49 protein-coding genes, 2 tRNA genes, 1 pseudogene and 1 riboswitch (1 of these 53 only partly in view) are annotated in these 57,671 nt (G+C 69.7%); of the genes and pseudogenes, 24 read left to right on the top strand and 28 right to left on the bottom strand.

Annotated elements, in window-relative coordinates; all coding sequences use genetic code 11:
* Positions 1 to 14 precede the first annotated feature (14 nt).
* From ABD332_RS39435 to gyrB, 7 genes are all read right to left on the bottom strand, one after another.
* A complete protein-coding gene (locus ABD332_RS39435) occupies positions 15 to 419 on the bottom strand; it encodes a hypothetical protein (protein WP_344508477.1) in 405 nt (134 codons plus the stop codon).
* 444 nt (positions 420 to 863) lie between these two features.
* Positions 864 to 939: transfer RNA gene (locus ABD332_RS39440), tRNA-Ala, on the bottom strand.
* 26 nt (positions 940 to 965) lie between these two features.
* Positions 966 to 1,094 (bottom strand): DLW-39 family protein, encoded by a 129-nt coding sequence (locus tag ABD332_RS39445; RefSeq protein WP_344508479.1) that lies wholly within the window; start codon positions 1,092 to 1,094, stop codon positions 966 to 968.
* A 1-nt stretch (position 1,095) separates the two neighbouring features.
* A tRNA-Ile gene (locus ABD332_RS39450) sits at positions 1,096 to 1,169 on the bottom strand.
* Between the two features lie 127 nt (positions 1,170 to 1,296).
* The gene (locus tag ABD332_RS39455; protein ID WP_344508481.1) at positions 1,297 to 2,157 is read right to left on the bottom strand and encodes a DUF3566 domain-containing protein; all 861 of its coding nucleotides are present in this window, start codon (positions 2,155 to 2,157) and stop codon (positions 1,297 to 1,299) included.
* 3 nt (positions 2,158 to 2,160) lie between these two features.
* Positions 2,161 to 4,671: a DNA gyrase subunit A gene (gyrA, locus tag ABD332_RS39460; RefSeq protein ID WP_344508483.1), complete on the bottom strand. Its 2,511-nt coding sequence runs from the start codon at positions 4,669 to 4,671 to the stop codon at positions 2,161 to 2,163.
* 28 nt (positions 4,672 to 4,699) lie between these two features.
* A complete protein-coding gene (gene gyrB, locus ABD332_RS39465) occupies positions 4,700 to 6,643 on the bottom strand; it encodes a DNA topoisomerase (ATP-hydrolyzing) subunit B (protein ID WP_344508485.1) in 1,944 nt (647 codons plus the stop codon).
* A gap of 455 nt (positions 6,644 to 7,098) precedes the next feature.
* On the opposite strand from gyrB, the gene ABD332_RS39470 reads away from it, so the two are divergent.
* On the top strand, positions 7,099 to 7,656 hold the full coding sequence (locus ABD332_RS39470; RefSeq protein WP_344508487.1) for a hypothetical protein: 558 nt from the start codon (positions 7,099 to 7,101) through the stop codon (positions 7,654 to 7,656).
* Between the two features lie 87 nt (positions 7,657 to 7,743).
* Here the strand turns inward: ABD332_RS39470 and ABD332_RS39475 are convergent, their stop codons facing one another.
* The 5 genes from ABD332_RS39475 to dnaA form a co-directional block, all read right to left on the bottom strand.
* Positions 7,744 to 8,292 (bottom strand): DciA family protein, encoded by a 549-nt coding sequence (locus ABD332_RS39475; RefSeq protein ID WP_344508489.1) that lies wholly within the window; start codon positions 8,290 to 8,292, stop codon positions 7,744 to 7,746.
* Positions 8,285 to 9,418: a DNA replication/repair protein RecF gene (gene recF, locus ABD332_RS39480; protein WP_344508491.1), complete on the bottom strand. Its 1,134-nt coding sequence runs from the start codon at positions 9,416 to 9,418 to the stop codon at positions 8,285 to 8,287. Before recF ends, ABD332_RS39475 begins: the two co-directional genes overlap by 8 nt.
* Before the next feature lie 2 nt (positions 9,419 to 9,420).
* Positions 9,421 to 10,293, bottom strand: coding sequence for a phosphogluconate dehydrogenase (NAD(+)-dependent, decarboxylating) (gene gnd / locus ABD332_RS39485; protein ID WP_344508493.1), 873 nt, complete (start codon positions 10,291 to 10,293; stop codon positions 9,421 to 9,423).
* Between the two features lie 18 nt (positions 10,294 to 10,311).
* Positions 10,312 to 11,442: a DNA polymerase III subunit beta gene (gene dnaN, locus ABD332_RS39490; RefSeq protein ID WP_344508495.1), complete on the bottom strand. Its 1,131-nt coding sequence runs from the start codon at positions 11,440 to 11,442 to the stop codon at positions 10,312 to 10,314.
* 965 nt (positions 11,443 to 12,407) lie between these two features.
* Positions 12,408 to 14,231: a chromosomal replication initiator protein DnaA gene (gene dnaA, locus ABD332_RS39495; protein ID WP_344508497.1), complete on the bottom strand. Its 1,824-nt coding sequence runs from the start codon at positions 14,229 to 14,231 to the stop codon at positions 12,408 to 12,410.
* Between the two features lie 479 nt (positions 14,232 to 14,710).
* Here dnaA and rpmH point away from each other — a divergent pair, with 479 nt between their 5' ends.
* From rpmH to ABD332_RS39550, 11 genes and pseudogenes are all read left to right on the top strand, one after another.
* A complete protein-coding gene (rpmH, locus tag ABD332_RS39500; protein WP_033360019.1) occupies positions 14,711 to 14,848 on the top strand; it encodes a 50S ribosomal protein L34 in 138 nt (45 codons plus the stop codon).
* A gap of 26 nt (positions 14,849 to 14,874) precedes the next feature.
* On the top strand, positions 14,875 to 15,342 hold the full coding sequence (gene rnpA / locus ABD332_RS39505; RefSeq protein WP_344508499.1) for a ribonuclease P protein component: 468 nt from the start codon (positions 14,875 to 14,877) through the stop codon (positions 15,340 to 15,342).
* A pseudogene (gene yidD, locus ABD332_RS39510) lies at positions 15,339 to 15,610 on the top strand (membrane protein insertion efficiency factor YidD). Before rnpA ends, yidD begins: the two are co-directional and overlap by 4 nt.
* 11 nt (positions 15,611 to 15,621) lie before the next feature.
* A complete protein-coding gene (gene yidC / locus ABD332_RS39515; RefSeq protein ID WP_344508614.1) occupies positions 15,622 to 16,665 on the top strand; it encodes a membrane protein insertase YidC in 1,044 nt (347 codons plus the stop codon).
* A 110-nt stretch (positions 16,666 to 16,775) separates the two neighbouring features.
* Complete coding sequence (locus ABD332_RS39520; RefSeq protein WP_344508501.1) at positions 16,776 to 17,438, top strand: Jag family protein; 663 nt, start codon at positions 16,776 to 16,778, stop codon at positions 17,436 to 17,438.
* 1,224 nt (positions 17,439 to 18,662) lie between these two features.
* Positions 18,663 to 18,747, top strand: a riboswitch (ZMP/ZTP riboswitch).
* 12 nt (positions 18,748 to 18,759) lie between these two features.
* Positions 18,760 to 19,626 carry a bifunctional 5,10-methylenetetrahydrofolate dehydrogenase/5,10-methenyltetrahydrofolate cyclohydrolase gene (locus ABD332_RS39525; protein ID WP_344508503.1) on the top strand — a complete coding sequence of 289 codons (867 nt, stop codon included), beginning with the start codon at positions 18,760 to 18,762 and terminating at the stop codon, positions 19,624 to 19,626.
* 105 nt (positions 19,627 to 19,731) lie between these two features.
* Positions 19,732 to 20,409 (top strand): 16S rRNA (guanine(527)-N(7))-methyltransferase RsmG, encoded by a 678-nt coding sequence (gene rsmG / locus ABD332_RS39530; RefSeq protein ID WP_344508505.1) that lies wholly within the window; start codon positions 19,732 to 19,734, stop codon positions 20,407 to 20,409.
* A 592-nt stretch (positions 20,410 to 21,001) separates the two neighbouring features.
* On the top strand, positions 21,002 to 22,237 hold the full coding sequence (locus ABD332_RS39535) for a ParA family protein (protein WP_425552367.1): 1,236 nt from the start codon (positions 21,002 to 21,004) through the stop codon (positions 22,235 to 22,237).
* On the top strand, positions 22,234 to 23,280 hold the full coding sequence (locus ABD332_RS39540; RefSeq protein WP_344508507.1) for a ParB/RepB/Spo0J family partition protein: 1,047 nt from the start codon (positions 22,234 to 22,236) through the stop codon (positions 23,278 to 23,280). The genes ABD332_RS39535 and ABD332_RS39540 overlap by 4 nt, the downstream gene beginning before the upstream one ends.
* A gap of 672 nt (positions 23,281 to 23,952) precedes the next feature.
* A complete protein-coding gene (locus tag ABD332_RS39545) occupies positions 23,953 to 24,822 on the top strand; it encodes a hypothetical protein (protein WP_344508617.1) in 870 nt (289 codons plus the stop codon).
* A gap of 152 nt (positions 24,823 to 24,974) precedes the next feature.
* Entirely contained in the window at positions 24,975 to 25,652 is a 678-nt protein-coding gene (locus ABD332_RS39550) for a GNAT family N-acetyltransferase (RefSeq protein ID WP_344508509.1), read from the top strand.
* Positions 25,653 to 25,751: 99 nt separating this feature from the next.
* Here the strand turns inward: ABD332_RS39550 and ABD332_RS39555 are convergent, their stop codons facing one another.
* From ABD332_RS39555 to murJ, 7 genes are all read right to left on the bottom strand, one after another.
* A complete protein-coding gene (locus tag ABD332_RS39555; RefSeq protein ID WP_344508511.1) occupies positions 25,752 to 26,909 on the bottom strand; it encodes an N-acetylmuramoyl-L-alanine amidase in 1,158 nt (385 codons plus the stop codon).
* Between the two features lie 136 nt (positions 26,910 to 27,045).
* Positions 27,046 to 27,381, bottom strand: coding sequence for a thioredoxin (gene trxA, locus ABD332_RS39560; RefSeq protein ID WP_033359929.1), 336 nt, complete (start codon positions 27,379 to 27,381; stop codon positions 27,046 to 27,048).
* Positions 27,382 to 27,427: 46 nt separating this feature from the next.
* A complete protein-coding gene (gene trxB, locus ABD332_RS39565) occupies positions 27,428 to 28,354 on the bottom strand; it encodes a thioredoxin-disulfide reductase (RefSeq protein WP_344508515.1) in 927 nt (308 codons plus the stop codon).
* 98 nt (positions 28,355 to 28,452) lie between these two features.
* Entirely contained in the window at positions 28,453 to 29,364 is a 912-nt protein-coding gene (locus tag ABD332_RS39570; protein WP_344508517.1) for a hypothetical protein, read from the bottom strand.
* A complete protein-coding gene (gene sigM / locus ABD332_RS39575; RefSeq protein ID WP_425552364.1) occupies positions 29,361 to 30,002 on the bottom strand; it encodes an RNA polymerase sigma factor SigM in 642 nt (213 codons plus the stop codon). The genes ABD332_RS39570 and sigM overlap by 4 nt, the downstream gene beginning before the upstream one ends.
* A 28-nt stretch (positions 30,003 to 30,030) precedes the next feature.
* The gene (locus ABD332_RS39580) at positions 30,031 to 31,566 is read right to left on the bottom strand and encodes a protein kinase family protein (RefSeq protein ID WP_344508521.1); all 1,536 of its coding nucleotides are present in this window, start codon (positions 31,564 to 31,566) and stop codon (positions 30,031 to 30,033) included.
* A 378-nt stretch (positions 31,567 to 31,944) separates the two neighbouring features.
* Positions 31,945 to 33,804 (bottom strand): murein biosynthesis integral membrane protein MurJ, encoded by a 1,860-nt coding sequence (gene murJ, locus ABD332_RS39585; RefSeq protein WP_344508523.1) that lies wholly within the window; start codon positions 33,802 to 33,804, stop codon positions 31,945 to 31,947.
* 181 nt (positions 33,805 to 33,985) lie between these two features.
* Here murJ and ABD332_RS39590 point away from each other — a divergent pair, with 181 nt between their 5' ends.
* A complete protein-coding gene (locus ABD332_RS39590) occupies positions 33,986 to 35,488 on the top strand; it encodes a CCA tRNA nucleotidyltransferase (RefSeq protein ID WP_344508525.1) in 1,503 nt (500 codons plus the stop codon).
* On the opposite strand, the gene ABD332_RS39595 is transcribed toward ABD332_RS39590, so the two are convergent.
* Complete coding sequence (locus ABD332_RS39595; RefSeq protein ID WP_344508527.1) at positions 35,475 to 36,644, bottom strand: peptidylprolyl isomerase; 1,170 nt, start codon at positions 36,642 to 36,644, stop codon at positions 35,475 to 35,477. The two genes, ABD332_RS39590 and ABD332_RS39595, sit on opposite strands and share 14 nt — an antisense overlap.
* Before the next feature lie 233 nt (positions 36,645 to 36,877).
* A complete protein-coding gene (locus ABD332_RS39600; protein WP_344508529.1) occupies positions 36,878 to 38,017 on the bottom strand; it encodes a glycosyltransferase in 1,140 nt (379 codons plus the stop codon).
* A 220-nt stretch (positions 38,018 to 38,237) separates the two neighbouring features.
* On the opposite strand from ABD332_RS39600, the gene ABD332_RS39605 reads away from it, so the two are divergent.
* Positions 38,238 to 39,167, top strand: a complete 930-nt coding sequence (locus tag ABD332_RS39605; protein WP_344508531.1) for a hypothetical protein — start codon at positions 38,238 to 38,240, stop codon at positions 39,165 to 39,167.
* 1 nt (position 39,168) lies between these two features.
* On the opposite strand, the gene ABD332_RS39610 is transcribed toward ABD332_RS39605, so the two are convergent.
* From ABD332_RS39610 to ABD332_RS39620, 3 genes are all read right to left on the bottom strand, one after another.
* Entirely contained in the window at positions 39,169 to 40,536 is a 1,368-nt protein-coding gene (locus ABD332_RS39610) for an MFS transporter (RefSeq protein ID WP_344508533.1), read from the bottom strand.
* Between the two features lie 129 nt (positions 40,537 to 40,665).
* A complete protein-coding gene (locus ABD332_RS39615; RefSeq protein ID WP_344508535.1) occupies positions 40,666 to 42,192 on the bottom strand; it encodes a flotillin family protein in 1,527 nt (508 codons plus the stop codon).
* Between the two features lie 34 nt (positions 42,193 to 42,226).
* Complete coding sequence (locus tag ABD332_RS39620) at positions 42,227 to 42,733, bottom strand: NfeD family protein (RefSeq protein WP_344508537.1); 507 nt, start codon at positions 42,731 to 42,733, stop codon at positions 42,227 to 42,229.
* A gap of 80 nt (positions 42,734 to 42,813) precedes the next feature.
* Between ABD332_RS39620 and ABD332_RS39625 the strand changes: the two genes are divergently transcribed.
* Entirely contained in the window at positions 42,814 to 43,299 is a 486-nt protein-coding gene (locus tag ABD332_RS39625; protein ID WP_344508539.1) for a methylated-DNA--[protein]-cysteine S-methyltransferase, read from the top strand.
* Positions 43,300 to 43,366: 67 nt separating this feature from the next.
* On the opposite strand, the gene ABD332_RS39630 is transcribed toward ABD332_RS39625, so the two are convergent.
* Positions 43,367 to 44,446 (bottom strand): inositol-3-phosphate synthase, encoded by a 1,080-nt coding sequence (locus ABD332_RS39630; protein ID WP_344508618.1) that lies wholly within the window; start codon positions 44,444 to 44,446, stop codon positions 43,367 to 43,369.
* A gap of 23 nt (positions 44,447 to 44,469) precedes the next feature.
* The gene (locus tag ABD332_RS39635) at positions 44,470 to 45,069 is read right to left on the bottom strand and encodes a PadR family transcriptional regulator (protein WP_344508541.1); all 600 of its coding nucleotides are present in this window, start codon (positions 45,067 to 45,069) and stop codon (positions 44,470 to 44,472) included.
* 185 nt (positions 45,070 to 45,254) lie between these two features.
* Here ABD332_RS39635 and ABD332_RS39640 point away from each other — a divergent pair, with 185 nt between their 5' ends.
* From ABD332_RS39640 to ABD332_RS39655, 4 genes are all read left to right on the top strand, one after another.
* Positions 45,255 to 45,689, top strand: a complete 435-nt coding sequence (locus tag ABD332_RS39640; RefSeq protein WP_344508543.1) for a DUF5318 domain-containing protein — start codon at positions 45,255 to 45,257, stop codon at positions 45,687 to 45,689.
* A 185-nt stretch (positions 45,690 to 45,874) separates the two neighbouring features.
* Entirely contained in the window at positions 45,875 to 48,730 is a 2,856-nt protein-coding gene (locus tag ABD332_RS39645; protein WP_344508545.1) for a transglycosylase domain-containing protein, read from the top strand.
* Between the two features lie 83 nt (positions 48,731 to 48,813).
* Positions 48,814 to 50,007, top strand: coding sequence for a glycosyltransferase 87 family protein (locus ABD332_RS39650; protein ID WP_344508547.1), 1,194 nt, complete (start codon positions 48,814 to 48,816; stop codon positions 50,005 to 50,007).
* Positions 50,008 to 50,011: 4 nt separating this feature from the next.
* A complete protein-coding gene (locus tag ABD332_RS39655) occupies positions 50,012 to 51,466 on the top strand; it encodes a glycosyltransferase family 87 protein (protein ID WP_344508549.1) in 1,455 nt (484 codons plus the stop codon).
* A 209-nt stretch (positions 51,467 to 51,675) separates the two neighbouring features.
* Here ABD332_RS39655 and ABD332_RS39660 read toward each other — a convergent pair whose 3' ends face one another.
* Positions 51,676 to 54,132 (bottom strand): hypothetical protein, encoded by a 2,457-nt coding sequence (locus ABD332_RS39660; RefSeq protein ID WP_344508551.1) that lies wholly within the window; start codon positions 54,130 to 54,132, stop codon positions 51,676 to 51,678.
* On the bottom strand, positions 54,129 to 54,902 hold the full coding sequence (locus ABD332_RS39665; protein WP_344508553.1) for a deoxyribonuclease IV: 774 nt from the start codon (positions 54,900 to 54,902) through the stop codon (positions 54,129 to 54,131). Before ABD332_RS39665 ends, ABD332_RS39660 begins: the two co-directional genes overlap by 4 nt.
* Positions 54,903 to 55,127: 225 nt before the next feature.
* On the opposite strand from ABD332_RS39665, the gene ABD332_RS39670 reads away from it, so the two are divergent.
* The 5 genes from ABD332_RS39670 to rplI form a co-directional block, all read left to right on the top strand.
* Positions 55,128 to 55,916 carry a hypothetical protein gene (locus ABD332_RS39670; protein WP_344508554.1) on the top strand — a complete coding sequence of 263 codons (789 nt, stop codon included), beginning with the start codon at positions 55,128 to 55,130 and terminating at the stop codon, positions 55,914 to 55,916.
* A gap of 222 nt (positions 55,917 to 56,138) precedes the next feature.
* A complete protein-coding gene (gene rpsF / locus ABD332_RS39675) occupies positions 56,139 to 56,429 on the top strand; it encodes a 30S ribosomal protein S6 (RefSeq protein WP_033359943.1) in 291 nt (96 codons plus the stop codon).
* 109 nt (positions 56,430 to 56,538) lie between these two features.
* Positions 56,539 to 57,072, top strand: coding sequence for a single-stranded DNA-binding protein (locus ABD332_RS39680; RefSeq protein ID WP_344508557.1), 534 nt, complete (start codon positions 56,539 to 56,541; stop codon positions 57,070 to 57,072).
* Between the two features lie 20 nt (positions 57,073 to 57,092).
* Positions 57,093 to 57,332: a 30S ribosomal protein S18 gene (gene rpsR / locus ABD332_RS39685; protein ID WP_033359945.1), complete on the top strand. Its 240-nt coding sequence runs from the start codon at positions 57,093 to 57,095 to the stop codon at positions 57,330 to 57,332.
* Positions 57,333 to 57,344: 12 nt separating this feature from the next.
* Positions 57,345 to 57,671, top strand: the 5' portion of a protein-coding gene (gene rplI / locus ABD332_RS39690; protein ID WP_344508559.1) for a 50S ribosomal protein L9. It continues 123 nt past the right edge of the window; only the first 327 of its 450 coding nucleotides appear in the window; the start codon lies at positions 57,345 to 57,347; the stop codon falls past the right edge of the window.

A 57,671-nucleotide genomic window follows, 5' to 3' on the forward strand; every position in this document is an offset into this window, starting at 1 on the left:
CTCATACTCGGCGATCAGGTCGTCGCGACCGAGGCCACCGCCGTACGGCCGTCCAGGTGCTCGTATCCACAGTCTTCGTCGGTGTTGGGCAGGTGCATGGTCACGGACACGCCTGCGGGGCTGCAGGCTTCCAGATGCGCACACACGCTCTCGGAAACCCATCCCGCCAGCACCGGAGCCCCGGTCGCGGCGGCCAGTTCCTGGACGCCTGCCGCCAACCGCAGCCGCTCCCGGTAGAACGGACGCACCCCGACCCGCTGCCAGCCGTCGCCCAAGTCGTACAGCCCGAGCGGACTACCGAACACCCGCATTCTGCTCGGCGTGGCGAACCACGACCCGAACGCCTGCCGCACCCCCCGGTACGCCGGAAGAGGACCGTCGGCAGACTTCGCGAGCAAGAGCGTTCCGTACCAACCCATGAGCCGGCACTGTACGAGATGAGCCGCACCGTGGTCATCGACTTCGGGTTCGGCGGCGCATGGGACACCGCGATCCAGGCAGCAGAACGCCTCAGTGACGAGGCCTTGGCATACGCATCAAGCTGCGGGAACTGATGCCCGCCCACCAGACGCCGCCCAGCAGACAGGAAGCCGGCAGGTGAGCAGGGCGGCGCGACCGTCGACCTGCCCAGCGCGAGCTGGGTCAGGAGCGGCAAGGCGGGCAGTACTCCGACAACTGCGTCGAGGTGACCGGCCTGGACTGTCCATAGGACGGCGAAAGACCAGCAGCACCAGCTACTGGTCTTGAGGGGGCGTTGGGTGGAGCGAAGCTCCCCCACTGGCGAGCGGCCCGAAGGGCCGCGCGGGGAATGCTGACACCACCCCGGCAAGCCCGCCGCAGGCGCGCGAGCAGAGTGCGCCGATTGGTGGAAGCGAGGGGACTCGAACCCCTAACCCCCGCCTTGCAAAGGCGGTGCTCTGCCAGTTGAGCTACGCCCCCGAGCGAGGGAATCCCTCGGTGTTGACCTAGCGCAGGTCAGGTGCGGTGGTGGCCTCGTGCCAGAGCGCGCGCTCCTCGCTTGCGGTCTTCACGCGCTTGGCGACATAGGCAGCGGCACCGACGACTGCGACCACCACGAGCACCTTTTTCCACATGTGGGGCTAGCTGGAATCGAACCAGCGACCTCAGAGTTATCAGCTCTGCGCTCTAACCGACTGAGCTATAGCCCCGTTACACCGATCCCCGCGAAAAGCGGCGTATCAGCGCGACGATGAAGGTTACCGCACCCGACACCCAAGCCTCAAACCGGTTCCCCCCGCGGCGAGTCGAAGCGCCCGCCGCGGGGGGAAACGCAGGTCAGTCCTTCTCGGCGAGGGTCAGCTCGATGCCGCCGACCAGGTCGGCGCAGACGTTGTAGATGAAGGAGCCGAGGGTGGCCAGCGCGGTGAAGAGGACCACGTTGACCACGCCGAGGAGGGCGGCGCCGCCGATGACACCCTTCGCGGTGATGCGGAAGGTGTTGTTGGCCTGGCCGCCGGTGGAGCTCACGATGTCGGCAAGGGCCTTGTTGACGCTGTTGAAGACGTCCATCGCGTCGAGGGCCAGGTAGAGCACCGACGTGGCGACGATCACGACTACGAACAGGACGAACGAGACCGCGAACGCGAACTTCATCACAGACCACGGGTCGATGCGCTTGAGGTGCAGCCGGGCCCGGCGCGGGCCGCGGCCGACCGCGGAGCTGACCGTCTTGCGGGCGGCACGGACGGCCTCGGTGACGCGGGCGGAGCCGCTCACCGCCGCCGCGGGCGTGTTCAGCGCCTGCGTGGCGCCCGCGTTGGTCGGGCGCACGGAGGCGCGTGCGACGGCGACGCTGGCCGTGCCGGTCGCCGCGCCGCTGGTGGGCGCCGCCGGCCCGCCGGCGCCGAGCGTGACCGGCGGAGGCGTCGTGACGCCCGCCTTGCCCACCGCCGCTGAAGGCGACTGGATCGGCACCGTCAACGAGTCGGGCGGCGGGGCCATCCCCGGTGCACGCTGAAACTTCGGCGTGCCGCCGATGGTGGTCTCGCCGGGCGTGCTGGTCCCGTTGACCGCGCCGGCGTCGCCGCCGGCGGCAGGCGCCCCCGAGTCGGTTCCCGTCATGGCAGCCTCTCCGGCCGGCTTGGCCTCATCGGTTGCTGCCGAGGCGCTCCCCGACTTCGCCTGTGTGTCTGTCATCAACTAGTCCTGTTCGTCGGGCTCATCGGCGTTGCGGGCGATCGCGACGATGGTCACACCCTCCGGCAGGTCCATGAGCTTGACCCCCATTGTGTTCCGATCCCGCGTACGTCGTACAGGCTTCACGGGAGTCCGGATCACGCCACCATTTGAGGTGATGGCGAAAAGCTCATCGTCCGGAGAGATCACCGCGGCGCCAACAAGCCCGCCGCGACGAGACGTGATTTTAGCGGTGAGGACACCCTTGCCGCCGCGACCTTGCACCGGATATTCCTCGATGGGAGTCCGCTTGGCGAAGCCACCGTCGGTGGCCACCAACACGTCCAGATCCATCCCTTCGCGCACAACTTCCATCGCCAGCAGTTCATCACCCTCGGCGAAGCGCATGCCGATCACCCCCGACGTCGCGCGGCCCATGGGGCGCAAGGTGTCGTCGTTTGCGGTGAAGCGGATCGCCTGCGCCTGCTTGCTGACCAGCAGCAGGTCGTCCTCCGGGCCGAGCAGCGCGGCGCCGACGAGCTCGTCCTCGTCGCGCAGGTTGATGCCGATGATCCCGCCGGACCGGTTGGAGTCGAACTCCTCCAGCTTGGTCTTCTTGACCAGGCCGTCCTTGGTGGCCAGGACCAGGTACGGCGACACCTGGTAGTTCGGGATCTCGATCACCTGCGCGATGTGCTCGTCGGGCTGGAACGCCAGCAGGTTGGCGACGTGCTGACCCTTCGCGACCCGGCTCGCCTCCGGCAGCTCGTATGCCTTCGCCCGGTAGACGCGTCCCTTGTTGGTGAAGAACAGCATCCAGTCGTGCGTCGAGCAGACGAAGAAGTGGCTGACGATGTCGTCCTGCCTCAGTGTCGCACCGGAGACACCCTTCCCGCCGCGCTTCTGCGAGCGGTACAGGTCGACCTTGGTGCGCTTCGCATACCCGGTGCGGGTGATGGTGACGACGACGTCCTCCCGCGCGATGAGGTCCTCCATGGAGACCTCGCCGTCGAACGGGATGATCTGGGTCCGCCGGTCGTCGCCGCGGCGGGAGACGATCTCGGCGAGCTCCTCGGAGATGATCTGCCGCTGCCGGGCCGGCGTGGCCAGGATGTCCTTGTAGTCGGCGATCTCGATCTCGATCTTCGCCAGCTCGTCGAAGATGCGCTGGCGCTCCAGTGCGGCAAGCCGGCGCAGCTGCATGTCGAGGATGGCGGTGGCCTGGATGTCGTCGATGTCCAGGAGGTTCATGAGGCCGTTCTTCGACTCCTCGGCGCTCGGCGAGCGCCGGATGAGTGCGATGACCTCGTCGAGCATGTCGAGGGCCTTGACCAGGCCGCGCAGGATGTGGGCGCGCTCCTCGGCCTTGCGCAACCGGTACGCGGTGCGCCGGACGATGACCTCGATCTGGTGCGTGACGTAGTGCCGCACGAACTGCGCGAGGTTGAGCGTGCGGGGCACGCCGTCGACGAGCGCCAGCATGTTGGCGCCGAAGGTCTCCTGCAGCTGCGTGTGCTTGTACAAGTTGTTGAGCACGACCTTGGCGACGGCGTCGCGCTTGAGCACGATCACCAGGCGCATGCCGGTGCGGCCGGAGGACTCCTCGCGGATGTCGGCGATGCCGGCGAGCTTGCCCTCCTTGACCAGGTCGGCGATGCGCTCGGCCAGGTTGTCGGGGTTGACCGCATACGGCAGCTCGGTGACCACGAGGATGGTCCGCCCGCGGGCGTCCTCCTCGACCTCGACGACGGCGCGCATCCGGATGGAGCCGCGGCCGGTCCGGTACGCGTCGATGATGGCCGACGTGCCGACGATGAGGCCCTTGGTCGGGAAGTCGGGGCCCTTGACGATCTTGATCAGCTCGTCGAGCGTCTCGGCCTCGTCGGCGTCGGGGTTGTCCAGGCACCACTGGACGGCCTGGGCGATCTCCCGCAGGTTGTGCGGCGGGATGTTGGTCGCCATGCCGACGGCGATGCCGGTGCTGCCGTTGACGAGCAGGTTGGGGATGCGCGACGGCAGGATCGTGGGCTCCTGGGCCCGGCCGTCGTAGTTGGGGACGAAGTCGACGGTGTCCTCGTCGATGTCCCGCAGCATCTCCATGGCGAGCGGGTCGAGGCGCGCCTCGGTGTACCGCATGGCGGCTGCGGGGTCGTTGCCCGGCGAGCCGAAGTTGCCGTTGCCGTCGATCAGCGGGTAGCGCAGCGACCAGTTCTGCGCCATACGGACCATGGCGTCGTAGATCGAGGCGTCGCCGTGCGGGTGGTAGTTACCCATCACGTCGCCGACGACGCGGGCGCACTTCACGTAGCCGCGGTCGGGCCGGTAGCCGCCGTCGAACATGGCGTAGAGGATCTTGCGGTGGACTGGCTTGAGGCCGTCACGGACGTCCGGAAGGGCCCGCCCGACGATGACGCTCATCGCATAGTCGAGGTAGGACCGCTGCATCTCGACTTCGATGCCGATCGGTTCGATCCGGCTCGCGACCGCTGAACCACTCTCGTCGGGGGTCTCCGGAGTGGAAGTCGGTTCCGTCACTCTTTATCCCTTTTCTCGGTGTCGACGGTCAGATGTCGAGGAACCGGACGTCTTTAGCGTTGCGCTGGATGAACGAGCGGCGTGCTTCCACGTCTTCGCCCATCAGGACGCTGAAGAGCTCGTCCGCGGTTGCAGCGTCGTCCAATGTCACCTGACGGAGCATGCGGGTCGCCGGGTTCATCGTCGTTTCCCACAGCTCGGGGTAGTTCATCTCACCGAGACCCTTGAACCGCTGGATGTCGTCGGGCTTCGCGTTGGGCTTGCTCTGCTGGCGCAGCGTGATCAGGCCGTCGCGCTCACGGTCGGTGTACGCGTACTGCGCGTCGTCGCCCTTCTTGTTCCACTTGATCTTGTACAGCGGGGGCGCCGCGAGATACACGTGGCCGAGCTCGATCAGCGGGCGCATGAACCGGAACACCAGCGTCAGCAGCAGCGTCTGGATGTGCTGGCCGTCGACGTCGGCGTCGGCCATCAGGATCAGCTTGTGGTAGCGCAGCTTCTCGATGTCGAACTCGTCGTGGATGCCGGTGCCCAGCGCCGTGATCAGCGCCTGGACCTCGTTGTTCTTGAGGACGCGGTCGATACGCGCCTTCTCGACGTTGAGGATCTTGCCGCGGATCGGCAGGATCGCCTGGACCCGCGGGTCGCGCCCCTGCTTGGCCGAGCCGCCGGCGGAGTCACCCTCGACGATGAACAGCTCGGAGACCCGGGGGTCGTTGGACTGGCAGTCGGCCAGCTTGCCGGGCATCGAGCCGGACTCCAGCAGCGACTTGCGCCGGGCCAGCTTGCGCGCCTGCGAGGCGGCCAGGCGCGCACGGGCGGCCTGGGACGCCTTCGTGATGATGGTCTTGACCTCGGCCGGGTTGCGGTCGAACCAGTCGACCAGCCACTCGTTGCACACCTTCTGCACGAAGCTGCGGGCCTCGGTGTTGCCGAGCTTGGTCTTCGTCTGGCCCTCGAACTGCGGGTTGGTCAGCTTGATCGAGATGATCGCGGCCAGGCCCTCGCGGATGTCCTCACCGGTGAGCTTCTCGTCGCCCTTGAGCAGCTTCTTGTCCGCGCCGTACTTGTTGACGACGGAGGTCAGCGCGCTGCGGAAGCCCTCCTCGTGGGTGCCGCCCTCATGCGTGTTGATCGTGTTGGCGAACGTGTAGACGCTCTCGCCATACGACTCGTTCCACTGCATGGCGATCTCGACGGAGATGCCCTCGCCGTCGGAGCCGAACTCCACCACCGAGCGGTGGATCGGCGTCTTGGTCGCGTTGAGGTGGCGGACGAAGTCGGCGATGCCGTTCTCGTAGCAGAAGACGACCTCCCGCTTCTCCTCGGGCGCGTCGGTGCGCTCGTCGCGCAGCGCGATCTTCAGCCCGCGGTTGAGGAACGCGTACTCCTGGATGCGCCGGTAGACCGTCTCGTAGTTGAACTCGAGAGTCTCGAAGATCGCGCCGTCGGGGAAGAACGTCACGCTGGTGCCGGTGCGGTCGGTCGCCTCGCCCTTCTGCAGCGGGTCGGGCACCGAGTTGCGGTACACCTGCCGCCAGACGAACCCGTCCTTGTGGATCTCCAGGTCGATGCGCGTGGACAGCGCGTTGACGACCGAGATGCCGACGCCGTGCAGACCGCCGGAGACCGCATATGCCTTGCCGTCGAACTTCCCGCCGGCGTGCAGCACGGTCAGGACGACCTCGACGGTCGGGCGCTGCTCCTTCGGGTGGATGTCGACCGGGATGCCACGACCGTTGTCCACGACCCGGACCCCGCCACCTTCGAGGATCGTGACCTCGATGGTGTCGCAGAAGCCCGCCAGGGCCTCGTCGACGGCGTTGTCCACGACCTCCCACACCAGGTGGTGCAGGCCGCGCTCGCCGGTCGAGCCGATGTACATGCCTGGGCGCTTGCGGACCGCCTCGAGCCCTTCGAGGACGGTGATCGCGGAGGAGTCGTATTGGCCTTCGGGCTTGTTTGCTACCACCCTCGGTCGCTTTCTCGCACTGGCCGGCCGCGCTGGAGGGCGCCCCGGGTCTCGTGCGGAGTCGTGCGAGCACTACGGTCGCGGATGCGGGCACGCAAGTGGCCTGCGCCCCACCGAACGGGCGCCGTGACCACCGGCGGGCCGACACCGCGGACGCGTGCACGCGGGGATGTGTCGGCTGGTTCTCAGAGCCTTCGCTCTCTGCCCGCAATCCTACTGTGCCCCTGCGACATTTTCGCATCGGGACGGCGCCTGTAGTCGTCGTAGCGGCCCGAACGGTACGGGGCGAAGGTCCCCCTACGCGGGAGGGGTCCGGACGGGCGATGACGGGCGGCACGGCGAGCGCTGGGATGCTGTCGCCGGGTTCGGCACCTGCGGGGGTCGCGCAAGCGGCCGTTCGTGCCGTATGTTCCCCGCCGCGGGGGCGGGGCAAGTGTGAGAGCGAGGGGTCCGCGATGGGGTTGGACAACGTCGCCGTGCAGTGGCCGCGCACCGGACGGTTCTACGACCCGGTGGCGCCGGCCGAGTTCGTCGACTTCGCCGAGCTGGCAGAGAAGCTGCCGCTGCACGCGGGGCCGGCCGCGGCACTGGCGGACCATGTGGCGAAGACCGGCACGGTGCGCGTCACCGGTTATACGGAGTTGGTGGACCTGCTCTTCGGGCTCAACGGTGTGCTGTTCGCCACCGATGCGGCCGCCGAGGACGAGGATCCGGTGATCAGCCCGGACGACTGCGCCTGGATCGCCGGCGGGCTCGAGCGCTTCGTCAACGGGCATCAGGAGTTCGGCGACGAGATCACGTTCGAGACGGTGAGCACGGTGCTGCGCCGGGCCCTCGAAGGCTCCCGCCTCGCCGAGCAGCAGCTGCGCTGGCTGCAGAGCCGCCTCGACGCGCTGCGTGACGACACCGGCGACGCTCCGCAGTGGAGCTACACGATCGCCGAGCTGGACGTGCTCGCGAAGTTCTACCGGCGCTGCGCCAACCGCGGATTCGCCGTATACGCCGACTTCTAGATTCGGCGTTTGCGGCATCTGTACGGACTCAGCGGGCCCGACACCCGTAGCCCATCGGGCCGAGGGTCGGGTCCGCGTGGCGGTCGGTCAGCCGTAGGTGTCGCGCGGACCTCGCCCGCGCACCCGCATGGGCCCGCGGCTCCACGAGGGCGTCGACGGACCGTGGATGTGCAGCTTCTTCACGACGTTGTGACCGACCTCACCCGCGATGCGCGCGATGAGCCGGCCGGAGAGCATCCGCAGCTGCGTCGCCCACGCCGTGGACTCCGCCTCGACGGTCAGCTCCCCGTCCTCCAGCTTGATCGGCCGGCAGTGGGCCGCCACGTCGGCGCCGACGACCCGCTCCCACTCGCCGAACACGGTCGCCTCGGCCGCCGGCCGCTGCCACCCCCGCGCCTTCACGACCCGCCCCAGGAGCGCGCCGAACAACTGCGGGTCCCTCGGGTCGGGCCCCGGTCCGGTGTACCCGCGCCGCCGCCGCGAGTCGCCGCCGCCCTCGGGCACGGCCTTGCGCCGCGGCTGCGCCTTCCGCTTGGCGAGGGCCGCCTCGACCGCCGCCCGGGCCAGCTCCGGCCCGCTCTTGTCGCCGGCGCCCGTCCGGGGGTCTCCGCCGGGGCCGCCACCGGTGTCAGCCACGTCGCACCTCGCCTCCGCCAACCTCGTAGCGCGCGCCTCGGAGCGCGCGGGGCACGTCGTCGTCGACGGCACACGTGACGATGACCTGGCTCGCGCCGCTGACGAGCTCGGCGAGCCGCTCGCGGCGGCCCACGTCGAGCTCGGCGAACACGTCGTCGAGCACCAGCACCGGCTCCACCGCGTCGTCCCGCAGCAGATCGTAGGCCGCCAGCCGCAGCGCGAGGGCGTAGGACCAGGACTCCCCGTGGCTGGCGTACCCCTTCGCCGGCAGGTCGCCGAGCGTCAGCGTCAGCTCGTCGCGGTGCGGGCCGACCAGGGTCACCCCCCGCTCGACCTCCTGCTTGCGGGCCTCCCCGAGCGCCACCAGCAGCGCCTGCTCGATCTCCCCCTGTGCCGTTTCCCCCTGTACCGGCAGCGGGAACGACGGGCTGTAGGCGATGCGGGCGTCGGACCGGCTGGCGCTGACCGCCGCGTATGCCTTGGCGACGTGCGGCGCGAGCGCGGCGACGAGGTCGAGCCGCGCCCGGACCAGCTGGGCGCCGTGCTGGGCCAGGTGGCTGTCCCACACGTCGAGGGTCGACAGGTCGCCGCCGCGGCTGCCGCCGGTCTTGCGGGCCAGGTAGGCGCTGCGCAGCAGCGCGTTGCGCTGCTTGAGCACCCGGTCGTAGTCGGAGCGCACGCCGGCGAACCGCGGCTGCCGGGTGACCAGCAGCTCGTCCAGCATCCGGCGGCGCTCGCCCGGGTCACCGCGGATCAGCGACAGATCCTCCGGCGCGAACAGGACCAGCTTCAGCGCGCCGAGGATGTCGCGGGTGCGGGCCACCGGCGACCGGCCCAGTCGCGCCTTGTTGGCCTTGCCGGGCTCGATCGACAGCTCGACGAGCAGCTCGCGCTCCTCGTGGACGATGGCGCAGCGGACCACCGCGCGGCTCGTGCCGAAGCGCACCAGCGGCGCGTCGGTCGCGACCCGGTGGGACTCGAGGCTGGCCACATACGCGAGGGCCTCGACCAGGTTGGTCTTGCCCACACCATTGGGCCCGACGAGCACGCACGCCCCGGGCCCGAACTCGACGACGACCCGCTCGTAACTGCGGAAGTCGACGAGCTCGAGACCGCGGACGTACAAACTCAGCCCTTCTTGACCGCGTGACCGCCGAACTGGTTGCGCAGCGCGGCGACCGCCTTCATGGCCGGCGAGTCGTCCTGCCGGGAGGCGAACCGGGCGAACAGCGACGCCGCGATCACGTTCATCGGCACGGCCAGCCGGATGGCCTCCTCGACCGTCCAGCGGCCCTCACCGGTGTCGTCGGCGTAGCCCCGCAGGCCGTCGAGGTTGGGGTCCTCGTCGAGGGCCCGGTCCATCAGGTCCAGCAGCCACGACTGCACGACCGAGCCGGCCCGCCACGACTTGAACACCTCGGGGATGTTCTCGACGTATTCGGAGGCCTCGAGCAGCTCGTAGCCTTCGGCATAGGCGTGCATCATGCCGTACTCGATGCCGTTGTGGACCATCTTCGCGTAGTGACCGGCGCCGACGCCGCCCGCGTGCGCGAAGCCGAACTCGCCCTCGGGCTTGAGCCCTTCGAAGATCGGCATGCAGTGCTCGACGTGCTTCTTCTCGCCGCCGACCATCAGCGCATAGCCATTGGTCCGGCCCCAGACGCCGCCGGAGACGCCGACGTCGAGGTAGCCGAGGCCCTTGGTGGCGAGCCGCTCGGCCCGGGGGCGGTCGTTGCTGAAGCGCGAGTTGCCGCCGTCGATGACGATGTCACCGGGAGACAGCAGACCGGAGAGCTCGTCGATGGTCGGCTCCGTGTACTGCACCGGGACCATGATCCACACGACGCGGGGCGCGGCGAGCTTGTCGACCAGCTCGCTGAGCGACGACACGTCGGTGACGTCTGGGTGGTGGTCGTAGCCGATGACCTCATGCCCGGCGGCGCGCAGCCGCTCGCGCATGTTGAAGCCCATCCTGCCCAAGCCGATGAGACCGAGCTGCATGTCTGGTGCCTCCGAAACTCAGCTGCCGATGCGAACCGGCATGATCAAGTACCAGTATCCAGGGATGATTTCTCCATCATCCTTGGCCGGAGACATGACCGCAGGCTTCTTCGGGTCAGTGAACGACAGCACGGCGATCGGGGCGTCGAGCGCCTTGAGGCCGTCGAGCAGGTATTGGTGGTTGAAGGCGATGGTCATCGGCTCGCCCTCATAGGTGCAGTCCATCGCCTCGCTGGCCCGCGCGTCCTCGCTGCCGCTGGCCTCGACCACGAGACCGTCGGCGCTGAAGGACAGGCGCACCGGGGTGGACCGCTCGGCGACCAGGCCGACGCGCCGGACCACCTCGTTGAGCGCGGAGACCCGGATGCGGGCCTGGGCGTTGTGCGTGTCGGGCAGCAGCGCCCGCACCTTCGGGAAGTCGCCGTCGAGCAGCCGGGACGTGGTGCGCCGGGTGCCGCCGGCGAAGCCGATCATGCCCTCGCCGATCTTGCCCCGCGACAGCGCGACGGAGACCGAGCCACCGGTCGGCCCGAGCGTCTTCGCGGTGTCGTCGAGGGTGCGCGCCGGCACGAGGGCGGCGAGGCTGACGTCGGGCTCGTCGGGCCGCCACTCCAGCTCGCGCACGGCGAGGCGGTAGCGGTCGGTGGCGAGCAGCGTCAGCTTGGTGCCCTCGAGCTCGACCCGCACGCCGGTGAGCATCGGCAGCGTGTCGTCGCGGCCGGCGGCGATCGCCACCTGCGAGACGGCACCGGCGAAGGTGGCCGCGTCGACGGTGCCAGCCAGCTCGGGCATCTCCGGAAGCGTCGGATAGTCCTCGACGGGCATCGTCGGCAGCGTGAACCGGGCACTGCCACACGTGATCTCGACGTGCGACCCGACGGCGGCGACGTCGACGGGCTTGGCGGGCAGCGACTTGGTGATCTCGGCGAGCAGGCGCCCGGAGACGAGCGTCGCGCCGTCGGCGTCGGCCTGGACCTCGACGGTCACCTGGCTGGACACCTCGTAGTCGAAGCCGGACACCTGCAGGCGGCCGTCACCGACTCTGAGCAGAACACCGGCAAGCACCGGCACAGAAGGGCGGCTGGGCAGACTCTTGGCTGTCCAGGCGACGGCATCGGCGAGCGCGTCGCGCTCGACTCGGAACTTCATCGCGGTCCTCCCGCGTCGTCTCGTCTCAAGCGTGGTGCTGCATCGAACCTTAGGGCTTCCCCGGCGGTGCCGTGCACCGACCCCACCAAAATTCCAGCCCGAGACTTTTCCACTTGCTGATGATTGCTTTTTTCTCTCTTTTAAAGAGATTTACTTCGTAGTCATAGGTGGTGTGGATTCTGTGGACAACCCCTGTTTTAGCAGCTCAGCGGGGTTATGTCTCTGGGTATGAGCTGTGCATAACCCTCTGTGTACAAAGTTGTGGATTGTGGATAAGCGGTCATCCACAGGCGTTGTCCACCGGCTATCCACCGGGAATCCACAGGGTTCCTCCACCATCTGGGGATAACTCGTCTCGAGCCGTGTTCACGTTCTGTCGATGATTCGGTCACTCTTCGGATGTGTCCACACGTCTTCCACACGCTCTCCCCAGGAGTTATCCACAGACTGTGGACGGACCTTGTGTGCAGTCCGTAGCTGTCCCGTCACTTGTGAGCACTCGAACACCCAGCGTGGCGAAGAGTTGGCACAAACGAAGTTATCCACAGGTTCTGTGGACAAAATGTGTGGATAACTCCGGCAAACCCCTCGGGGGTATATGCCCACAAGCTGTGGGCAACCTGGGGACGACGCTGTGGACAACTTATTGCCATAAGCGCCTGGATCCCAGGTCGGAGGCCTGTGGAAACAGTGGATAACGCGCGTTGTCCACAGGCTGTGCGCAACGTCGGTGGACAGTGCATTCTTCGCAAATCGACTCGGTCTCGCTAGGGAACTCACAATGTTGTCCACAGGCTGTTTGTGAGCACCACTCAGGTCGGCGGTTGTGCACAGCCCGTCCACCCCGCCGATCGGGGTCGCGGACAGGGCGGTGGGCGGCAGTCGTACACCTGCCGCGACCGCAAACAGAAGGGCCGGACCGGCGCCGTCACGCGCCCATCCGGCCCTCTGCGGGACGTCGGCCCCTACGTCGTCTGCTTGATGCGGTTGGTCAGCTCGGCGATCTGGTTGTAGAGCGAGCGCCGTTCGGCCATCTGCTGGCGGATCTTTCGGTCGGCGTGCATGACGGTGGTGTGGTCGCGGCCGCCGAACGCCTGGCCGATCCGTGGCAGGGAGAGATCGGTCAGCTCGCGGCACAGGTACATGGCGACCTGGCGCGCGTTGACGAGCACGCGCGACCGGCTGTGCCCGCGCAGGTCCTCCAGGCTGACGCCGAAGTAGTCCGCGGTCGACGCCATGATCTGGTCCGCGGTGATCTCGGGCCCGGAGCCGTCGGGGATGAAGTCGCGCAGCACCTCCTCGGCGAGGCCGAGCTCGACGGGCGCGCGGGTCAGGTTGGCGAACGCGGTGACGCGGATCAGCGCGCCCTCCAGCTCGCGGATCGACGACGCGACCCGCGACGCGATGAACTCCAGCACGTCCGGCGGCGCGAACAGCCGCTCCTGCGCCGCCTTCTTCTGCAGGATCGCGATCCGGGTCTCCAGGTCCGGCGGCTGGATGTCGGCGAGCAGGCCCCACTCGAACCTCGTCCGCAGCCGGTCCTCGAGCGTCGCCAGCTGCCGCGGCGAGCGGTCGGAGCTGATCACGATCTGCTTGTTGGCGTTGTGGAGGGTGTTGAAGGTGTGGAAGAACTCCTCCTGCGTCCGCTCGCGCGTCTCCAGGAACTGGATGTCGTCGATCAGGAGGATGTCGACGTCGCGGTACCGCCGCTGGAACGCCTGCGTCTTGTCGTCACGCAGCGAGTTGATGAAGTCGTTGGTGAACTCCTCCGTCGACACGTAGCGCACGAAGCGGGCGTTGCCGAGCATCGTGGCGTACTGGCCGATCGCGTGGAGCAGGTGCGTCTTGCCGAGCCCGGAGCCGCCGTAGATGAACAGCGGGTTGTACGCCTTGGCCGGCGACTCGGCGACCGCGACCGACGCGGCGTGGGCGAAGCGGTTCGAGGAGCCGATGACGAACGTCTCGAACGTGTACTTCGGGTTGAGCCGGTTGCCGGCGGAGTCGCCCGCGGGGGTCTGTGCGCTGCGGCGGTCCTCGCGGCCGGTGCCGGGGTTGGACGGCGGGCGGGGCGGCAGGGGCTCCTCGTCCTGCAGCGGCGAGCGGCGCAGGCGTTCGTCGCGGGCGGCCTCGAAGGCGGTGCCGGAGTGCTCCGTGCGTTCCGCCGGCGACCAACCGGTCGTGCCCTTGGAGGGGGTGTCGGACGGGAGATCGAACAGGCGGTCGCTCTGGGGCCGCTGGTCCTGCGGTTCGTGTGCCCGCCGATCCTGCGGCTCGTGTGCCCGCCGGTCCTGCTCGTAGCCCGGCCGGTCGTGTTCGTACCCCGGCCGGGCCTGCTCATAGCTCGGCCGGTCCTGGTTCGGCCGGTCCGGGAGCATGCGGTCCTGGATCAGCCGGTCCTGCTCGTAGGACGGCTGCGGCGGCGGCTGGTACTGCGACTGTGGATACTGCGGTGCCGAAGCCGTGTCCGCCAGCTGGCCGGCGGTGCCGTTGGACCAGTGCGAGGCGGACGGGGCCGGCAGCGGCGGCGCGTCCTCCGGGGGGCGGACCGTGACGGCGACCTGGATGGCCCGGCCGAGCAGCCGCGACAGCGCCTCGGTGATGACCGGCCGGAGGCGCGACTCGATGACGTCGCGGGTGAACGCGTCAGGCACGGAGAGCAGCGCGGTGTCCTCGACGATGGCCCGTAGCCTCGTCAGCCGCAGATAGGCACGCTGCTGCGCCGAGACGATCTCGTCTGCGAGCTCGTCCGTTGCCGCATGCCATACAGCTGCGAGGTCGGTGTCAGTCACCGTTCGCGCACCCCCATCGTCGCCCCCCACCGCGAGTGGACCGTGCGCCGGAAGTTCCGCCCGTCCCGGGTCCCATTGTCCACAGGTTTTCCACAACCTGTGTATCAACGAGTCATGTGCCGTGGACGGATCGTCCTGATTCCCCCTCGCCCCGTGCCGAGTTGGCGGCTGTCGTGCCCCCGTGGCGGAGGTTCTGCAGGTCGGATGCGGTGCCATGCCCCCTGTGGCGCATCCGATTAGTGGCGGAAAGTCCTTTGTGCCCCGTCGCCGGTCGTCGCGGTGTCTACCGGCAACCGGGCACGTTAACAGCGTTGTCCACAACCACTCAACCGTTGTCCACAAGTAACCTGTGGATTTCGGGCCGATCCGTGGCATCGTTGACGGTCTGTAGGGCCGCGCGTACCCTGGTTCGGCTGGGGAAGCTTTCCCTGATAAACTCCAGTGACCAGCCCTACGCCGCTACGAAGACGGAGCCCGACGTGAGCAAGCGCACCTTCCAGCCGAACAACCGCCGGCGCGCGAAGACCCACGGTTTCCGGCTGCGCATGCGCACCCGGGCCGGCCGCGCGATCCTGTCGGCGCGCCGCGCCAAGGGGCGCGACCGCCTGTCGGCCTGACCGACGCGGGTCCTCCGGGAGGCAGCGTGCTGGCGGCCGCTCAGCGTCTGCGGCGGCGGGAAGACTTCGCCGCCACCATTCGCAACGGTCGCCGCGCCGGTCGCGGAGCCCTCGTGGTGCATTTCCTGCAGTCGACTGTCGAGCCGGCGCCAGCAGATCAACCGTCTGCGCGCGCCGGCTTCGTCGTGTCTGACGCTGTCCTTGATCGTGAAGTCGCCGGCAGTACAGGCGAGGCATCGGCCGACGCGGTCCAGCCGGCGCGGGCCGGGTTCGTGGTCTCCAAGGCGGTCGGCAACGCCGTCGTCCGCAACCTGGTGAAACGCCGGCTCCGGCACCTGGTCCGGCCGCACCTGGCCGACCTCCCCCCGGCGGCCATGGTCGTCGTCAGGGCGCTACCCCCCTCGGCGACAGCAAGCTACGAAGACCTGGGCCGCGACCTCGAGGCGGCCCTGGCGGCCGCGCGCCGCCCCAGAAGCCGGGAGGGACGTCGATGAACGTCGGAGCCCGGGTCGTTGCCGCTCCCATCGTCGCGTACCGTCGTTGGATAAGCCCGGCGTTGCCGGCGCGTTGTCGGTTCTACCCGTCGTGCAGCGCTTATGCCCTGGAGGCGGTCGGCACTCACGGCGCGATCCGGGGAATCGGTCTCGCGATCTGGCGGCTGCTGCGCTGCCACCCATTCCACCCCGGTGGGTTCGATCCGGTGCCTCCGCGCCGGGGAGCCTCGCCCGAGCCCGAGTCGACGTGACTGGAGCAGTGTCGTGATTAGCAAGCTGATGGGCGGGATCTACTGGCTGATCTCGCAGGTGATGCTGTTCTGGCACACCGTGTGGGACAAGGTCATGCCCGACCACCGCACGCTCGGCACCAACTGGCAATGGGTTCTCGCGATCGTGTTCCTGGTGATCACGGTCCGGGTCGTGCTGTTCCCGATCTTCGTGAAGCAGATCAAGTCGCAGCGTGCGATGCAGGCGATCCAGCCGAAGATGAAGGAGCTGCAGGAGAAGCACAAGGGCGACCGGGAGACCCTCCAGAAGGAGGTCATGAAGCTCTACCAGGAGGAGAAGGTCAACCCGCTCATGGGCTGCCTTCCGATGTTCCTGCAGATCCCGGTCTTCATCGGCCTCCTGCACGTGCTCCGCCACCTGAAGCCCGGCACCTCCAACCACCAGATGGAGCTGTACGGCTGGAGCATCCCCGAGTTCATGGGCGCCGTCGACGCCCGGCTCTTCGACGCCCCGATCGTCGCCAAGTTCAGCAGCAGCGCCGCCGACCTCGCGAAGATCGAGGCCAACTCGACCACCGTGAAGATCGTGGCCGCGATCCTCGTCGCGCTGATGATCACCACGACCTACCTGACCCAGCGTCAGATGATTATGAAGACCGGGTGGAACAGCGACCCGCAGCAGCGCATGATCCAGAAGTTCATGCTCTACGGCATCCCGTTCTTCACCCTCACCTCCGGCTGGTACTTCCCCATCGGCGTCATCATCTACTGGGTCACCAACAACGCGATCACCCTCGGCCAGCAGTACTGGGTTCTGCACAAGTACCCGCCGCCGGCGAGCGCGACCGCCAACACGACCCCGTACAAGAGCAAGGGCGGCCCCTCGCTGACCAAGGGCGGCGCCCCCGCGGCGAAGCCGGCCGGCGGCCTCCGCTCGATGCTCAGCAAGGCCAAGGACGAGGCAGCGGCGCAGCAGGCCGCGGCGGCCGCCGCCAAGCAGGCCCAGGCCAACGGCAAGGCCCTTGCCCCGAAGCCCGGCGCCAAGCCGATCAACCCGAAGAAGGGTGGCGCCGCGAAGCGGCAGTCGGGTTGATGCGACCCCGCCGGCCCACCCCTCCCCGGGCCGGCGAGCGGCGCTCCCTGTGCACCACCACCCCTCACCGACGACCTGTGACGGCGCCTCGGCGCCCCAAACAAGCGGAGATGAGTTTCGTGACCGACACCACCAGTGATCTCGACGCGCGCGGCACCGAGGACGACGCTGCGGATCAGGACGCCAACCTCGACGAGATCGAGGACGCCGACGACACGGACGAGGCCGACGAGGACGCCGACTCCAGCGACGGCGAATCGGCGAAGGCTTCCGGCGGCAGCAACGGCCGTGCCGCGGCCGACCTGTTCCGGGAGAGCGAGATCGCGGCCGACTACGTCGAAGGCCTCCTCGACATCCTCGACTACGACGGCGACATCGACGAGCTCGTCGTCAGCGGCCGCCCCGTCGTCGAGGTCGTCGAGGGCGGCGACGGCTCCGGCCGCCGCCTCCAGGCACTCGTCGGCCAGCGCGGCGCCACCCTCGAGGCACTGCAGGAGCTGAGCCGCCTCGCGGTCTTCCGGCAGACGGGCTCCCCCAGCCGTCTCCTCCTCGACGTCGGCGGCTACCGGGCCTTGCGCCGCAAGGAGCTCGGCGCGATCGCCAAGAACGCCGCCGAGAAGGTGAAGGAGTACGGCGAGGCCGTCCGCCTGGAGCCGATGAGCGCCTTCGAGCGCAAGTGCGTCCACGACGTCATCAACGCCCTCCCCGGCGTGGAGAGCGAGTCCGAGGGCGTCGAGCCGGCCCGCCGGATCGTGGTCCGCCCGGTCGCCTGACCCAAGCCCACCGCGAAGCGGGGCGCCCCATGACGGGGCGCCCCGCTTTCCGTTTGCGGCTCACCTCCGTACACCCACCTGTCTGCCTCTCTACACGATGCGTCCTGACCCGACGCGTCTCCGCTCTGCTCGCCCACGCCCCCGCACGTTTCCGACTCCGTGCCTTGTCCCCCGCGTCCGCCCCCGCACGCATCTCGCGGGGGCGCATACGGGCCTCGCTCTTCCACGCACCAGTCGGTCGCTGCTCGCCGTGCCCTCGCGCACTGTTCTTCGCGCGCCCCGTGCTTCCGCGCTCTGGTGTCCGTGCCTTGCGCCTGTGTCGCGTGCCCCGCCCCCGTGTCCGGTGGCACCATGCCCCGCCTCCGGAGCTCGTGCCCTACGTCCGCACCTGTCCGACCGAGGCAACATGATGCAGGGGTCGGCACTTCGACTGCTCGCCCCCGGCTCCGTGCCCCGTCTCTTGGCGAACGTTCCGTCCTCTGCGTCTGTGTCCCCGTCCGTGCTGCGCGCCCCGGCTTTAGCTTTCGGTCGAGTCGAGCTTCGCGCCGACTGCACTGTGGCCGGTCACCGCCTTCGCGTCCGGGTTGTCGCCTTCCCCGTAGTGCGTTGTGTCCCACGCTGCCCGCGCGCCGCGCTCTGTATCGAGGGGAAGATCCCGCACCCTCGTACCGCGGGCCCGGTGCGTCTGTGCAACTGCCCTGCGCCTGCGTCCAAGTCGGCCGCCTGCCCCTCTTGCTCTCGGCATCGCGTCCGAACGTCATCCACGCGCCGTGCTCCTTGGTTCGAGCACCGCGCTGCCTTCCCGTGTCCGGGTCGTGGGTCCTGACCGTTCCTTCGAGTCCTGGCGGGCAGCAGTCGAAGTGCTGACCCCTGTACCGGCGCTTGATCGAAGGAGTGTTCTGGCCGTCATCACGACCAGGACCGGCCTTCGATCACCACACTGCTGGATGCCAAGGGCGCCGGTCGCCCCCGCCCGCGCCGGACCCACACAGCTGGTCCCGAGTGCGATGCAGGCTGGCGCCACAAGCGTCGTCCGCACGTTGCGGGAGTCGACGCGGTCCTGTCTGCCCGGTCTTGCGACTGACGGCCGTACAGGGGCGGGCGGCGCGTCACGAGGGCTGGTGATGGCGTCTTGGGTGGGGCGTGTCGGCTGTAAGCGTTCCTGCATTCCTTCGTCGGGGTTCGTCCCCGCGTGGTCGGGAGGGGATGGGATCGGGGACAATGGGTGGCAGACGCGACTGGCGGCACCGGGATGGGACGGACCATCGGGGAGCTCGAGTTGTGAGGGTCGACCGCCTGGGTCCTCACGTCGGGGAGTCGTATGTCCACGACCACTGCTGTTCTCCTGCCCGGCGCTCCTGTCGCCGAGAAGATCCTGGCTGACGTTGCGACGCGGGTGGCGGCGTTGCGCGCGCAGGGGGTTGTGCCCTCGCTGGCGACCATCCTTGTCGGCGATGACGATGCGAGCGCGGGGTACATCCGCATCAAGCAGCGGCAGGCGGCGGAGCTCGGGTTCGAGTCGCCGCACGAGCACCTGCCGGCAGACACGACGCAGGAGGCGCTGCACGCGGTCATCGACCGGTTCAACGCTGACCCCGACGTGCATGGGTTGCTCATTCAGTACCCGACGCCGCAGCACCTTGACTACGACGTCGCGTTGCAGCGGGTCGATCCGGACATGGACGTCGACGGCATGCACCCGCTGAACCTCGGGCGTCTTGCCGCGGGCATGCCCGGGCCGCTCCCCTGCACGCCCGCCGGAATTGAGGCGCTCCTCGCGCACTACGAGATCCCGGTCAGCGGCAGGGAGGTCGTCATCCTCGGGCGCGGCGCGACGCTGGGCCGTCCGCTGGCGATGCTCCTGTCGCAGAAGCGGCCGACCGCCAACGCCGCCGTGACGGTCGTGCACACGGGCGTCGCGGACTGGCCGCGGTACACGCAGCGGGCCGACATCCTCATCGCCGCGGCCGGCGTGCCGGGCATCATCCAGCCCGAGCACGTGAAGCCCGGCGCGACAGTCATCGGCGGCGGGGTCCGGTACTCCGGCCGGCGGCTCCTGCCCGACGTGGACGAGTCGTGCGCGGAGGTCGCGGGCGCCATCACGCCGCGCGTCGGCGGGGTCGGCCCCACCACGGTCGCCATGCTCTTCCGCAACGCCGTGACGGCCGCGGAGCGACGTTTCACGTGAAACATCGGGGGCCGCGTCTTCGAGCGGCCCTCTTCTTGCCGCCCCCGTGCGCCGATCTGTCCCCAGTGGCCGGTCGCGCGGGGGCGGCGTGATTTGCTTGACCGCATGGATGGTGCTGTTCCGAACGAGGTGTTGCCGGCCGCCGAGAAGGTGTTCGGCGATCGGCTCCCGTTGGCTGAGCGGTTCGCTCAGTTGCTTGTCACCGACGGGGTGGTGCGAGGGCTGATCGGCCCTCGCGAGGCGCCGCGCATCTGGGAACGCCACATGCTCAACTGCGCCGTCCTCAGCGAACTCATCCAATCGGACGCCACGGTCGTCGACGTCGGCTCCGGCGCCGGCCTGCCCGGTATGGTGCTGGCAGTGGCTCGTCCCGACCTGTTCGTCACGTTGGTCGAGCCGCTCGCACGACGCACCGCGTTCCTGACCGAAGCGGTGACGGCGCTCGGCCTCGAGCGGACCACCGTGGTCCGGGCGCGGGCCGAGGAGTGCGTCGGGAAGCTTCCCCTCGCCGATGTCGTCACCGCCAGAGCAGTCGCACCGCTGGACCGGCTTGCCGGATGGTGTCTTCCCCTCACCGCCGTCGGTGGGCGACTGCTCGCGCTCAAGGGATCCTCTGCCGCGGCGGAGATCGCCGAGCACGCAGAAGTCCTGAGCCGGCTTGGAGCGGGCGCGCCGTCGGTACGGCTGTGCGGGGACGCCGTCCTCGCCGAGCCGACGACGGTCGTCGAGGTCGTGCGGGAGCGGGAAGTCGCGCAGCGCCGGAAGGCCAAGCGCGGGCGGTAAACCGGGGGACGGGCCGAAAGCGTCCTCCGGACACGGGGAACGCGGGGGTTCGACGATGGACATCAGAAACTGCAACAGCGGCTGGCCGGCCGTACCGACCAAGCGACTCGGCGGTCTCCTCCGCCGAGTCGACGGCTTTCTGGTCTTCTTACGGCCGAATGCGAGTGAGAAGACCAACGACTCGCCGATCGGCCATGGCTCTGGTCGCCTGTGCGCCGTAGGCTGGCCGCGCGCCGTTTTTGCGTTCCCGGCGCCGGTCACCGCAGTCACTCGAGACCTCGCGTCGGGCGGTGCGCCGGAGGTGGGCACAACGTCGCTGACGGCCGGCAGTGCACATCTTTCCGAGCGGGACGGGACTGACATGGTGCGCGACAGCGGTGATGGTCCGGACTACGGCGATGGCAGCTCTCATGTTTCACGTGAAACACCGATAGGTCCGCGAGCGGCCGCCGGCGCCGGAGGCCTCTACGGCTCGGCCGCCGGGCACGTCGCACACCCCGGTTTCGGTGCAGTGAGCGAGCCCGGTGTTCCCGGTCCGGACTACGGGCACGGGACCCATCAGTCGGACAGTCCAGAGTCGGTCGCCCAAGCGTTGAATGCGCAGGGATCCGACGGGCAGGAAATCGAGGGCTGGGGGGTTCGCCCGCCCGCGCGGCCCGTGCCCCAGCCGCGGGTCGACAACCCGGCCGAAACGACACGCGGCACCACGGTGGACTTTCGCGGCAGCGGCCCAGTCGATCGCGCATCTACCGGTACTGTTTACGGCCGGGGCGGAAAACCGGTCGTGCCCAGAGCCGATTCACAATCCGCTGCAGACGAAGCGAAAGCCGAGACGAGAGCAGATATGAGGTCCGAGCGACGGAGCAGTCCGTCCCCCCGGCCACACCCGTCCGTCGTCACCGCGGATACCGAGGGCGCCATGACAGACGCGTATGTTTCACGTGAAACCGAAGACCCCCCGCTGGCTCAGGAGGCAAAGCGCGCCGTGGAGATCCTCAACCCGAGCGGGGAGATCACGATGCCCCGTCCGCCACGGCGGCGCACGATGTGTGTGGCGAACCAGAAGGGCGGCGTGGGTAAGACCACCACGGCGGTCAACATCGCCGTCGCCCTGGCGCTGCACGGCAATCGTGTCCTGGTGATCGACCTCGACCCGCAGGGCAACGCTTCCACTGGTCTGAACGTCCCCCACCATTCCGGTGTGCCGGACGTCTACGACTGCCTGATCGACGGCGCGCCGCTCGACGCGGTGACCCAGCAGGTCGAGGGCATCCCGAACCTGTGGGCCGTGCCCGCGACGATCGACCTCGCCGGCGCCGAGATCGAGCTGGTCTCGGTCGTCGCCCGTGAGTCGCGCCTCAAGCGGGCGATCGAGGCCGGCGGGAGCAACTACGACTACATCTTCATCGACTGCCCTCCGTCGCTCGGCCTGCTGACGGTCAACGCGCTCGTCGCGGCCGAAGAGGTCCTGATCCCGATCCAGTGCGAGTACTACGCCCTGGAAGGCGTGCAGGCCCTCACGAACAACATCGAGCTTGTGCGGTCGCACCTCAACCCGAAGCTCGACATCTCGACGGTGCTGTTGACGATGTACGACCGGCGGACCCGCCTCGCGGATCTCGTCGAGCAGGACGTCCGGAACCACTTCGGCGAGAAGTGTCTGAACGCGGTCATCCCCCGCAACGTTCGCGTGTCCGAGGCGCCGAGCTACAGCCAGTCCGTGATGACGTACGACCCGGGCTCCCGCGGTGCGGTGAGCTACTTCGAGGCGGCGCAGGAGATCGCGCTGCGCGGTGCGCACGATGCGCAGGTTGGAGGAGTGGCATGAAGTCGAACCGACGTGGAGGTCTCGGACGGGGGCTCGGCGCCCTCATCCCCACCGCCGCGCCGGCGGCCGAGAGCGCGACGGGCGGCACCGCCACCGCGCTGGCGACTCCCCCGGCCGAGACCGACGCCCCGACCAACGGCGTGACCGCCGTCGACTCCCCGGTGGAGCAGCTCGCTCCGGTGCCGGGCGCGCGGTTCGCCGAGATCTCGGTGACGTCGATCGTGCCGAACCCGAAGCAGCCCCGGCAGGTCTTCGACGACGATGCGATCGAGGAGCTGAAGACCTCGATCCAGGAGGTCGGCTTCCTGCAGCCGATCGTCGTCCGCGAGCTCACCGAGCCGGTTGAGTCGGACGACGAGTCAGGCACGCAGAAGAAGTACGAACTCGTGATGGGCGAGCGTCGCTGGCGCGCGGCCCAGGCGCTCGGCAAGGAAGCGATCCCGGCCATCGTCCGCGAGACCCGCGACGACGCGATGCTCCGCGACGCGCTCCTCGAGAACATCCACCGCGCCAACCTCAACCCTCTGGAAGAGGCGGCCGCGTATCAGCAACTCCTTGAGGAGTTCGGCGCGACCCACGAGGAACTGGCGCGGCGCATCGGCCGGAGCCGCCCTCAGATCTCGAACACGATCCGCCTCCTGAACCTGCCCGCTCAGGTACAGCGTCGCGTGGCCGCCGGCGTGCTGTCCGCCGGGCACGCCCGCGCGCTTCTCGGACTCGACAACTCCGAGGAGCAGGAGACGCTCGCGCACCGGATCGTCGCGGAGGGCCTGTCGGTCCGGGCGACCGAGGAGATGGTCTCGCTCGCGGTGTCCGAGGGCGCCACGGCGAAGAAGGCGGCGCCGCAGCGGCGGGCCAAGCCGCACGCGCCGGCGCTGTCGGACCTCGCCGACCGGCTTTCGGACCGGTTCGACACGCGGGTGAAGGTGGACATCGGCCAGCGCAAGGGGCGGATCACGATCGAGTTCGCGACCGTGGACGACCTGGAGCGCATCGTCGGCATCATCGGTGTCGACCAGCGCGGCCAGCAGCGGGAGCAGTAGTACTGAGATTCTCGGCCGCGGCGACGTCCGCGGTGAACGATCCGGCCGACGGTCCGGGCAGCTGCAGAACGGAGCAGCGGCCCGGACCGCGGTGTATCTGGGCGGAGTTCGCCTGGGAGACCGCGGCGTTGAGATGTTGCGACCCTGGGCGATGGCGGTCGCGGCACGACGGGGCGTGGCTTCGAGCAAGAATGTGCGGCTGTTGTTTGACGTCGGTCGCGTCGGTGAGAGGGTCCGCATGTGGTCGCGGCGATCGGGCGCGTCTACGGCACGGTCGTCACGCTCGACCGGAGGGCCGTCGTGGCCCGTCGGGTGGGTGAGGGGGCGCGCTGACCGTAGCAGCGCTTGGCGGTGTGTCTGAATGACTTGCGAAGGGTGCCGCCGGAGCGGCCGGGTACGGGCGACGGGCTGGCGCTAGTCGTACAAACGCCGAAAACGCCAATCAGAACGGCTGGGGGCGAAATCTTGGGGTGTTTGGATTCCGCCTCAGGATCGTTCTGGGGGAACTTTATCCACAGGGGTTATCCACAGGCTCGCCGTTTCACGTGAAACCGCGTGGTAGAGGGCTTAGGTGCCTGTGGACGAAGGTCCCTCGGGTGCACTGTCCACAGGGTGCGGACAGCGGGGTTGCGATTGGGCTAGGGTCGGCTCGTGCCCGAGACGCCATCGCAGCTGCCCTCGTTTACCTACTGGCCCACGTTCCCGTTCGAGGGTGACCTCCGGGTGAAGCGTCTGCTCGACCCGGTGCCGATCGAGCCGCCGCGGCATGGGGACAACCCGGCGGAGTGTCGGGCGTGCGGGGCGCCGGACGAGGCATACATCTGGGTAAGCGACCGGTGGCGGGTGCGCAGCCTCGACCGGCCGACCGGGCTGCCGGCCGTGCTGATCCTCGAGTCGCGGTCGCACCTCGACCTCGGCGATCTGCCCAACATGCTCGCCGCCGAGCTCGGCGTGATGACGGTGCGGCTGGAGCGGGCGATCCGGTCGCTCGACGGGGTGGCGCGCGTCCACGTGAACCGGTGGGGCGACGGCGCCGCGCACCTGCACCTGTGGTTCCTCGCGCGGCCGTACGGGCGGCTGCAACTGCAGGGGACGTTCCTCGCGCTGTGGGACGACATCCTGCCGCCGATCCCGGAAGACCAGTGGCGGGAGAACCTGGCGCTGGTCGCCGCCTGGCTCGCGGAGTTCGGCGGGCGACCCCTCGCCGAGCCGCCGCGGATCAACTGGACGGCGCCGGCGCGGTTCCGCGAGGAGGCGGCGCTCGGAGACGCGGGGATTCACGTGGACCCGCCGGAGCCGGCGGCGGCGAGCGAGCCTTCTGTCGGCGATGGCGGCGTCGGTACGGCCGGAAGCACCACAACGCCCGCAGCGGGCGCAGCGGCTCCCGGTCCAGCGACATCCGGCCCAGCAGCGCCCGGCGCGGCAGCGGCGACCGGAGCGGCCACGGGGCCGGGTGCAGCGGGGTCAGGTGCGGCGGCGGCGCCTTCCCAAGGAGGAGATGCGGCGCCGGTGCTGGACAAGAAGGAGCCAGACGCCCTGTGACCTGGCCGCGGCGCACGGTGCTGCTGAGGCAGATGAGCCGCAGGGGCGGCGCCGATCGAGGAACTCTCGCCGGATGACTCCCGCGGCCCGTGATCGGTGCGTACCATCATGACGGTTGACCGTACGTAAGCAGCGCGCGCGGAGATGGGCCAATGTCGCGACGTCTCGTGAGTTTGACGCTCGACACCCTCGAGGATCTACCTCGATCGTGCCGTGCCTGCGTCTTCTGGGAGCTCGACCCGGTAGCCGCCGACAGAGCCTGCGCCAACGGCGACCCAGGCCTCGAAAAAGAGGCCTGGGTGTCGCAGACGCTGCTCGAGTGGGGCTCCTGCGGCAAGCTGGTGTACGTCGACGGGATGCCGGCGGGGTTCGTGATGTTCGCTCCCCCGGCGTACGTGCCGAGGTCGATGGCGTTCCCGACCTCGCCGGTGTCACCCGACGCGGTGCTGCTGATGACCGCGCACGTGGTGCAGCCGTTCGCGGACGGCGGGCTGGGGCGGATGCTCGTCCAGGGCGTCGCGCGCGACCTGACGAAGCGCGGCGTGAAGGCGATCGAGGCGTTCGGCGACGCGAAGTTCGGCGAGGTCGACGAGGCCGGCCGCAACGAGCAGGGCTGCCTCGCGCCGGCGGACTTCTTCACCTCGATCGGGTTCAAGACCGTGCGGCCGCACCCCCGCTACCCGCGACTGCGGCTGGAGCTGCGCACCGCGCTGTCGTGGAAGTCGGACGTCGAGTATGCGCTGGAGAAGCTGCTCGGCTCGATGAGCCCCGAGTCGCTGCTCCGCCCTGTGCTGCCGGTGCGGCCGGCGACCCGCACCATGCAGCCCTGAGAGGCCCGGACCACGCGGCCCTGAAGGGCCGTCCAAGACGAACAGTGCCTCCCGGCCTGAACGGCGGCCTGGGAGGCACTGGTGGGCGCTGGAAGCGCCTCAGACGGCGTTGTTGGTCAGGGCCCGCAGCAGGCTGACGTCGATGGAGCCGGTCGGCACGTCGATCTCGACCGGCAGATACATGCGCTGCACCGCGGCCATCATCGCCTCGACGACCCGCTCGCGGAACGCCGGGTCGATGAGCCGCTCGCGGTCGGTCGGCGAGGTCAGGTAGCCCACGTCCACCCGGACGGCGGGCATCCGGCTGAGGCGCAGCAGCTCCCACGTCTTCGCGTGCGTCTGGCAGTCGCGGAGCCCGGTGCGGACGACGATCTCGCGCTGCACGAGCTTGGCGAGCCGCTCGCCGACGATCGACGTCGGGCCGGAGACGGTGCCGTAGTGGTAGGTGGCGACGCCCTCGGCCTCGGGGTTGCGGTAGCCGTCGAGGTGGATCGAGATGAGAAGGTCGGCGCCGAGCTCGTTGGCCAGCTGGACCCGGTCACGGTCACTGAGAGCCGCCGTGGGCTGCGGACCCCTGGTGAGGTTCACCCGCATGCCCGCGGCCGCCAGACGGCCTTCCAGACGGGCTGCGAGGTCATATACGAGGTCCGCCTCCGCCCACCGGAGCGGACCGTCGGGGACGACGTGCCCGGTGTCGGGTCCGCCGTGGCCCGGGTCGATGACGATGCGCTTGCCGAGCAGGGTCGGGCCGGAGGCGCGGAAGGCCTCCGCCTCGCGGAGCAGCTGCGGGCGGCCGCCGATCACCTTGCGGCCGAGGCGGCGCAGCGCACCGACCGTGGCCGGCCCGCACTCGCCGTCCGGCCGCAGGCCGACCTCGCGCTGGAACTGTGCGACGGCGTGCGCCGTGCGGCTGCCGTAGATCCCGTCGGCGCGTCCAGGGTTGAAGCCCATCTCCAGCAGGCGCTCCTGCAACTGACGGACGTCGTCGCCGATGTACGGGTCGCCGACGGTGTGGAACAGCGCCCGCTGCCCCAGCCTCCACCGCGCCGCGTCGAGGGACCGCCACGTCTCGTCGCCGACCGCGCCGTCGACCGTCAGGCCGTGGCTCTGCTGAAACGCGCGGACCGCGCGCTCGGTGGCCTCGTCGAACTCGGGATCGGTCTGAGGTGCGGTGTCAGCCAGCAGATCCAGCACGACAAGAATGCTGCGGATCTCGGCGACCGCCGCTCCCCGCGCCCCGCGCCGGATTGCCCGCATGTGGTCCTCCTGAAAAAGCCAGCGAATGCACCGCAGCGTACCGCTCACGGCACAGGGACGCGTCATCACGCGGCCATTGACGAAAACGCGCCCCGCCTTACCTGAAGGCGGGGCGCATCAATGCTTGTGGCTGGCCTCAGGCTGGCTCGAGCGCAGACTCGATGAGACGCACCAGTGCGCTCTTCGGGCTCGCGCCGACGACCGACCGGAAAGGCTCGCCGTCCTTGAACACGGTGAGTGTCGGGACAGACAGCACCTGGTAAGCGCGGGCCGTCTCTGGGTTGCTGTCGATGTCGACCTTGACGATCTTCACCTTGTCGGCGAGGTCGCCCACGGCGATCTCGTTGAGCATCGTCTCGATCTTCCGGCACGGCTGGCACCACTCAGCCCAGAAGTCCACCAAAACCGGAATATCGGATTTGAGGACGTCAGCCTCGAAGGTCTTGTCGCTGACCGGCTGGATGGCTCCCATGCGCACTCCTCTACCTGTTGTGAAACTGTCGTGCTCCGCGTTTGAGTTACAGCGTGGCGATGTAGCGCTCGGCGTCGAGGGCCGCCGCGCAACCGGTGCCCGAGGCGGTGATTGCCTGCCGGTAGGTGTGGTCGACCAGGTCACCGGCGGCGAACACGCCCTCGATGTTGGTGCGGGTGCTCGGCGACGCCACCTTCACGTAGCCGGCGTCGTCCAGCTCGACCTGGCCGCGGAACAGCTCGCTGCGCGGGTCATGGCCGATCGCCACGAACACGCCGGCCACCTCGAGGTCGGCCTCCTCGCCGGTGTTGACGTCCTGCACGCGCAGGCCGCCGACGCGGCCGCCGCGGTCGAGGACCTCGGTCACCACACTGTTCCACCGGACCTGGATCTTCTCGTTGGCCAGCGCGCGCTCCGCCATGATCTTGCTGGCACGGAACGATTCGCGCCGGTGCACGATCGTCACCGACTTGGCGAACCGGGTGAGGAACGTCGCCTCCTCCATCGCCGAGTCACCGCCGCCGACGACCACGATGTCCTCGTTACGGAAGAAGAAACCATCACAGGTGGCACAGGACGACACGCCCCGCCCGAGCAGCTCCTGCTCCCCCGGGACGGAGAGCGGGCGCCAGGCGGAGCCGGTCGACAGGATGACGGCGCGGGCCTGGTATTCGGTCTCGCCGACCCACACGCTCTTCACGGGGCCCTCCAGGGCCACGCGGGTCGCGTCGTCGGTGACGAACTCGGCCCCGAAGTGCTCGGCCTGCTTGCGCATGTTGTCCATGAGCTCCGGGCCGAGGATGCCGTCGGGAAAACCGGGGAAGTTCTCCACCTCGGTGGTCGTCATCAGCGCGCCACCTGACGTGACGCCTTCGATCACCAGCGGCTTGAGGTTGGCCCGGGCCGCATAGACGGCAGCCGTATACCCGGCGGGGCCGGACCCCACGATGATCAGGTTGCGGACCTCGTCCACGGTCGACTCCTCGAGTTAAGCCTGTGCCAGCAAAACGTCATCCTACGAACCGATGATTCCCGTTGTGGGGTGACGCGTGTGCCACATCACCACTACGGTCAGACAGTGCCGCGGTAAAGCTCGTCGGCGATCGCCCCGCCGATGCCGCAGTCCGGCCCGACCGCGATGACCAGACGTTTGCCGGCCCCGACCCGCGTGCCGTCGACGATGACGACCAGCGCCGGCTTCCCCTCGAACCGGGCGTAGTCGACCACTGCCACCTGACCACCGTATTCCCCGACCACGGCGTTGAGGCAGGCGGCCCTGGCCACCGGGTCCGTGAGCCGCCGCAACGCCTCGGGCACGCCGGCCGGCGGCTTCGCCGACTTGGCCACGTCGGTGCCGCGGCTGCCTTCGACGTCGGGCATCATCGCGGCGGACGATGGCGACCCCAGGGCCAGCTGGCCGACCGTGCCGGGCCCGTAGTCCTGGCCGGATGCCACGAGGGCGGCGTCGGAGCGGGTGGACGCCCTGGTGCCGCCCGAGCTCGAAGCGGGCCCTACCTGTGGCGCCGCGCCGTTGTTCCTGCCGCCGTCGGCCGCGGACATGCCCGGGCTGTTGGTGATGGCCTGCTCGCTCACGACCAGGCTCACGCCGAACCCGCCGCAGATCAGCACCGCGGCGGCAGTCGCCAGCCCGACCGCCCACCGCTGCCGCCGGTGCCGGCGCGCCTCGCGGGCCCGGGCGAGGTCGAGCACCGGTGCGTCGGAGGTCGGTGCGACGACCGCGGCCTGCAGCGCGGCATTCAGCCTGTGCTCGACGTCCGGCGGCACGGCCGGCGTCTCGGCGCCCAGGGCGGTCAGCTCGTCCCGGACGGCCACCTCGGCGGTGACGAGGGCCGCATACGCCTCGGCCCAGCTCGCGTCGGTGCTGACCCGGTGGCGCACGTCGTCCGCCTCGGGGGTGCCGTCCAGCGCGCCACCGACGAAGTCGGCGAGCAGGTCGAAGTCGGCGTCGGAGAACATCGTCACGAGCCGCCCTCCTTCCTGATCGCCGCGGCTCCAGTCGCTGTCTCAGCGCTGCTCGGTGATGGGACGCCGCCGGTGCCGACCGGGTTCCGCAGGTGGCCGAGCATCACAGCGAGGCGGGCCCGCCCGCGCGCGCACCTGCTCTTGATGGTGCCCTCCGCGACGCCCAGGATCACGGCCGCCTCGGCCACGGAGTATCCCTGCACGTCGACGAGCACGAGCGCCGAACGCTGGTCGACGGCCAGCTGCTGCAGCGCGTGCTGCACGTCCATGGCCGTGTCGCGGTCGGTCGCCGGGGCGGGTGTGACGTCTGTCTCGGGCAGCGGCACGGTCGGCCGCGACTGCCGGCGCCGCATCCGGTCCAGGCAGGCGTTGACCACGATGCGGTGCAGCCACGTCGTGACCGCCGAGTCGCCCCGGAAGCTGCCCGCCGCCCGGAACGCGGACAGCAGCGCGTCCTGGAGCGCGTCAGCGGCCTCCTCGCGGTCGCCCAGGGTCCGCAGGGCGACCGCCCACAGCCGGTCACGGTGCCGCCGGACGATCTCCGCGAACGCGTACGGATCGCCCGCGGCGTGGGCATGCAGAAGCGCGGTGTCATCCGGCGTCTGACGCACGCCCGGCTCCGCCTCCACGGCTGGCACCTTATCGACCGCGAACGGCTTGTGGGGACTACTGGACTCGAACGGTTATCTCGGCGATGGCAACTCGATAACCGCTGCCGCTGCTCTCCTTGGGCAACTTCGTGATCCAGACAAGCAGGTAGCGCGTCGGCTGCGCCGGACCCACGTACAGGTTCGTGGGGTCCATCGCGGCCTTCGCCGTGTTCTCGACCACCTTGTACTGGTCGACGGTCTGCTGGTCCTGCGTGGCGCCGCTACCGAAGTCGGTGGTGCCGGTGCGCAGCTCACCGCTGGCCCCCGGGGTGGCGAGCTTGACCTCCACGGACACGATCTGCCTCGCCTCGCCGAGGTCGAGCCAGACGCCCATGCCGTCTTTCTTGCCACCGAAGTCGGCCTTCGGGTATCGCTCCGTGCGCCAGGTCGTCTCGGTGTTGGCGTCGATCGTCTTCTCGGCGTCCTTGACCTCGGACCGGTTGCCCTTCGGGTCGACGATCCGGACCTGGGACGACTTGAGCGTCAGCACCGTCGGCTGGCCGGCCGGCGGCTTCGCCTGCTGCGGCGCGCTGCTGCCCGCCGTGGAGGGGGGCGTCTCACTGGGCGTCGCCGGGTCGCCGAGGACCTTCGCCGCGGCGAGCGTGCCGGCCAGCGCCAGCACGAGCAGGCCCACGACGCCCACGGCCAGCTTCCGCCCCGCGGGCTTCGGCGGCGCGGTGGACTGCGACGCGGCGTCGAACGCCTCGAAGTCGAGCTGCTCGCCGCCGCGCTCTGCGCCGCCCTCGGCCAGGTCGCTCTCGTCGAACTGCCCGAACGAGGCGAGCTCCCCGGCGAGCGACTCCGCCGACGGCAGCGGCAGGTCAGGGTTGAGCAGGTCCGTCACCAGCGAGTCGAGATGCGTCGGCACGCCGGCCCGCACCTGCCGCGGCGCCGCCAGCGCGCCGGAGCTGTCCCGCACGCCGTCCGGCACCGAATAGGTGCCGGCCTCGCGGTGCGGCCAGTATCCCGTCAGCGCGCAGTAGAGCACCGCACCGATGGCCCGGATGTCCGTCTCGGGGGTCGCAAGGTCGTCGGCCCGCGCGTCGGTCAGCACGACCCGTCCGTCGTGCGCGACGAGCACCGTGCCGGGGTGCACGTTGCCGTGCGCCATCCCCGTCCCGTGCAGCGACGCCACGGCGTCCGTGACGGCCCACGCGATCGCCACCGACCGCCCCGCGTCCAGCGGACCCGACGCCACGATTTCGCGCAGCGCGATCCCGTCGACCCACTCCCGGACCACATAGGCCCGGTGGCCCTCGTCGATCGCGTCATAGACGCCGACCAGGTGCGGGTGGACGATCCGGCTGGCGGCCACGGCCGCGCCCAGCATCTCCTTGGCGCTTTCCCCACCGGGGTAGCGCAGGACGACCGCCACCGGCCGCCGCAGGATCACGTCGATCCCGCGATACAGCTGACGGCCCAATGAGTCGTTGCCGATGTGCTCTTCGAGCTGGTATCGCTCGGCAAGGATTTCACCGACGGATGGGGTGCCGAAGGTCAGGACCTGCGGAATTCCTCCCGAGGCCTCCAGCCCTTCGTCGAGCTCAGCCACCCGTCCTCCCTTCCGATTCGTGTGCTCACCTGGGGCGTCCGTCGTAACGCGAGTCGCAGTCACTAAGCCTAAGCGCTCCGGCGGGGCGTCGAGGTTGACCTTACCGGTCAGGTCTAAGGGTTCCGACACGTCATCTTCTCCGGACCACCCACGGCGATGCCAATTGATCACCCATGCCTGGACATAGCGGTCATATACCTTTCACCCGTCTTTCACCGGCTCGCCCCGTCTCGCGATCCGCCCACCGGCGGGGGACGGCGCGACTCGACGGACCCGGAAGCGACGTACGCCCGTGCGACCTTCCGCACAACTTCGCGCGGTGGCCTCCGGAGGTCCGGCCGGTAGAGCTCCGCCCCCGGGGGAGCCGGTTGAGGACGGTCATCGGCCCAGCTTGCCCTTGATCAGGCCGGCGAACTGACGGACCTCGGGCACGCGGAGGGCCAGGGCGGTCGCAGCGTAGGCGGCCAGCAGGACGGCGCAGCCCACGAGGAGCTGCACGAAGCTGGTGATCTTGCCCGGGTCGAGGATCTTGCCGATGGCCCAGGAGACGGCGAGGGCGAGGACACCGCCGACGGCCGCGGCGGCCGCGAGCCGGCCCAGGGTGTCGGCGACCTTCGCCAGGCCGAGCCGGCCCAGGCGGGTGCGCAGCAGCCAGTAGCCCATCACCAGGGCCGCGACGAACGAGAGCGCCGTGCCCACCATCAGCGAGGCCGTCACGGCCGCGATCGGCAGGACGAAGTAGAAGGCGACGTCCAGCAGCAGTCGGACGGCCACGCCGCCGATGTTGACCAGGGCGGGCGTGCGCGTGTCGCGCATCGCGTAGAAGACGCTGGTCTGCATCTGGCTCAGCGCGAACGGCAGCAGGCCCAGCCCCGCCGCGCTCACCACCCAGCCGGTCGCGAGGGCGGTGTCGTAGTCATACTGCCCCCAGTTGAACAGCGTGACGGCGAGCGGCTGGCCCAGCACCAGGTAGATGGCGGCGGCCGGGATGAGGATCACCGACGCCAGCCGGGTGCCCTGGGAGAGCTGGTCGGTGACGTCGCCGAACCTGCCGTCGGCCGCGGCGGACGAGATGCGCGGCATCAGCGCGGTGATCACGGAGACGGCGACGATGCCGTGGGCCATCATGAAGATCAGGAACGCGTTGTTGAAGATCGCGGGGCCGTCGCCGCCACGCAGGGAGTTGTTCTTCGCGAGGACCATCACGACCGTGATGCCGATCTGGTTGACCCCGACGTAGAGCAGCATCCAGGTGCCGAGGCGGGCCAGCTCGCCCAGGTTGAGCTTGCCGAAGTCGAAGCGCCACTTCCAGCGGAAGCCCGTCTTGCGCATCGCCGGCCACAGGCCCAGCGACTGGATCACGATGCCGAGCGTGGTGCCGATGCCGAGCACCAGGACCTGCGGCAGCGTGATCGACTCGGGCGTCGGCAGGTTGGGGCCGGGCAGCAGCACGAAGATGCCGGCCGTGGCGATGATCACGAAATTGTTGAGGATCGGTGTCCACATGGGAGCGGCGAAGTGCCCCCGCACGTTGAGGATCGCGGCGAAGATGCCGGCCAGCCCATAGAAGAAGATCTCGGGCAGCAGCAGATACGCCAGCAGCGTGATCAGGTCGCGGTCGGTCGCCGTCACCCGGTCGTTGCCCACCGTGTAGACCGCGGTGAGCAGCGGCGCGGCCAGGACCACCACCAGCGTCGCCGCGCCGAGCGAGACCACCGCCAGGGTCAGCAGGCGCTGCGCATAGGCCTCGCCCCGGTCGGGCTCCTGCTTGCGCGCCCGCACGAGCGTCGGGATCAGCACGCTGGCCAGGACGCCGCCGAGCAGGAGCTCATAGATCTGGTTGGGCAGGTTGTTGGCCAGCGTGTAGTCGTCGCCGACGGCGAAACCGCCGATCGCGGCCGAGATCGCCGCGGCCCGCAGGAAGCCGGTGGCACGGCTCACCAGGCTCAGGATCGCCATGGTGCTGCTGTTGCGCACGACCGTGCCGGTGCTCTCGTCGTCGCCGGGCCCGGAAGCAGGCCCGGGCGCCGGCACCGACTGCTCCACCTGAGGGGCGTCCGAGGTGACCTCGGGGGCGGGCGTGAACAGTGGCAGGCTGACCGTGGGCGCGTTGGCCGGGTCGAGCGGCTGGGTCGGCAGGTCGCCGTGCGGGTCAGGCGCTCTGTGGGCGCCCCCGGTCACCGGCCGCAGCACCGCCGTCGGCTCGTTGCTCCAGCGCCCGTCGTCTGCCGGGTCCATCCGCCACACCCCAACTCGGCCGTGCTTACGCTCGCAGCACAGACCATAGTGGCACCCCCCGACATTTCCACCGCCCGACCGAGGAGCCGACAAATCGCGAGACCGGTCGCCGACACGGCGACTACCCTCGGTGTCCGCTCCTTGCCCACCGCACATGCCCTCGCGATAGGCTCACCGACCGATGTCCGAAACCACACGAACCGACGCCGCTCGGGCCGAAGCCGCACGGGCCGAAGCCGCGCGCGCCGGGAGCACCCGCGCCCTCACCGACGCCCAGCGCCGTGCCGTGCACGAGCTGATGCGCGTCTCCCCCGTCGCCGACGAGCTCGGCCGCCGGTTCGCTGCGGCAGGGCACGAGCTGCACCTCGTCGGCGGTTCGGTGCGTGACGCGCTCCTCGGGCGCCTCGGCGACGACCTGGACTTCACCACCGACGCTCGGCCCGAGGAGACGCTGCGGATCATCGACGGCTGGGCCGAGGCGGTGTGGACGACCGGCCAGGAGTTCGGCACGATCGGGCTCGCCCGCAAGGGCCTGCGCATCGAGGTCACCACGTTCCGCGCCGACGCCTACGACCGCGTCAGCCGCAACCCGATCGTCCAGTACGGCGACAACCTGGTCGACGACCTGCGCCGCCGTGACTTCGCCGTCAACGCGATGGCCGTCTCGGTGCCGGGGCACGAGTTCACCGACCCGTACGGCGGCCTCACCGACCTCGCCGAGCGTGTCCTGCGCACGCCGGGCGCCCCGGAGGAGTCGTTCGCCGACGATCCGCTGCGGATGCTGCGGGCCGCACGGTTCGCCGCGCAGCTGCAGTTCACCGTCGCGGCCGAGGTACGGGCGGCGATGACCGCCATGGCCGGCGACCTCGCACGGATCACGGCCGAGCGGATCCGCGACGAGTTCGTCAAGCTCATGTGCGGCGCCGACCCGATCACGGGCCTGCGGCTGCTGGTCGACACCGGCCTGGCCGAGACGTTCCTGCCGGAGGTGACCGGTCTCAAGCTGGAGATCGACGAGCACGCCCAGCACAAGGACGTCTACGAGCACACCTTGATCGTGGTCCGCAACGCCATCGGCCACGAGAGCGACGGCCCGGACTTCACGCTGCGCATGGCCGCCCTGATGCACGACGTCGGCAAGCCGGCGACCAAGGCGGTCGGCCCGGACGGCGGCGTCAGCTTCCACCACCACGAGGTCGTGGGCGCGCGGCTGACCAAGCAGCGGATGAAGGCGCTCAAGTTCCCCAAGGACGTGATCTCGGACGTCTCAGAGCTGGTCATGCTGCATCTGCGCTTCTACGGGTACGGCCGCGGCGAGTGGACCGACTCGGCGGTGCGCCGCTACGTGACCGACGCCGGGCCGCTGCTGTCGCGCCTGCACAGCCTGACCCGGTCGGACGTGACGACCCGCAACCGGCGCAAGGCGGCGCAGCTCGCGGCCGACTACGACGCGCTGGAGGCCCGGATCGCCCGGATCGCCGCCGAGGAGGACCTGGCCCGCGTCCGGCCCGACCTCGACGGAAACGCGATCATGGAACTGCTCGGGGTGCCGCCCGGCCCGCTCGTGGGTCGAGCCTGGCGGCACCTCAAAGAGCTGCGGCTGGAGCGTGGCCCGCTCGACCGGGACGAGGCCGAGGCCGAGCTGCTGCGCTGGGCTGCCGCCGAGGGCCTCACGAAACCCTGATCTCCGTGATCTTCACGGCCAGCTTCGGCGCGCCGTCGGCACCCCCCGTGGTGGTGCCGGCGGCGGCGATCCGGTCCAGCAGGTCCAGACCGCTCGTCACCTGGCCGAACACGGAGTAGTCCGGCGGGATGGCACTGTCCTTGTAGACGATGAAGAACTGCGAGCCGTTCGTGCCCGGCCCGGCGTTCGCCATGGCGAGCGTGCCCCGCGGGTACGGCGGCAGCGTCGTCGGCAGGTTCTCCTCGCCGAACTGGTAGCCGGGCGTGCCGGTCCCCGTGCCGCCCGGGTCGCCGCACTGCAGCACCCACAGCCCCTCGGTCGTGAGCCGGTGGCAGGGCGTGTCGCTGTAGAAGTCGTCCCGGGACAGGTGGACGAACGAGTTGACCGTGCAGGGCGCCCGGTCGGCGTACAGCTGGATCCCGATCGCACCGAGGTTGGTCTCCAGCGTGGCGTTCGGCTTGCCGGTCAGCGTCGCGCGCGGCGCGGGCGTGGCCACCAGGCGGGGCTCGCCGCCGCCGCGGTCCGCGGGCGAGTACGTGCACGTCACGCCCGCACCGGGAGCCGACGGGGATGCCGCGCCGTTCGGTCCGGCCGCGGGACCGCGACTCGTGCCGTCGCCGGCGCTCGGTGCGCTCTGGGTGCCCGTCTCCGCCGTCGACGCCGCCACGGAGACGACCGGACCGGCGGTGGTGTCGACCGAGTCGTTGGCCCGCACGTACAGCAGGACGGTGGCGGCCCCGCTCAGGATCAGCAGCGCGGCGGCCCCGCCGACGACGGGAATGACCCAGCGCCGCCGCTTGCGCTGCCCGGGCGGGCCACCAGGGCCAGAGCCAGGGCCAGAGCCAGGGCCGGAACCGGCCGGACCAGCGGCGGGCCCGGCGGGACCGGGTGGCTGCTGATCAAAGGAGGGGCCGCGGGAAGCGCTGGGGGAAGCGCCATAGGCGGACTCGCCCGGCGGATGGAAGTCCGGCACGTCATCGGCGGTGTACGCCGGCCGCAGCCACGCGGGGAGGGTCGGGTCCGGCGCCGACGGCGGCAACGGCTCGGCGAGCTCCTGCGGCCGCGGCGCACCGGGCCGCGGCGGCTCGTAGTCCGGCACCTCGTGCTCGGACGAAGGCTGATGGGCGGCCGACGCCAAGGACGGGAACCCGTACACGGGCTCCCGGTACTCGTACTCCTCGTACGCGTCGGGATCGTGCGCGCGGGACGGCAGCGACGGCCGCGCCGGCGGACCCGACTCCAGCTCGAACCGACGTGGACCGCGAGGGTCCTGAGCGCCGCGAGGGTCGCGAGCGCCTCGAGGGTCGTGCCCGGAATCGGGATCCGGCGGCGAAGCGGACAAAGGCGGTGGAGGTGATGACATTATGTGATCATACGATTACAAACGGTTCAAAGCGGCAGGGCCACCGCCAACGCCTTCGCCCGTTCCGCCCACGAGTGCTGCTCGGCGAACGCCTGCCGCCGGGCCACCAGCGCCGGGTCGTGCGCCTCGGCCGCCGCCTCCCGTACCGCGGCGACCACCGCCTTCGGAGTGCCGGCGATCCGCACGAGCGGGGTGTCGAGCCAGTGCACCGCCGGCAGGTCGGTGCTCACGGGCGGCTTCCCGGCCGCGAGGTACTCCAGCGTCTTGAGCGGGAACGACGCCCGGTTGAAGGGCGTGTCACGGTACGGCGTGACGCCCACGTCGATGTGCCGCAGGAACGTCGGCAGCGACTCGAACGGCTGCCGCCCGACCCAGACCACGTTGGGCCGCTCGGTCAGCGCCGGGAAGCGGTCCGGCTCCCAGCGGGCGTCGTGCGGCCCGACCAGCAGCAGCGACACTCCGTCGTCGGCCAGGGCGGCGAGCAGCTCGAAGTCGGTGCGGTCGGAGAACTGGCCGATCACACCCGCCACGGGCCCGGTGAGCGGCTTCGGGAGCGCGGCCGGCTCGCCCGGGGTCCGGTACGCCGAGGTCTGCACGCCGTTCGGGATCAGCTCGACGCGTTTGGCGCCCAGTCCCGTCCAGCGCTCCGCCAGTACCGTGGAAACCGCCACGACCAGGTCGGCGTTGTCCAACTGGCGTCGCTCGTCCTCGGCGACCCGCGCCGCGTCGTGCCCCATGAGCTCCGCGCCGGCGACATAGTCGTCGGTGCCGTAGAGCACCTTGGCCACCCCGGGACCCCAGCTGCGCAGGACGTCGACGAGGTTGCAGGCCATCACCACGGCCGGCCGGCGGTCGAGCTTGCGCAGCGCCCAGCGGGTCTGCGAGCGGATCAGCGCCGCGGTGCTGACCTTGATGTAGGGGCGGGTGTGCAGCGGCAGCACCCGCGGCGTCAGCCGCGTCACACCGTCGGACACCTGACGGATCTGCGGGGAGACGCCCAGGCGGGAGGCGCCGTAACGGTATCGGTCCGGAGTCGCCGCAGAGATCGGCGGATCGACCCAGAGAATGTCAGCATGTGAGGTGAGCGCCGAGGCGAGCAGCCGGTCAGAGCCGGTCACCCCGTCCCACGACGTTCCGGCAAAGACGACGACCAGCGGCTGAGGCACGGCTCACATTCTCCTGGAGGACTCCTGGCAGGTTCAACGCTGTCAGAACTCTGACCCCGGTTGCGTCGTGCATGTGGCGATTCAGCCGGTTCTGCACGTAGACCCGGTCAGCTACCGTCGCTACACGTTCCCCCCTTTCGGCCGCTCCCCGGTTTTGGGTCCGGCCACCCCTGAACAAACTCTGGAGGCAGACATGCAGCCGTGTCCTACATGCGGCGGCATGGGCATTGATACGAACGGTTACTGCACGCAGTGCCGCACCTATCGAGGCGTCCCGCAGGCGCCGCAACCGCCGGTGAGCGGCTCGCCCTACGGTGGCGACTCGTACGGCGCGCCCTATGCCGGCTACCAAAGCAGCGGACCCTCGTTCCCCGACCAGCAGGTCAGCGGGCCGGGCTACCCGGGCCAGGTCAGCGGCCAGCCGGGCTACCCCGGCCAGGTCAGCGGGCCGGCCTACCCCGGCCAGGTCAGCGGACCGCCGGCGTTCCCGCCGGCGACCTACGGCGGTCAGTACGGCGCGTCGCCGACCCCGCCGCGGCGCAACAAGTTCATGATGCCGCTGATCGCGCTGTCCGGCGTGGTCGTGGTCCTCGTGATCGCGATCGTCGCCGTGGTCGCCCTGCGCAAGGACGACGACCCGAAGAACGTCGCCGACCCGGGCAAGACCACCACCGCCGGTGCGAGCGCCGGGGCGAGCGCCAAGCCGAGCGCGGCGATCGACACCTGCCTCATCGGCACCTGGACGACGACCAGCTACAGCCAGGAAGTACCGATGGCGGGCGTCGAGGGCGGCCTCAAGCTCACGCTGGACAAGAACGGCTCGAAGCTGAAGTTCGACGCCGACGGCAACTACACCGAGACCTACGAGAACAGCCTCTACAAGGCCAACCCGACGGTCTCCGGCACGCCGGTCGCGGTCACGGTCACGGTCAACGCGACCGTCACCGCGAAGGTGCACACCACCAGCGGCAGCATCGTGTACGAGGACGTGAAGGCCACCGGCAAGATGGTGACGGCCGTTCCGTCCACCGGCTCCAGCGAGGAGGACGCGTTCTCCGCCGACGACACGCCGAGCAAGTACACGTGCAGCGGCAACACCCTGTCGTTCTCGAACACGACGACCCAGGTGCAGGCGAAGAAGGCCAGCTAGCTCAGGCCAAAGACGTGAGGCGTTTCCCGCCGGGTTGTGCGATGTCGTCGCCGACCCGGCGGGCCCACCGGCCCCCGAGCACCGCGTAGCCCGCAGCGGTCAGCACGTAGCAGATCGCCACCCCGCTGAGCACCACCGCCGACTGGCCGGTGTAGGGCAGGGTCAGCGCGCCGATGTACATGCCGGCGACCAGCATGATGTTGAACGCGGTGTCGTTGATGCTGAACACCCGCCCGCGGAACTCGTCGGCGCACTCGTGCTGCAGTGACGTGTCGGTGACGATCTTGATTGCCTGGGCCGCGAGGCTGGTGACGAAGACCGCCCCGAGCAGCAGCACCGGGTCGAAGGGCAGCCCGAAGCCGAGGATCGCCGCGCCCGTGGCCGCCAGCACGACCGTCACCCAGCGCCAGCCGCCCATCCGGCGGGCCACCGGCGGGGTCACGAAGGACGCCAGCAGCATCCCGACGCCGCCTGCGGCGAAGGCGTTGGCGATGGTACCGAAGGAGTCGCTGACCTCGCTGCCGGTGTTGAACACGGAGCGGAACAGCAGCAGGCAGGCCAGCAGGACCACGCCGTACAGCAGCCGGAACACCGCCTGCACCAGGACGAGATAGGCGGCGCCGCGCTTCGCCGCGAGGTGCCGGACCCCGGCGACGGTGCCGCGGTTGACCTCGCCGACCGCCTGCCGGATCGAGCCCTTGGTCTGCTGCGCGGCGTCGGGCCCCAATTCGTCGGCGGCGAACGACGACCGGCCGATCAGCGCGGACGCCAGGTAGAAGGCGGCCGCCATCGAGGCGACCAGCGCGTAGCCGTGGAACGACGTGGCAAGCACCGTCTTGATCAGCGTCGCGCCGACGCCGATGCCGAGGGAGAAGCTGAGCGAGCCGAGCGTCGCGGCGAACGAGTTGGCGGTCACCAGCATGTGGTCGTCGACGACGTGCGGAGTCGCCGCGGACAGCCCGGCCAGGAAGAACCGGTTCAACCCGGTGACCACGAGCGCCAGCAGGAACGGCACCGGCGACTCGTGCCCCTGCCAGATGTACAGCGCGATCGGCAGTACCAAGACGGCGCGCAGCAGGTTGGCCCGCAGGATGATCGTGCGCCGCCGCCACCGGTCGAGGAACACCCCGACATACGGCCCGATCAGCGAATACGGCAGCAGGAGGACGGCGAAGCCGGCGGCGATGGCCATGCCGCCGGCGCGCTGCTCCGGGTTGAACAACACCGTGCCGGCCAGCGCGCCCTGAAACAGGCCGTCGCCGATCTGCGCCACCATCCGCACGCCGAGCAGGCGGCGGAAGCCACGTTGCCGCAGGACCGCCCGTACGAAGTGGGACTGTGGATGAGCGGCTGCGGTGGCGGTGGACACGCCAAAAGCCTACGGCTCGTTCAGGCCTTTGGCGGCTTGACCGTACCTCGGCCGTGGGCGGGCCCGCGGTCGGCGGGCTCACCCACGGCTCCGGCGAGTCGACGGCGGCTCGGCCGTCGACGGGGCCTGTCAGGCCTGCCGGGGCTTCGGCGCTTCGACCGCGGCGCGGCCGTTGGCGGGCTCGTCCGCGACCATGCCGCTGAGGCGGCCGAGCAGTTTCGCCAGGTCGATGCCGGTCAGGTCGGTGCTGAGCTGCAGGCCCTGGGCGACGTTGCCGGCGACCGACTTCGTCAGCGACGACGCGCCGTCGGTGGAGATGACGGTCATCTTGTCGATGTTGGCCATCGGCTCGCTCGCGGCCTTGACCACCTCCGGCATCACCCGCACCAGCAGGTCCAGGATCGCGGCCTCGCCGTACGCGGCGAACGCGTCCGCCTTGAGCTTCATCGCCTCGGCCTCGGCCTGGCCGCGGGCCAGGATCGCCGACGCCTCGGCGGAACCCTCCCGCTCCAGGGCCTCGGCGATCGCGACGCGCCGGCGCTGCTCCGCCTCACCTTCCTTGGCACCCTCGATCGCGTTGGCCTCGGCGAGCGCCGCCCGGCGGGACCGCTCGCCCTCACCGGTGAGGCGGGCCTGCTCGGCGGAGCCCTGCGCCGCGGCGATGACGGACTGCCGCTGCGCGTCGGCCTTGAAGATCGCGGCGTTCTTCGCCGCCTCCGCCTCCTGCTCCACCCGGTAGCGCTCGGCGTCGGCCGGCTTGCGGACCTCGGTGTCGAGCTGGCGCTGCTTGAGCTCGGCGTTGCGCTCGGCGACCTTCTGCTGCTCGGCCAGGATGATCTGCTCGCGCTCGGCCTGGGCGAGGGGGCCGGCCGCGGCGGACCGGGCCTTCGCGGCGTCGATCTCCGCCTGGATGGAGGCCTGCTTGAGCGCCAGGTTGCGGTTGGCCTCAGCGATGGCCTCCTCCGCCTTGAGCCGCTCCGACTCGGCCGCCTGGCGGGCGTGCGCCTCGGCGATCGCGGCGTCCCGCAGCACGCGGGCGGCCTCCGGGCGGCCGAGATCCTTCAGGTAGGACCCGTCGGCGAGGATGTCCTGAAGCTGGAACGTGTCGAGCACCAGACCCTGGTTGGTCAGCGAGTGCTCCGCCTCCTCGGCGACCGCGCTGGCGAACGCGGTCCGGTCCCGGATGATCTCCTCGATGGTGAGCCGGCCGACGATCGAGCGCAGCGCGCCGGCGAGCACCTCGCTGGTGAACAGGTCGATGCCCTGCTGCTGGTTGAGGAACCGCTGGGCGGCGGCGCGGATCGCGTCCTCGGTGCCGCCGACCTTGACGATCGCGACGCCCTGCAGGTTGGCGCGGATGCCCTGCTTGCTGACCGCGCCGGTGATCTCGACGTGGATGCGGCGACTGGACAGGTCCAGGACCTGCAGCTTCTGCACGATCGGCACCACGAACACCGAGGCGCCCATGACGACCTTCTGCCCGGACAGGTCGGTGGAGCGCGACCCGTCGAGCGCCTGCACCGACTTGCCCTTGCGGCCGGTGATGATGAATGCCTCGTTCGAGCCGGCGACCTTGATCCGCGCGACGATGAACAGCATCAGGAAGAGGATCAGCAGCACGCCGCCGCCGATCGCGATGAGCAGGACCGTATTCATATGTACGTCCCTTCTTGAAAAGGGTTTACTCGACCTACAAAGGGGTTTCTTCGACGATCACGCTGGTGGAACTGGTCGCCTCCACCACGAGGACCCGCGCGCCGAGCGCGATCGGATGGTCCGCGCGGGCGCTGAGCTTCACGGGCTGTCCGCCGAGGGAGATCCGCACCTCGCCGAAACCGTTCACGGAGATGGGGGTGACGACGACGCCGATGGTGCCGATCATGTCCCGTTGCGTCGGTGTCGCGTCGGTACGCATGTTCATCGCCATCCGGGCGAGCCGGGTCGCGAACCAGGCCGTCGGAAAGGCCGCCGCGATTCCGCAGAGGGCGGCGACGGCCGAGCCCCCCGGGACGCCGAGCGCCGACACGATCGCCGCGCCGAATCCAAACGCGCCGATGAACCCGGCGATCGCCGGCAATGAGAACAGGCCGCCGGCGTCCGGATGGTCGACGTCGAGATGGAAGAGGTCGCCGAGCAACAGCGACAGGGCCAGCACGAGGACACCCAGGCCGCCGACGACCAGGAACACCACGTCCATAGCGCCCCCTCCCCGTTGGAACTAGCAGGGTATCCATCCGACGCAAATCTGACACTCGCGTTTTCGGGCACAATTGACGCGTGCGTTGGGCGGAGATGCAGGCGCCGATCGATTCGGTCGGGATCGCGGTGGACGACACCGGTGTGTGCTCGGTGCGTTTCGGCGGCGCGGCGGGTCCGCTCGCCCCCGTCGGCGATCCGGTGCTGGAGCGGGCCGTCGAGGAGCTGACCGGCTACTTCGGCGGGGAGTCGGCGCCGTTCACGGTGCCGCTGTCGGTGCGCGGCGGGTCGGAGTTCGAGCGGGCCGTCTGGCGGGCGCTGTGGGCCATCCCGTATGCGGAGATGCGCACGTACGGGCAGATCGCCGCCGCGGTCGGCGAGCCGGACGGGGCCAGGGCGGTCGGGGTCGCCTGCAACCGCAACCCGCTGCCGATCATCGTGCCGTGCCATCGCGTGGTCGGCGCCGACGGGAAGATGGTCGGGTTCGGCGGCGGCATCTGGCGCAAGAAGGTGCTGCTGGAGCTGGAGGCCAAGGTCCGCATCGAGCGCGAGTTCGGCCTGTCATGAGGAACGCCCCTCTCCGGTGGTCCGGAGAGGGGCGTTCCCAGTTATGTTCCTAGTTATAAGGAGTGGTTCAGCGCTCGATCTCGCCGGCGATGAACTGCTCGACCGACTGGTGCGCGTCGTGGTCGTTGTACTGCACCGGCGGCGACTTCATGAAGTAGCTCGACGCGGACAGGATCGGGCCGCCGATGCCGCGGTCCTTGGCGATCTTCGCGGCGCGCAGCGCGTCGATGATGACGCCCGCCGAGTTGGGCGAGTCCCAGACCTCGAGCTTCAGCTCCGCGTTGAGCGGGGTGTCGCCGAAGGACTTGCCCTCGAGGCGGATGTAGGCCCACTTGCGGTCGTCGAGCCACGGCACGTGGTCCGACGGGCCGATGTGGACGTCGGACTTCGCCATCTCGTGCGGGATCTGCGAGGTCACCGACTGGGTCTTCGAGATCTTCTTCGAGACCAGGCGGGTGCGCTCCAGCATGTTCATGAAGTCCATGTTGCCGCCGAAGTTGAGCTGGTACGTGCGCAGCAGCTCGACGCCGCGGTCCTCGAACAGCTTCGCGAGGGCGCGGTGCACGATCGTGGCGCCGACCTGGCTCTTGATGTCGTCGCCGACGATCGGCAGCCCGGCGTCGGTGAACTTCTGCGCCCACTCCGGGTTGGAGGCGATGAACACCGGGAGCGCGTTGACGAAGGCGGCGCCCGCGTCGATGGCGGCCTGGGCGTAGTACTTGGCGGCCTGCTCCGAGCCGACCGGCAGGTAGCAGACGAGCACGTCGACCTGAGCCTCGCGCAGCGCGGCGGCCACGTCGACCGGCTGCTCGTCGGACTCGTCGACCATCTCGCGGTAGTACTGGCCGAGGCCGTCGAAGGTCGGTCCGCGCTGGACGGTCACGCCGGTGGGCGGCACGTCGCAGAACTGGATGGTGTTGTTCTCGCTGGCGCTGATCGCGGCCGCGAGGTCCTGGCCGACCTTCTTCGCGTCGACGTCGAACGCGGCGACGAACTGCACGTCACCGACGTGGTAGTCGCCGAACTTGACGTGCATGAGACCCGGTACCCGGTCATTCGGGTCGGCGGTGCGGTAATACTCCACGCCCTGGACCAGGGACGAGGCGCAGTTGCCTACACCGACGATGGCAACGCGGACGGAGCCCATCGCGGATGCCTCCTTCTTGTTGTTCACGATGACCGCTCCGGATCTGCCGAAGGCGGCTGAGGGGTGGTGCCATTGCGTTCGTTCGCAATGAGCTCTTCGAGCCAGCGGACCTCGCGCTCGCACGCGTCCAGGCCGTGGCGTTGCAGCTCCAGGGTGTAGGCGTCGAGCCGCTCCGCGGCCCGGCTCAGCACGTCACGCATGCCCTCGCGACGCTCCTCCACCCGGCGACGGCGGCCCTCGAGGATCCGCAGCCTGGTCGCCGGGTCGGTGCGTGCGAAGAAGGCGAAGTGGACGCCGAAGCCGGCCTCGCTGTCGTAGGTCTCGGGCCCGGCGGCGGTGAGCAGCTCCTGGAAGCGCTCCTTGCCCTCGGCGGTGATCGTGTAGACCACGCGGCCGCGCTTGCCAGTGAGCAACGGGACCTCGTCGGGTGACGCCGGCATGCCAGTCGGCGGGGCACCTTCGGTGATCCAGCCGTCCGTCTGTAGACGGCGCAGTGTGGGGTATAGGGAGCCGTAGCTGATCGCGGCCCGGAACGCGCCCAGCTTGGTCGTGAGCTGCTTACGCAGCTCGTAACCGTGCATCGGGGACTCGTGCAGGAGACCCAGGATCGCCAGTTCGAGCATTCCCGGCCTCCCTCCGTTTACCCGATCCGATGTATCGGCCCGATACATCGCAACGGTAGGCCCCCAGCCGAACGGATGCAACGCGCGTGACCAAGTGGCCTGGACCACACCTCTGATCGTCTATCCGACGGTTACCGATCGTGACCGATGTCGCCGAGCGGCGCGGGACCGCGTACCCTCGGCGCATGCGTACCCAGCGTCAGGTGGTCGACTTCTCCTTGCGGAGACGCGCCCTGCTGCGTGAGGTGCATTCCGGGCGTGTCGGCACCTATGAGGTGTGCGACGCGTCGCCATACCTGAAGAGCGCAGCGAAGTTCCACGGCGAGCCGACGGAGGAGCTGTGCCCGGTGTGCCGCCGGGAGAACCTCACCCATGTGCATTACATCTATGGGGATGAGCTGAGGCAGTCGTCGGGTCAGGCTCGCCGCCTGACCGAGCTGCCACTCCTGGCGATGACGCTGAGTGAGTTTCACGTCTACGTGGTGGAGGTCTGTCGCGCCTGCGGCTGGAACCACCTCGTGGAGCAATATCTGCTGGGGCGCGACGGCCTGACGGCCGGATCGGACGATGGAGCCGGCGGTCGGTCAACGACGCGGGTCCGAGGAGGGGCGGCCGAGTGAACCTGGCCCGCGATCGCTGCGGGCCGATTTGCATCGATGCCCTGACGAGCGGTGACCTCTCGCGGCCTCACGGCCGCTTGACGCCCGGGACCGCAGACTTTGAGACCTGACCGACGAGTGCCTCAGCTCACAGACATGGTGGCGACGGAGCATGCGACAACGACGCAACCGGCAAGGTGGGACGAATGAACTACGGTGACCCGACCAACTCCCCCTCGGGCCGGGCGCAGGTTCCTGGATCCTTTCCGGGACCAGACGGTGACGACTTCGGCGTGCCGCCCCTGCCACCGCCGCCTGCCCTGCCGCCACCCGCGCCCGCGCCGAGCGCCGGCGCCGCAGGCCGTGCGACGGTCGGCCGCGCCAGCGTAGGGCGCCCGGGCGGCGACGAGCCGCGCACCGGGCGCGCGTCCGTGCCGGTGTCCGGCGCGTCCGGGTCGGCGTCGGTCGGGTCGGCGTCGGTCGGGTCGGCGTCCGTCTCCGGTGCCGCCTCGGTGTCTGGCTCCGCCTCCGTGTCCGGGTCCGCGTCGGTGCCCGGCTCCTCCGCCGGCCGTGCGACGGTCGGCCGGGCCACCGTCGGCCGCGCGTCGGTGTCGATGGGTGCCGAGGGCTTCGGCGACGGTCCCGGCGGGCCGGGCGGTCCAGGCGGCCCGGGTGGCCCCGACGGTCCCGGTGGTGCCGGCGGCAGCGGCCCTGGCCGGGGCCGGAGCAGCAGCGCCAAGGCCAAGCGCCGGCGCCGCCGCAACATCGTCATCGCCGCAATCGCCTCGTTCATCATGATCGCCGGCATCGGCATGGTCGGCGGCACCTACTACTTCGACCAGGTCGGGCTGCCCGAGGACCTGGCCATGGAGCAGTCGACCACGATCTACTACGCCGACGGCGTCACCCCGATGGGCCGTATCGGCGACAAGAACCGCACGGTCATCCCGATCACCGAGATCCCGCCCGACGTGCAGCACGCCGTCGTCGCGGCCGAGGACAACAGCTTCTACACCAACGACGGCGTCGACTACAAAGGCGTCGTCCGCGCGGCGTGGAACAACGTGACCGGCGGCGACCGGCAGGGCGCCTCGACGATCAGCCAGCAGTACGCGCGCCACTGGGCCGACCTCGAGGGCGTCACCTACGCGCGGAAGCTGCGCGAGGCCGTCATCGCGCTGAAGCTCAACCAGGAGTTCGAGAAGGACAAGATCCTGGAGATGTACCTCAACATCGTCTACTTCGGACGAGGGGCGTACGGCATCCAGGCGGCATCCATCGCGTACTTCAACAAGCCCGCGAAGGAACTGAGCATGGCCGAGGGCATGGTCCTGGCCGGCATCATCAAGAACCCCGAGGGCAACAACGCCAAGGGCAGCCCCTTCGATCCGAACATCGACAAGCAACAGGCGACGGATCGGTTCAACTACATCAAGGGGCAGATGCTCTCGCTCAAGTTCGTGAAGCCCGAAGAGGCGGACACGAAGATGGCCTACCCGACGACGGTCATCGCGCCGGCCGTCGCCCGGGCCAACGCGGTCAAGACGCAGGGCAGCATGGACAAGCCCGAGGGCCTGATCGTGCACCACGTGCTCGACGAGGTCGCGGCGCTCAAGGACCCGAAGACCAACGCCCCGCTGTATGAGAATGTCGACCCCGACGGCAGCAAGAACTTCGACAAGATCCGCAACGGTGGTCTGAAGATCGTCACGACCGTCGACCAGAAGCTGCAGCAGGCCGCGGTCCAGGAGGCGAGCCGCAACCCCGAGTCGCGGATCAACAAGTACCCGGGCAACCTGCAGGCCGCGCTCGTGGCCGTCGAGCCGGGCACCGGCGCGGTCAAGGCCTACTACGGCGGCGACAGCGGCAACGGCGGCGACTTCGCCGGCTACTACAACGACCCGGTGCTCAGCAACGGCGACGACAGCTGCTGCGGCGGACACCCGCCGGGCTCGACGTTCAAGGTCTACACCCTCGCCACCGGTCTGATGGCCGGCTACACGATCGACTCCTACTGGAACGGCGACTCGCCGCAGCAGTTCCCGGCCAGCGGCCGGACCGCGAAGAACCCGGTCAAGAACGCCGGTGAGGGCGCGGTCTCGTCGCCGAAGTGCAAGTCGGGCGACGGCAAGTGGTGCACCTTGGAAGAGGTCACCGTCATGTCGCTCAACGTGCCGTTCTTCGCGCTCGCCGAGAAGGTCGGCCCGGCGAAGGTGATCGACACCGCCCGCGCGGCCGGCATCACCGACATGTGGGCCAACGTCGACAACAAGTCCAAGAAGATCGACCTCGTGGCCAACAAGGGCTCCGACGTGTTCCCGAAGTACTTCAACACCGAGGTCGCCTTCGGTCAGTACCCGGTGACGGTGCTGGAGCACGCCGGCGGCATCGCCACGTTCGCCGCCCGCGGCGTCGCGGCGAAGACCCACTTCCTGAAGGAGGTGTGGGAGGACGGCAAGAAGACCTACGGCGAGGTGATCAACCCGAAGCGCATCCCGGGCTTCACCGACCAGATGGCCGACGACCTCAACACCGTCCTGCAGGGCGTGCCGAAGCACTACAACCTGAAGCTCAAGGACGGCCGCCAGATCGCCGGCAAGACCGGCACCTGGCAGCTCGGCCAGACCACCTCCAACGCGCACGCGTGGTTCGTCGGCTACACCGCCTACGACCCGGGCAAGAAGTCGCCGGGCCTGGCGACCGCGGTGTGGGTCGGCAACAAGGCCGAGGAGCAGAAGATCGTCGACAGCGGCGGCAGGGGCGTCATCGGCGGTAGCCTGCCCGGCCCGATCTGGCAGGACTTCATGGACAAGGCCGAGGCCATCATGAAGCAGCCGAAGATCAACTTCCCGGGCCCGAAGCACGTCGGCAACCAGGACGTCGGCACCGGCATCTCGCCGCAGCCGAGCCTCCCGGCCGAACCGAGCCTCCCGGGCGGTCCCGGCAACGGGAATGGCAACGGCAATGGGAACGGCAACGGCGGCAACCCTGGTGACACGCAGAGCCCGGGCCCGGGCGGCATCGGTGGCGGCATCTTCCCCACGCCGACACGAAGACGCTGATCAAGGTAGGCCGAAGATGTGCGGCCACGGTAGCGGCGGTATGTTCGCCGGGACCGTGGCCGCTGTCGTTTGGGGGGTGTCCGTTGGAAGCGGGCAGGCTGAAGGCCGTCCGGTGGGGGCTGCTCGCGCTGCTCGTGGCGCTGGTGGCCTACGCGCACTGGTGGTATGGCATCCGGCACCACTTCTACGACCTCAAGATCTACCGGCAGGCCGTCGACTGGTGGCTCGACGGGCACGACCTCTACACGTTCACCAAACCCGACACGACGCAGGGCGAGCTCGGCTTCACCTATCCGCCGTTCGGCGCGATGGTGCTGGTCCCCTTCGCGCTGCTGGCGAAGAACGCCGCCGTCACCGTGTACGCGATCCTCGCCTGCGCCGGCCTGCTGATCACCACGTACTGGCTCGTCGCCCCGGCGGCCCGCCGGCACGGCTGGTCGCTGCCCTTCGCGCTGGTGCTGTCGACCGTCGTGTTCACCACGCTCGAGCCGATCCGTGAAACGTTCAGCTTCGGCCAGATCAACGTGCTGCTGATCGTGCTCATCCTCGCCGACCTGCTGGTGCTGCTGCCGCGGCGGAGCCGGTGGGCGGGTGTGCTCATCGGGCTCGCCGCCGCCATCAAGCTCACCCCGGCGATCTTCATCGTGTATCTGCTGGTCAGCCGCCGGTACCGGGCGGGAATCACGGCGATCGTCAGCGCCGCCGCCGCCACGTTGCTGGCCGCCGCGGTCGCGCCCCGCGCCTCGTGGGACTTCTGGACCGACACGCTGTGGAAGGGCGAGGGGATCGGCAAGGCGGCATACATCCCCAACCAGTCGCTGCGCGGGCTGCTCGCCCGGTATGACGCGCCCGGCTGGCTGTGGGTGCTGCTGGTGCTGGCGGTCGTCGGCGTCGGCCTGTGGCGGGCCCGCCGCGCCGCGCTCGCCGGCGACGAGCTCGTCGGGCTCACCATCGCCGGCCTCGTCGGCTGCCTGGCCAGCCCGATCACCTGGATCCACCACATCTACTGGTTCGCGCCCGCCATCGTCGTCCTGTTCGACGCCGGCCGGCGATGGCTCGCCGTATTGATCGCTGTCACCGTCGGTGTGGGCATGGTGTCGCTGTACGACCAGGGCCTGCCCGTCGACCCGTGGGGCGAGGGCGTCCTCGGATTCTTCATCGAGAACTGGTACGTCCTGCTCGCCGTCGCCCTGCTGTTCGCGATGCCGATCCGGCGGGTCGGCGAGGAAACCACAGCGGGTGGTGCACCCGCCCCGGAGGTTGCGACGGTACGGTGATGCGATGCCGCCGACTGTGCGACCCGAGCACCGCCTGAATGACGAGCCCGCCACCTCCGACCGCTTCGTCGGTGGCCTCTCCGAGTCGATCGGTGGGCCCCTGGGTAGTCACGCCGTGCGGACACCGAACCGGTTCTGGACCCCCGCGCGGGTGGTCCTGCTGCTGATCTGCGCCATGCTCAGCTTCTCCTGGATGCAGAAGTCCCCCTGCCGCGACGGCGCCTGGGCGGACATGAAGCAGTACAAGTACTTCTGCTACACCGACGTGCTGGCCCTCTACTACGCCGAGGGCCTCAACGAAGGCCAGGTCCCCTACGCCGACCACCAGGTCGAGTACCCGGTCCTGACCGGCGCATTCATGGGCGTGCTCGGCCTGCCCGTGCACTCCCTCGGCCAGCAGGGGGCGCTCGACAACCCCGGCCAGACCTTCTACGACCTCAACGCGGTCGTGCTCAGCGCCTTCGGCATCGCCGCGGTCGCCGCCACACTCGCCGTCCGGCGCCGAAGGCCCTGGGACGCCGCGATGTTCGCCGCGGCACCCGCGCTGTTCGTCTCCGCGACCGTGAACTGGGACCTCTTCTGCGTCGGCCTCGCCGCCATCTCCATGGCGTGCTGGGCCCGCCGAAGACCACTGCTCGCCGGTCTCTTCCTCGGCCTGGCGACGGCCGCGAAGTTCTATCCGGTCCTGATCCTCGGCGCCCTCCTCGTCCTCTGCCTGCGCACCGGCAAGTGGAAGGAGGCCCTCGCCACCTTCGGCGTCGGCGCCGGCACCTGGCTCGCCGTCAACGTGCCCATCGCGGCCCTCTACTGGGATTCCTGGATCAAGTTCTGGGACTTCAACTCCCAGCGGGGCATCGACTGGGGCACCCTCTGGTACATCGGCGCGCACTTCCCGCGCGGCTCCGGCCAGTACGGGTTCCCCTATTTCCAGAACCTCGACTCCGACCCTGAGCACGCCACCCTCAACGTGCTCTACCTCGGCCTCTTCTTGATCTGCTGCGTGGGCATCCTCGTCCTGGGCCTCACCGCCCCGACCACGCCCCGCCTCGCGCAGCTCGCGTTCCTGATCGTGGCCGCGTTCCTGCTCACCGGCAAGGTGTGGTCGCAGCAGTACGTCCTGTGGCTCATCCCCCTCGCGGTGCTCGCCCGGCCTCGCTGGGGTGCCTTCCTCGCCTGGCAAGCGGCCGAGGTCTTGTACTTCGTCTCGTTCTACGGCGAGCTCATGGGCGCCTCGGGTCGTCAGGTCTTCCCGGAGGGCGTGTTCGTCCTCGCCTCGATCCTGCGCCTGGTGACCCTCGCGGTCCTGGTCGGCTACGTCATCCGCGACATCAGGCACCCGGAGATGGACGTCGTCCGCGACACCTACGAAGGCGAGGATCCCGACGGCGGCGTCTTCAACCCCGAACCCGCCGAACGCCCCCTGATCGAACCCCCACCCCTGGTCAAGGCGGAGGCGTAGCCACTTCGCACTGCTGCACCTCGCACTTCTGCACAACGGCAAGGGCCGGCGGGATCTTCTCCCGCCGGCCCTTTTCGTGTCTCGTTCTTCGGCGCTTCGGCGCTTCGGCGCTTTCGGGTGCCGGGCGCCTTAGTGCGTGAGCGGCTCGTGCCCGGCCCCGGCCTGCCCCGTCGCCGCGGCCGCCGTTCCTTGGCCTGTGCCGCCGGGCGTCAGCTGTCCTCGACCTTGTAGAGCACGACGTCGCCCTGCTCCGTGCGGGTCAGGCCGAGGCCGTCGATCGGTGCGTCGATGGCGCGCTCGTACGCGCTGCCGAGGGCCTGGCTGCGCACCACGACGACCGTGCGGATGTGCCGCTCACGCAGCAGCGCCACCGTCTGCTCGTCGGGGAACTGCTGCATCGTCTGCCGCAGCTCCTGCTGGTCCATCGGCGTGAAGCCGCTGCCGCCGTTGACGATCTTCGGGAATCCGTCGGTGCTCCACAGCATGACGTTCATGTCGAAGAGCTCGTGGCTGGGCAGCACCATCAGCGGCCCCTGCACCGTGCTCATCGCGATCGGTGTGGTGGGCACCACCGGGTGCGGCGTGTTGTGAGCGCCCTCGAACAGCACCAGCATGACGGGGATCAGGGTCGCCAGCCGCGGCAGGAACCCGGCCCGGTCACCCGGCTCCGACTGGGTCCGGTCGGCGAACAGCTCCACCGCCCGCTCCGCGAACGCGCTCACCGCTCCCGCCGCGAGCAGCCCCAGGAACAGCGTCGTCCACACCACCAGGCGCCCCGACGTGCGGATGCCGTCGAAGCCCGGCAGCGCCCGGTACAGCGCCAGGTAGCCGAACTCGCCCTTGCCGGGGCCGTGCGTCCCCATCGCGAGCGCCACCGTGCCGAGGACGCCGACCAGCATCCAGACGCGGTGCTTGAGCCGCCAGGTGGAGACGAACAGTCCGGCGAACGCCAGGCCGTACAGGAAGAAGCCCGGCAGCAGCGCCATCTCCGGCGCCCAGGTCAGCGTGCCGCGGGCGTCGGCATACGCCTCGCCCCACAGCCACGACTCCGGCGGCGCGATGAAGAATCCCTTCAGCGGCGGCGAGAACAGCCCGACGAGCTCCTCGCTGCGCCGCGCATACGGGTAATCCTTCAGCACCTGCAGGTACGGGTACGCCATCAACCCGCCGACCGCCGCGAAGATCGCCCCGCCGCCGAGGTTGGCGAAGAACAGCTTCCAGCCGAACGGGCGCGTCACGCCCCACTTGCGCACGTGCCGGTAGCCCCAGGAGACCGCCGTGGCGAGCACCGCCAGCAGCAATGCGTACACGAACGGGATGCCGATGCCGAAGCCCAGGCTGATCTGCCATGAGGCGACGAGCCAGCCCGCGAGGACCCAGCCCCATCGCCGCTTGTCCGGCTGATAGCCGTCGCGCAGCGAGAACCCGTGGCCGCGGGCGAGCATGGCCAGCGCCAGCGCGATCCCGCCGATCGACAGCACGTGCAGGTGGCCCGCCTGCCCCAGCCGGTACGGCGCGTACGCGAACGCGGCACCGGCCACCACCGCACCGGTCGGCCGCGCACCCAGCTGCCGGGCCAGCACGTACGCCCCGAAGAACGCCAGGGCGAAGATCAGGACGTACATGATGTTGTACCGGACGAGCGCCGCCACCGGCCCGCTGCCGAGCATGCCGGCGGGCGCGTAGCCGAGCAGCGTGTCTGAGAACGCGTAGCTGTAGTTCGAGGGGAAGAACGCGTTGGCGTTCCACAGCTGCGCCGGGTTGGTGGTGAGGATGTGCCCGGCCCAGGACATCTGCCAGGCCTGCAGCGTCGGGTCGGCGGTGTCCTGCGGGATCGTCGTGCCCGGCTCCCGCAGCGTCGGCCAGGTCATGACGGCGGCGAGCAGCACCGAGCCCACGGCAGCCATCGTCCACTCGTGCCCGAGGAACTCCCCGACCGCGTTGCCGATGCGCGCCGCCACCCTGCGGGCCTTGCCGGGCTCCTCGTCGGGGACGGGCGCGAACGATCCGAACGGGTCCGCCTTGACGAGACTGACCCGCTCACCGCCCTGAGCGGCCGCGCCGTCCGCCTTGCCCGCTTCTCCAGCGGTCGTATCGGCCCCGGCCTTCGCCGCACCGTCCTTGGTGCCAGTGGCCGTGGCGCTCCCGTCCTTCGCCGCGCCGTCCTTTGCGCTGCCCGCTTCTCCAGCGGCTGTGTCGGCCTCGGCCTTCGCGGCGCCATCCTCGGTGTTGCGCGCTTCAGCGGTGGTCGTGTCGCCCTGTGCGGCGCCGCCTTCCGCGCTGGCCGCCGATTGCTTCGTGTCGCCGGACGCCTGGGTCGCACCGCCGGTCTTCGCTTCGCCGGTGGCCGCCCTGGCGCCGCGCGCCGCCCGCTTGGCGCCGCCTGCTGCGGCCTTCGCGCCTCCCGTCCCCGCATCGCCTGCTGCGGCTGTGGCGTCTTCCGCCTCCGCATCGCCTGCTGCGGCTGTGGCGTCTTCCGCCGGCGCGTCGGCTGCCGACGCTGCGGTGCCGGTCGCGGCGCCGGCGGCCGCGGGCGGCGTGTCCGCCGCTGCTGGCTTGCCGTTGCCCGGCGCGGGCTCCCCCGAGGTCAAGGCCGCCGGGTCACCGGGCTCGGCGGCTGAGGGTCCCGCTTCCGGGTCCTTCTCGGTCTCGGACACGTTGCTCACGCCAGCCGCTCCCGCAGGTAGGTGATGTCGGCGGTCTGCCCCTCGGTGCCACCGGGCGTCTCGACCAGCGCCGGCGCGCCGGCGGACCGGATCACCGAGACGATCAGCTCGGGGTCGATCTCGCCGGCCGTGAGGTTGTCGTGCCGGTCGCGGCCGGAGTCGAAGCCGTCGCGGGAGTTGTTGGCGTGGATGAGGTCGATCCGGCCGGTGATCGCCTTGACCCGGTCGACGATGTCGAGCAGGTCCTCGCCGCCCGCGTGGGCGTGGCAGGTGTCCAGGCAGAACCCGACCTCATACTCGCCGATCGCGTCCCACAGCCGGGCCAGCGCGTCGAAGCGCCGGGCGCAGGCGTTGTCGCCGCCGGCGGTGTTCTCGATCAGGATCGGGGTGGCGAAGCCGCCCTCCTCGGCCGCGAACGCGAACGTCTTCCGCCAGTTGTCGAACCCGGCGTCGCGCCCTTCCGCCTTCTCGACGTGCCCGCCGTGCACGATCAGACCCTTGGCCCCGACCTTCGCCGCCGCCGACGCGTGGCGGAAGAGCAGCTTGCGGCTGGGGATGCGGATTCTGTTGTTGGACGACGCGACGTTGATCCGATAGGGCGCGTGGATGTAGACGTCGACGTCGGAGGCGACGAGTGCCTCGGCATCGGGGCGGTCTTTGGGATCGATCCAGGCCTGCGGGTCGGTCAGGAAGAACTGGACCAGGTCAGCGCCGCGCGCCGCGGCCTCCGCCAGTGGCTCCGCGGGGTCGACGTGAGCACCGATTCGCATGCCGCAGAGCCTACGACGTGGGACCGACAGTTTGCGCTACCCCGGGGCCCGGCCTCGGTGGCAACCCGACCGAAGGGTCCGGAATAGCAGGGTTCCGTCACCGTCCTGTCGGCCGCGTCGTTACGCAACTAGGTCGCCCGTGATCGCGCGACCTCGATGGAACCGCATCTGATCAATCCTCAACCCTGGATGGCTACCTTGTCTGGACACCGACCGGCACTCCGCGTGGCGGCAGCCGCCGCCGCGCTGTTCGCCGCGGCCCTGACCGTGGGCGCCAGCCCCGTGCACGCCGCACCCTCCACCCCGACCGTCGAGTTCAGCGGCGGGAGCGTGTTGAGCCTGCTGGTGTGCAAGTCGGAGCCCAGCGCCGGCAGCGTCTCGGTGCCCGCCGAGTCGCGGATCAACTTCGTCAACCGGCTCGGCCAGGGCGCGACCCTCAAGGTCGACGGCAAGCCGGTCTCGACGGTGCAGCCCAACCAGGCGGTGCCGGTCGTCTTCAAGAAGGGCCCGGTCAACGTCGCCATGACCTTCTCCTGCGGCGTCGGCGTGGTCGAGCAGTTCAAGGAGGTCTCCGTCGGGGTCACCGCGCCGCCCGCCGCGCCCGCCGCCAACCCCGGCGCGGGCCAGGGCGGTCAGGCCGGCCGGCCGTCCTCCTCCGAAGGCCCGGCTGGTGCCGCCGCCGACGCGGCGAACAAGGCCATCACGGGCACGCGCTCGACCCGGAAGCCGTCGACGAACGCCTCGAGCTCCACCGGTGAGGGCACCGAGCCGGTCGACCCGTCGCTGCTCGGCCCGGACGCGACCGCGTCGCCCGCGCCGGCCGCCGGCGCGAACCCGAGTGCGTCGACGGACGAGCGGGTATACGTGGAGCAGCCCGTCGCCGCGACCGGCCCGGCCACCAACGCCCCGACGGGTCTGCTGGCACTTGTCGCGACGGTCTGCGTGGTCGGTGTTGGAATCGCCGCAATTCGGGCTATTATTGCGCAGCGGTCATCACGCGCTAGCTACGCGTAAGGTACAATTAGGTAGCTCCGCGGGGCGCCGTCATCCAACGCACCGGTGTGGTCGTTCCTCCCCAGGTCCCACCCAGAGAAGCGGATGACGCGCCCCGCGGTCTTTCTGTGTACACGCACCGTGTACTCTTGCTCGGTCTGCCGTCCATCGGACGGCAGACGACGCACGACCTCCTGCCGCGGATGGACCGCGGCCGCTTAGCCCGTAGGAGGTGAGAACGTCTTGCGTCATTACGAAATCATGGTGATCCTCGATGGAAGTCTCGAGGAGCGCACCGTCGCACCGTCGCTCGACACGTATCTGAACGTGATCCGGACGTCGGGTGGCTCGGTGGAGAAGCTCGACGTGTGGGGCCGCCGGCGCCTCTCGTACGAGATCAACAAGAAGACCGAGGGCATCTACGCCGTCATCGACCTCCAGGCATCGCCGGAGTCGGTGGCAGAGCTGGACCGTCAGCTGCGGCTCAACGAGTCCGTGCTGCGCACCAAGGTCATCCGGCCCGAGGTCCGCTAAGCGGATCCCGGGCGAGATCGACCTGCTTCGCCCGCCACACGTCACCGGGAATTGTCATACCCCTGTGACAAGGTGGGCCATACCCCAGTGCGCGAGGAGTTGACTCGATATGGCAGCAGGAGACACCACGATCACGGTCATCGGCAACCTGACCGACGACCCCGAGTTGCGCTTCACTCCGTCTGGTGCGGCTGTGGCCAAGTTCCGGGTGGCATCCACCCCCCGGTTCCTGGACAAGAACACCAACGAGTGGAAGGACGGCGAATCGCTGTTCCTGTCCTGCACGGTGTGGCGCCAGGCGGCTGAGAATGTCGCCGAGTCGCTGCAGCGTGGAACCCGCGTGATCGTTTCCGGCCGCCTCAAGCAGCGGAGTTACGAGACTCGCGAGGGCGAGAAGCGCACCGTCATCGAGCTGGAGGTCGACGAGATCGGCCCCTCGCTGCGCAATGCGACTGCCAAGGTGCAGAAGATGCAGCGCTCCGGTGGCAGTGGCGGCTTCGGCGCCTCTGGTGGTGGCGGCGGCAACAGTGGCGGCGGTGGCGGCGGGTTCAGCGATGACCCGTGGGCCAGCGCGGCACCGGCCAACGCCTCCAGTGGTGGCGGCAGGTCGAATTCATCCTTCGACGACGAGCCCCCGTTCTAATGGCATCAGGAGCAAGAGCAATGGCGAAGGCTGCGGCCCTGCGCAAACCGAAGAAGAAGGTGAACCCTCTCGACAAGGAGGGCATCGCCTACATCGACTACAAGGACACCGCGCTGCTGCGGAAGTTCATCTCCGACCGCGGCAAGATCCGCGCTCGGCGGGTGACCGGCGTGACCGCTCAGCAGCAGCGGCAGATCGCGCGTGCCGTCAAGAACGCGCGCGAGATGGCGCTGCTCCCCTACACCGCGACTGCGCGATAAGGGGAGGCTGACATGAAGATCATCCTGAAGCAGGAGGTCTCCGGTCTCGGGACCCCCGGCGACGTGGTTGAGGTCAAGGACGGCTACGGGCGTAACTACCTGCTCCCGCAGGGCTACGCGATCCCGTGGACCAAGGGTGGCGAGAAGCAGATCGCGACCATCAAGCGCGCCCGTGGGGCTCGCGAGATCCGCGACCTGGGCCACGCCAACGAGGTCAAGGCCCAGCTGGAGAACCTGACCGTCAAGCTGGCCGTCCGCGCCGGCGAAGGCGGCCGCCTCTACGGCTCGGTCACCCCGGCCGAGGTCGCCGACGCCGTCCAGAAGGCCGGCGGTCCGGCC

The organism is Dactylosporangium maewongense, from assembly GCF_039531485.1.
GTDB lineage: Bacteria > Actinomycetota > Actinomycetes > Mycobacteriales > Micromonosporaceae > Dactylosporangium > Dactylosporangium maewongense.

Coding starts and splice junctions, on each gene's coding strand:
- ABD332_RS39665 (WP_344508553.1), bottom strand. CDS start 54,902: ATGCGAATCGGTGCTCACGTCGACCCCGCGGAGCCACTGGCGGAGGCC.
- yidC (WP_344508614.1), top strand. CDS start 15,622: ATGGGCGGGATCTACTGGCTGATCTCGCAGGTGATGCTGTTCTGGCAC.
- dnaN (WP_344508495.1), bottom strand. CDS start 11,442: ATGAAGTTCCGAGTCGAGCGCGACGCGCTCGCCGATGCCGTCGCCTGG.
- ABD332_RS39590 (WP_344508525.1), top strand. CDS start 33,986: ATGTCCGAAACCACACGAACCGACGCCGCTCGGGCCGAAGCCGCACGG.
- ABD332_RS39605 (WP_344508531.1), top strand. CDS start 38,238: ATGGGCATTGATACGAACGGTTACTGCACGCAGTGCCGCACCTATCGA.
- rpsR (WP_033359945.1), top strand. CDS start 57,093: ATGGCGAAGGCTGCGGCCCTGCGCAAACCGAAGAAGAAGGTGAACCCT.
- ABD332_RS39435 (WP_344508477.1), bottom strand. CDS start 419: ATGGGTTGGTACGGAACGCTCTTGCTCGCGAAGTCTGCCGACGGTCCT.
- ABD332_RS39635 (WP_344508541.1), bottom strand. CDS start 45,069: ATGCTCGAACTGGCGATCCTGGGTCTCCTGCACGAGTCCCCGATGCAC.
- rsmG (WP_344508505.1), top strand. CDS start 19,732: ATGGATGGTGCTGTTCCGAACGAGGTGTTGCCGGCCGCCGAGAAGGTG.
- ABD332_RS39630 (WP_344508618.1), bottom strand. CDS start 44,446: ATGGGCTCCGTCCGCGTTGCCATCGTCGGTGTAGGCAACTGCGCCTCG.
- ABD332_RS39615 (WP_344508535.1), bottom strand. CDS start 42,192: ATGAATACGGTCCTGCTCATCGCGATCGGCGGCGGCGTGCTGCTGATC.
- ABD332_RS39540 (WP_344508507.1), top strand. CDS start 22,234: ATGAAGTCGAACCGACGTGGAGGTCTCGGACGGGGGCTCGGCGCCCTC.
- ABD332_RS39645 (WP_344508545.1), top strand. CDS start 45,875: ATGAACTACGGTGACCCGACCAACTCCCCCTCGGGCCGGGCGCAGGTT.
- murJ (WP_344508523.1), bottom strand. CDS start 33,804: ATGGACCCGGCAGACGACGGGCGCTGGAGCAACGAGCCGACGGCGGTG.
- ABD332_RS39525 (WP_344508503.1), top strand. CDS start 18,760: ATGTCCACGACCACTGCTGTTCTCCTGCCCGGCGCTCCTGTCGCCGAG.
- trxA (WP_033359929.1), bottom strand. CDS start 27,381: ATGGGAGCCATCCAGCCGGTCAGCGACAAGACCTTCGAGGCTGACGTC.
- ABD332_RS39620 (WP_344508537.1), bottom strand. CDS start 42,733: ATGGACGTGGTGTTCCTGGTCGTCGGCGGCCTGGGTGTCCTCGTGCTG.
- ABD332_RS39445 (WP_344508479.1), bottom strand. CDS start 1,094: ATGTGGAAAAAGGTGCTCGTGGTGGTCGCAGTCGTCGGTGCCGCTGCC.
- ABD332_RS39550 (WP_344508509.1), top strand. CDS start 24,975: ATGTCGCGACGTCTCGTGAGTTTGACGCTCGACACCCTCGAGGATCTA.
- ABD332_RS39555 (WP_344508511.1), bottom strand. CDS start 26,909: ATGCGGGCAATCCGGCGCGGGGCGCGGGGAGCGGCGGTCGCCGAGATC.
- gnd (WP_344508493.1), bottom strand. CDS start 10,293: ATGCAGCTCGGTCTCATCGGCTTGGGCAGGATGGGCTTCAACATGCGC.
- ABD332_RS39640 (WP_344508543.1), top strand. CDS start 45,255: ATGCGTACCCAGCGTCAGGTGGTCGACTTCTCCTTGCGGAGACGCGCC.
- ABD332_RS39520 (WP_344508501.1), top strand. CDS start 16,776: ATGAGTTTCGTGACCGACACCACCAGTGATCTCGACGCGCGCGGCACC.
- ABD332_RS39470 (WP_344508487.1), top strand. CDS start 7,099: ATGGGGTTGGACAACGTCGCCGTGCAGTGGCCGCGCACCGGACGGTTC.
- ABD332_RS39680 (WP_344508557.1), top strand. CDS start 56,539: ATGGCAGCAGGAGACACCACGATCACGGTCATCGGCAACCTGACCGAC.
- ABD332_RS39655 (WP_344508549.1), top strand. CDS start 50,012: ATGCCGCCGACTGTGCGACCCGAGCACCGCCTGAATGACGAGCCCGCC.
- ABD332_RS39455 (WP_344508481.1), bottom strand. CDS start 2,157: ATGACAGACACACAGGCGAAGTCGGGGAGCGCCTCGGCAGCAACCGAT.